This window comes from Absicoccus sp. (assembly GCF_034090965.1).
Lineage (GTDB): Bacteria > Bacillota_I > Bacilli_A > Erysipelotrichales > Erysipelotrichaceae > Absicoccus > Absicoccus intestinalis.
The window spans coordinates 1-57,671 of sequence record NZ_JAXDRQ010000068.1 but is presented as its reverse complement, the minus strand read 5'-3'; the positions used below and the strand labels follow the sequence as shown (position 1 = coordinate 57,671).

58 protein-coding genes, 2 tRNA genes and 1 other annotated feature (1 of these 61 running past the window's edge) are annotated in these 57,671 nt (G+C 40.0%); of the genes, 56 read left to right on the top strand and 4 right to left on the bottom strand.

What is annotated here, in order from left to right; genetic code table 11:
• From SOS22_RS10395 to secA2, 17 genes are all read left to right on the top strand, one after another.
• Positions 1–132: the final stretch of an aminotransferase class I/II-fold pyridoxal phosphate-dependent enzyme gene (locus SOS22_RS10395; protein WP_320597112.1), read on the top strand. It extends 957 nt beyond the left edge of the window; 132 of the gene's 1,089 nt are visible here — the last part of the coding sequence; its start codon lies beyond the left edge, outside the window; its stop codon occupies positions 130–132.
• Between the two features lie 45 nt (positions 133–177).
• Positions 178–693 (top strand): DUF1307 domain-containing protein, encoded by a 516-nt coding sequence (locus SOS22_RS10390; RefSeq protein ID WP_320597111.1) that lies wholly within the window; start codon positions 178–180, stop codon positions 691–693.
• A 31-nt stretch (positions 694–724) separates the two neighbouring features.
• Positions 725–1,360: a metallophosphoesterase gene (locus SOS22_RS10385; protein ID WP_320325901.1), complete on the top strand. Its 636-nt coding sequence runs from the start codon at positions 725–727 to the stop codon at positions 1,358–1,360.
• A gap of 14 nt (positions 1,361–1,374) precedes the next feature.
• Complete coding sequence (locus SOS22_RS10380) at positions 1,375–2,130, top strand: GntR family transcriptional regulator (protein ID WP_320325902.1); 756 nt, start codon at positions 1,375–1,377, stop codon at positions 2,128–2,130.
• Positions 2,127–3,614, top strand: coding sequence for an accessory Sec system glycosyltransferase GtfA (gene gtfA / locus SOS22_RS10375; RefSeq protein ID WP_320597110.1), 1,488 nt, complete (start codon positions 2,127–2,129; stop codon positions 3,612–3,614). Before SOS22_RS10380 ends, gtfA begins: the two co-directional genes overlap by 4 nt.
• Positions 3,593–4,957, top strand: coding sequence for an accessory Sec system glycosylation chaperone GtfB (gtfB, locus tag SOS22_RS10370; RefSeq protein WP_320597109.1), 1,365 nt, complete (start codon positions 3,593–3,595; stop codon positions 4,955–4,957). The genes gtfA and gtfB overlap by 22 nt, the downstream gene beginning before the upstream one ends.
• A 101-nt stretch (positions 4,958–5,058) precedes the next feature.
• On the top strand, positions 5,059–10,095 hold the full coding sequence (locus SOS22_RS10365) for a diguanylate cyclase domain-containing protein (protein WP_320597108.1): 5,037 nt from the start codon (positions 5,059–5,061) through the stop codon (positions 10,093–10,095).
• A gap of 10 nt (positions 10,096–10,105) precedes the next feature.
• Positions 10,106–10,267 carry a hypothetical protein gene (locus SOS22_RS10360; RefSeq protein ID WP_320597107.1) on the top strand — a complete coding sequence of 54 codons (162 nt, stop codon included), beginning with the start codon at positions 10,106–10,108 and terminating at the stop codon, positions 10,265–10,267.
• A gap of 64 nt (positions 10,268–10,331) precedes the next feature.
• Complete coding sequence (locus SOS22_RS10355) at positions 10,332–14,915, top strand: EAL domain-containing protein (protein WP_320597106.1); 4,584 nt, start codon at positions 10,332–10,334, stop codon at positions 14,913–14,915.
• Between the two features lie 106 nt (positions 14,916–15,021).
• Positions 15,022–16,209 carry a diguanylate cyclase gene (locus SOS22_RS10350; RefSeq protein WP_320597105.1) on the top strand — a complete coding sequence of 396 codons (1,188 nt, stop codon included), beginning with the start codon at positions 15,022–15,024 and terminating at the stop codon, positions 16,207–16,209.
• 3 nt (positions 16,210–16,212) lie between these two features.
• Positions 16,213–18,222: a phosphodiesterase gene (locus tag SOS22_RS10345; RefSeq protein WP_320597104.1), complete on the top strand. Its 2,010-nt coding sequence runs from the start codon at positions 16,213–16,215 to the stop codon at positions 18,220–18,222.
• 364 nt (positions 18,223–18,586) lie between these two features.
• Positions 18,587–22,132, top strand: coding sequence for a hypothetical protein (locus SOS22_RS10340; protein WP_320597103.1), 3,546 nt, complete (start codon positions 18,587–18,589; stop codon positions 22,130–22,132).
• Positions 22,133–22,248: 116 nt separating this feature from the next.
• Entirely contained in the window at positions 22,249–23,445 is a 1,197-nt protein-coding gene (locus tag SOS22_RS10335) for a hypothetical protein (RefSeq protein ID WP_320597102.1), read from the top strand.
• Between the two features lie 16 nt (positions 23,446–23,461).
• Positions 23,462–25,057, top strand: coding sequence for an accessory Sec system protein Asp1 (gene asp1 / locus SOS22_RS10330; protein ID WP_320597101.1), 1,596 nt, complete (start codon positions 23,462–23,464; stop codon positions 25,055–25,057).
• The gene (gene asp2 / locus SOS22_RS10325; RefSeq protein WP_320597100.1) at positions 25,047–26,537 is read left to right on the top strand and encodes an accessory Sec system protein Asp2; all 1,491 of its coding nucleotides are present in this window, start codon (positions 25,047–25,049) and stop codon (positions 26,535–26,537) included. The genes asp1 and asp2 overlap by 11 nt, the downstream gene beginning before the upstream one ends.
• A 7-nt stretch (positions 26,538–26,544) precedes the next feature.
• The gene (asp3, locus tag SOS22_RS10320; protein WP_320597099.1) at positions 26,545–26,988 is read left to right on the top strand and encodes an accessory Sec system protein Asp3; all 444 of its coding nucleotides are present in this window, start codon (positions 26,545–26,547) and stop codon (positions 26,986–26,988) included.
• Positions 26,989–26,990: 2 nt separating this feature from the next.
• Positions 26,991–29,312 (top strand): accessory Sec system translocase SecA2, encoded by a 2,322-nt coding sequence (gene secA2, locus SOS22_RS10315; protein ID WP_320597098.1) that lies wholly within the window; start codon positions 26,991–26,993, stop codon positions 29,310–29,312.
• Between the two features lie 66 nt (positions 29,313–29,378).
• Here secA2 and SOS22_RS10310 read toward each other — a convergent pair.
• The 3 genes from SOS22_RS10310 to SOS22_RS10300 form a co-directional block, all read right to left on the bottom strand.
• Positions 29,379–29,454 (bottom strand) — tRNA-Glu (locus SOS22_RS10310).
• A 193-nt stretch (positions 29,455–29,647) separates the two neighbouring features.
• Positions 29,648–30,343 carry a metallophosphoesterase family protein gene (locus tag SOS22_RS10305; RefSeq protein ID WP_320326310.1) on the bottom strand — a complete coding sequence of 232 codons (696 nt, stop codon included), beginning with the start codon at positions 30,341–30,343 and terminating at the stop codon, positions 29,648–29,650.
• Positions 30,344–30,403: 60 nt separating this feature from the next.
• Positions 30,404–30,479 (bottom strand) — tRNA-Glu (locus SOS22_RS10300).
• A gap of 172 nt (positions 30,480–30,651) precedes the next feature.
• On the opposite strand from SOS22_RS10300, the gene rplK reads away from it, so the two are divergent.
• From rplK to phoU, 9 genes are all read left to right on the top strand, one after another.
• Positions 30,652–31,077, top strand: a complete 426-nt coding sequence (rplK, locus tag SOS22_RS10295) for a 50S ribosomal protein L11 (RefSeq protein WP_320326311.1) — start codon at positions 30,652–30,654, stop codon at positions 31,075–31,077.
• Positions 31,078–31,091: 14 nt separating this feature from the next.
• On the top strand, positions 31,092–31,775 hold the full coding sequence (gene rplA / locus SOS22_RS10290) for a 50S ribosomal protein L1 (RefSeq protein WP_320326312.1): 684 nt from the start codon (positions 31,092–31,094) through the stop codon (positions 31,773–31,775).
• A 32-nt stretch (positions 31,776–31,807) separates the two neighbouring features.
• Positions 31,808–31,936: a sequence feature (ribosomal protein L10 leader region), on the top strand.
• 31 nt (positions 31,937–31,967) lie between these two features.
• The gene (gene rplJ, locus SOS22_RS10285; RefSeq protein ID WP_320326313.1) at positions 31,968–32,537 is read left to right on the top strand and encodes a 50S ribosomal protein L10; all 570 of its coding nucleotides are present in this window, start codon (positions 31,968–31,970) and stop codon (positions 32,535–32,537) included.
• A 16-nt stretch (positions 32,538–32,553) separates the two neighbouring features.
• Complete coding sequence (rplL, locus tag SOS22_RS10280; RefSeq protein WP_320597097.1) at positions 32,554–32,904, top strand: 50S ribosomal protein L7/L12; 351 nt, start codon at positions 32,554–32,556, stop codon at positions 32,902–32,904.
• A 173-nt stretch (positions 32,905–33,077) separates the two neighbouring features.
• The gene (locus SOS22_RS10275) at positions 33,078–33,959 is read left to right on the top strand and encodes a phosphate ABC transporter substrate-binding protein (RefSeq protein WP_320597096.1); all 882 of its coding nucleotides are present in this window, start codon (positions 33,078–33,080) and stop codon (positions 33,957–33,959) included.
• 46 nt (positions 33,960–34,005) lie between these two features.
• On the top strand, positions 34,006–34,899 hold the full coding sequence (pstC, locus tag SOS22_RS10270; protein WP_320597095.1) for a phosphate ABC transporter permease subunit PstC: 894 nt from the start codon (positions 34,006–34,008) through the stop codon (positions 34,897–34,899).
• A 1-nt stretch (position 34,900) separates the two neighbouring features.
• Positions 34,901–35,779 (top strand): phosphate ABC transporter permease PstA, encoded by an 879-nt coding sequence (pstA, locus tag SOS22_RS10265; protein WP_320597094.1) that lies wholly within the window; start codon positions 34,901–34,903, stop codon positions 35,777–35,779.
• Positions 35,780–35,782: 3 nt separating this feature from the next.
• On the top strand, positions 35,783–36,538 hold the full coding sequence (pstB, locus tag SOS22_RS10260) for a phosphate ABC transporter ATP-binding protein PstB (protein ID WP_320326317.1): 756 nt from the start codon (positions 35,783–35,785) through the stop codon (positions 36,536–36,538).
• A 1-nt stretch (position 36,539) separates the two neighbouring features.
• Complete coding sequence (phoU, locus tag SOS22_RS10255) at positions 36,540–37,181, top strand: phosphate signaling complex protein PhoU (RefSeq protein WP_320597093.1); 642 nt, start codon at positions 36,540–36,542, stop codon at positions 37,179–37,181.
• Positions 37,182–37,229: 48 nt separating this feature from the next.
• Here phoU and SOS22_RS10250 read toward each other — a convergent pair whose 3' ends face one another.
• Entirely contained in the window at positions 37,230–38,039 is an 810-nt protein-coding gene (locus SOS22_RS10250; RefSeq protein ID WP_320326319.1) for an HAD family hydrolase, read from the bottom strand.
• 177 nt (positions 38,040–38,216) lie between these two features.
• On the opposite strand from SOS22_RS10250, the gene rpsL reads away from it, so the two are divergent.
• The 30 genes from rpsL (at position 38,217) to rpmJ (ending at position 57,647) form a co-directional block, all read left to right on the top strand.
• Positions 38,217–38,630 (top strand): 30S ribosomal protein S12, encoded by a 414-nt coding sequence (rpsL, locus tag SOS22_RS10245; protein WP_320597092.1) that lies wholly within the window; start codon positions 38,217–38,219, stop codon positions 38,628–38,630.
• Positions 38,631–38,655: 25 nt separating this feature from the next.
• Positions 38,656–39,126 (top strand): 30S ribosomal protein S7, encoded by a 471-nt coding sequence (rpsG, locus tag SOS22_RS10240; RefSeq protein ID WP_128520189.1) that lies wholly within the window; start codon positions 38,656–38,658, stop codon positions 39,124–39,126.
• Between the two features lie 18 nt (positions 39,127–39,144).
• A complete protein-coding gene (gene fusA, locus SOS22_RS10235) occupies positions 39,145–41,241 on the top strand; it encodes an elongation factor G (protein ID WP_320326321.1) in 2,097 nt (698 codons plus the stop codon).
• Positions 41,242–41,312: 71 nt separating this feature from the next.
• Entirely contained in the window at positions 41,313–42,497 is a 1,185-nt protein-coding gene (gene tuf, locus SOS22_RS10230) for an elongation factor Tu (RefSeq protein ID WP_320326322.1), read from the top strand.
• A 412-nt stretch (positions 42,498–42,909) separates the two neighbouring features.
• The gene (locus tag SOS22_RS10225) at positions 42,910–44,343 is read left to right on the top strand and encodes an APC family permease (protein ID WP_320326323.1); all 1,434 of its coding nucleotides are present in this window, start codon (positions 42,910–42,912) and stop codon (positions 44,341–44,343) included.
• Positions 44,344–44,388: 45 nt separating this feature from the next.
• A complete protein-coding gene (locus SOS22_RS10220) occupies positions 44,389–45,708 on the top strand; it encodes a M18 family aminopeptidase (protein WP_320597146.1) in 1,320 nt (439 codons plus the stop codon).
• Complete coding sequence (locus SOS22_RS10215; protein WP_221175892.1) at positions 45,701–46,291, top strand: hypothetical protein; 591 nt, start codon at positions 45,701–45,703, stop codon at positions 46,289–46,291. Before SOS22_RS10220 ends, SOS22_RS10215 begins: the two co-directional genes overlap by 8 nt.
• 189 nt (positions 46,292–46,480) lie before the next feature.
• Positions 46,481–46,792, top strand: a complete 312-nt coding sequence (gene rpsJ, locus SOS22_RS10210) for a 30S ribosomal protein S10 (protein ID WP_128520184.1) — start codon at positions 46,481–46,483, stop codon at positions 46,790–46,792.
• A 15-nt stretch (positions 46,793–46,807) separates the two neighbouring features.
• Positions 46,808–47,497, top strand: coding sequence for a 50S ribosomal protein L3 (gene rplC / locus SOS22_RS10205; RefSeq protein ID WP_320326325.1), 690 nt, complete (start codon positions 46,808–46,810; stop codon positions 47,495–47,497).
• Positions 47,497–48,126, top strand: coding sequence for a 50S ribosomal protein L4 (gene rplD, locus SOS22_RS10200; RefSeq protein WP_320326326.1), 630 nt, complete (start codon positions 47,497–47,499; stop codon positions 48,124–48,126). Before rplC ends, rplD begins: the two co-directional genes overlap by 1 nt.
• Positions 48,126–48,416 (top strand): 50S ribosomal protein L23, encoded by a 291-nt coding sequence (gene rplW / locus SOS22_RS10195; RefSeq protein WP_320597091.1) that lies wholly within the window; start codon positions 48,126–48,128, stop codon positions 48,414–48,416. Before rplD ends, rplW begins: the two co-directional genes overlap by 1 nt.
• 58 nt (positions 48,417–48,474) lie before the next feature.
• Positions 48,475–49,308 carry a 50S ribosomal protein L2 gene (rplB, locus tag SOS22_RS10190; protein ID WP_320326328.1) on the top strand — a complete coding sequence of 278 codons (834 nt, stop codon included), beginning with the start codon at positions 48,475–48,477 and terminating at the stop codon, positions 49,306–49,308.
• A 19-nt stretch (positions 49,309–49,327) separates the two neighbouring features.
• Entirely contained in the window at positions 49,328–49,603 is a 276-nt protein-coding gene (gene rpsS / locus SOS22_RS10185; RefSeq protein ID WP_128520179.1) for a 30S ribosomal protein S19, read from the top strand.
• A gap of 14 nt (positions 49,604–49,617) precedes the next feature.
• On the top strand, positions 49,618–49,953 hold the full coding sequence (gene rplV / locus SOS22_RS10180) for a 50S ribosomal protein L22 (RefSeq protein ID WP_128520178.1): 336 nt from the start codon (positions 49,618–49,620) through the stop codon (positions 49,951–49,953).
• Between the two features lie 10 nt (positions 49,954–49,963).
• Positions 49,964–50,767 carry a 30S ribosomal protein S3 gene (gene rpsC / locus SOS22_RS10175; protein ID WP_320326329.1) on the top strand — a complete coding sequence of 268 codons (804 nt, stop codon included), beginning with the start codon at positions 49,964–49,966 and terminating at the stop codon, positions 50,765–50,767.
• On the top strand, positions 50,767–51,183 hold the full coding sequence (gene rplP / locus SOS22_RS10170) for a 50S ribosomal protein L16 (RefSeq protein WP_320597090.1): 417 nt from the start codon (positions 50,767–50,769) through the stop codon (positions 51,181–51,183). The genes rpsC and rplP overlap by 1 nt, the downstream gene beginning before the upstream one ends.
• On the top strand, positions 51,183–51,383 hold the full coding sequence (gene rpmC / locus SOS22_RS10165) for a 50S ribosomal protein L29 (protein ID WP_128520175.1): 201 nt from the start codon (positions 51,183–51,185) through the stop codon (positions 51,381–51,383). The genes rplP and rpmC overlap by 1 nt, the downstream gene beginning before the upstream one ends.
• A 13-nt stretch (positions 51,384–51,396) precedes the next feature.
• Positions 51,397–51,654 carry a 30S ribosomal protein S17 gene (gene rpsQ, locus SOS22_RS10160; protein ID WP_128520174.1) on the top strand — a complete coding sequence of 86 codons (258 nt, stop codon included), beginning with the start codon at positions 51,397–51,399 and terminating at the stop codon, positions 51,652–51,654.
• A gap of 20 nt (positions 51,655–51,674) precedes the next feature.
• Entirely contained in the window at positions 51,675–52,043 is a 369-nt protein-coding gene (gene rplN, locus SOS22_RS10155) for a 50S ribosomal protein L14 (protein WP_320326331.1), read from the top strand.
• A gap of 12 nt (positions 52,044–52,055) precedes the next feature.
• On the top strand, positions 52,056–52,364 hold the full coding sequence (gene rplX, locus SOS22_RS10150; RefSeq protein ID WP_320597089.1) for a 50S ribosomal protein L24: 309 nt from the start codon (positions 52,056–52,058) through the stop codon (positions 52,362–52,364).
• Between the two features lie 10 nt (positions 52,365–52,374).
• Positions 52,375–52,914 (top strand): 50S ribosomal protein L5, encoded by a 540-nt coding sequence (gene rplE / locus SOS22_RS10145; RefSeq protein ID WP_320326333.1) that lies wholly within the window; start codon positions 52,375–52,377, stop codon positions 52,912–52,914.
• A 12-nt stretch (positions 52,915–52,926) separates the two neighbouring features.
• Positions 52,927–53,112 (top strand): type Z 30S ribosomal protein S14, encoded by a 186-nt coding sequence (locus SOS22_RS10140; protein WP_128520170.1) that lies wholly within the window; start codon positions 52,927–52,929, stop codon positions 53,110–53,112.
• Positions 53,113–53,126: 14 nt separating this feature from the next.
• On the top strand, positions 53,127–53,525 hold the full coding sequence (gene rpsH, locus SOS22_RS10135; RefSeq protein ID WP_320326334.1) for a 30S ribosomal protein S8: 399 nt from the start codon (positions 53,127–53,129) through the stop codon (positions 53,523–53,525).
• A 19-nt stretch (positions 53,526–53,544) separates the two neighbouring features.
• The gene (rplF, locus tag SOS22_RS10130) at positions 53,545–54,087 is read left to right on the top strand and encodes a 50S ribosomal protein L6 (protein ID WP_320326335.1); all 543 of its coding nucleotides are present in this window, start codon (positions 53,545–53,547) and stop codon (positions 54,085–54,087) included.
• A gap of 21 nt (positions 54,088–54,108) precedes the next feature.
• Entirely contained in the window at positions 54,109–54,465 is a 357-nt protein-coding gene (gene rplR, locus SOS22_RS10125; RefSeq protein ID WP_320326336.1) for a 50S ribosomal protein L18, read from the top strand.
• Between the two features lie 17 nt (positions 54,466–54,482).
• Positions 54,483–54,986 carry a 30S ribosomal protein S5 gene (gene rpsE / locus SOS22_RS10120; protein ID WP_320326350.1) on the top strand — a complete coding sequence of 168 codons (504 nt, stop codon included), beginning with the start codon at positions 54,483–54,485 and terminating at the stop codon, positions 54,984–54,986.
• Between the two features lie 16 nt (positions 54,987–55,002).
• Positions 55,003–55,440, top strand: coding sequence for a 50S ribosomal protein L15 (rplO, locus tag SOS22_RS10115; RefSeq protein WP_320326337.1), 438 nt, complete (start codon positions 55,003–55,005; stop codon positions 55,438–55,440).
• Between the two features lie 2 nt (positions 55,441–55,442).
• Positions 55,443–56,732 carry a preprotein translocase subunit SecY gene (gene secY, locus SOS22_RS10110; RefSeq protein WP_320326338.1) on the top strand — a complete coding sequence of 430 codons (1,290 nt, stop codon included), beginning with the start codon at positions 55,443–55,445 and terminating at the stop codon, positions 56,730–56,732.
• A 23-nt stretch (positions 56,733–56,755) separates the two neighbouring features.
• Positions 56,756–57,403 (top strand): adenylate kinase, encoded by a 648-nt coding sequence (locus tag SOS22_RS10105; RefSeq protein WP_320597088.1) that lies wholly within the window; start codon positions 56,756–56,758, stop codon positions 57,401–57,403.
• A gap of 127 nt (positions 57,404–57,530) precedes the next feature.
• Positions 57,531–57,647, top strand: a complete 117-nt coding sequence (gene rpmJ, locus SOS22_RS10100) for a 50S ribosomal protein L36 (RefSeq protein WP_081637596.1) — start codon at positions 57,531–57,533, stop codon at positions 57,645–57,647.
• The last annotated feature ends 24 nt before the right edge of the window (positions 57,648–57,671 follow it).

The following is a 57,671-nucleotide window of genomic DNA, read 5'->3' as shown; positions in this document are numbered from 1 at the left end:
GGCATTTTCTTTGTGCCCGGTTCTTGTTTTGGCTTTGATCACCATGTTCGCTTTGGTTTGGGACAAGATTCCCATATGTTAGAAAAGGGACTCCAAAAGTTATCTGTATGGACGAATCGCCAATTTGGTTGATTCGTCCTTTTGTGTTAAAATTGAGATACATTTAGAGGAATCAGTATGAAAAAATGTCTATTAGTATGTCTGTTGATCCTATTGAGTGGATGTGCAAGAATCAGCGATATCATCCATAATGATACGGATAAGGCACCGGTTTCAAAAACGGAAGAAGATACAACGAAAAAAACTGCCGTATGTACAGGAGATAACGAAGAAAGCATCACATTGGAAGTCAAAGGCGATGCCATTCAAAGCATGAAACAAGTTTCTTTTTTGACCTTTAAAGACATGGGCATTTCCATTAGTGATGATATGGATAAGACCAAAATACAAGATTCGATCAATCAGTCGTTACAAGATAAATATAAAGATCTAAAAGGCGTATCCGTAACAGGTACTTTGATGGATTCCAAAGTTGAGATCACGACAACAATCAATTTTAATGAAGCGGATTTTGATGCATTGGTAGATGCCGGTCTTTTAAGTAAGGGAACCAAAGGCAATAAGGTCGTTTCTTTAAAGAAGACCATGAAGGCGTATAAAGCCGATGGTTATGCATGTAAGGTAAGTAGCTAAGCGGTCCAACCGCTTTTTTCGTGGAGGACGTATGCGATATTATATAGCGGATTGTCATTTTTATCACAAAGCACTATTGGAACATATGGATCGTCGTGGTTTTGATAGCGTAGAAACGATGAATGAATATATGATCGAACAATGGAATAAAAAAGTCCGAAAAAATGACGAAGTCGTGATCTTAGGAGATTTATCTTGGGGAAATTTGGCCCAGACCCAACAGATCCTCGATCAGCTCCAAGGACACTTATTTATGATTCGGGGAAATCATGACTATTTTTTAGATGACAAACAATTTGATCGAAGTCAATTTGGCTGGATCGAAACCTATAAGGAATTAAAGGATAATAAGCGAAAGGTGGTTTTGTGTCATTATCCGATTGCTTGTTACAATGGGCAATATCGAAAAAGTGAAGATGGCCAAGCCAAGACATATATGTTGCATGGACATATTCATAATACCCAAGACCAGCCGATCTTAGATGCCTATCAAGATTATGTCCATCGCCAATGGCATGATGCGATTGGTGGCGGTAAAGAACATATTCCATGTCAGATCATTAATTGTTTTTGTATGTATTCGGATTATCAACCAATGACTTTGGATGAATGGATCGAAATTGATAAAAAGAGAAGACAAAGTACTAAAATAAATGATACAATATGACAAAGGTGGGTCATATGGAACATTTAAATACGGAAAAAGGAGCCAAAGCGCTATATATTCAAATTAAAGATATTTATCGGCATAAAATATTGAATGGCGATCTAAAATTAGGTGATCGCATTGAAAGTGAATTAGAGATCCAACAAAAATATAATGTCTCGAGAATCACGGCTCGACAAGCCATTCTGGATCTAGAAAAAGAAGGAATGGTCAAACGAGGACGAGGAAAAGGAACCTTTGTAATCTGGCGACCTGGCATTGAAGAAGATTTGATGCATGTATCCAGCTTTACGCAAGAAATGGAAGCCGCTGGCCGCGTTCCTGGCACCAGTTCAGTCAGCATCACCAAGGAATATTTGGACCAAGCAACTGCTCAAGAATTCCAAGCTTCGACGGATGAATTGATGTATTGTGTACGACGCGTACGAACAGCCGATGACATCAAGATCGTTTATATGGTGAGTTATTATCCATTGGAAACGCATTTACCCATGGATCCCGAACGTATTCGCAACTCCATTTATGAGATCCTCGATTATACTGGATCTGGAGTACCAACCCATATCGTGGAGAAGATCCGTGCGGAACTGCCCAATGAAGAAACAGTTGAGGCATTGAATATTTCCAAGACTCAACCCATCTTGTATCGTTCACGAATTGGCTATAGTGAGGAACATAAATTGGTGGAATTGTCGAAGTGCTATTTTCGTGGTGATTTATATTCCTACTGCATCACTACTTCCAATGAAGACGAAGAGGCCATGAAATGATTTATAATTTTAATTTAGGCATTGGCTGGGCATCCAGTGGGGTGGAGTATGCCCAATTGTATCGAGCACGAATGTTGCGTGGTATCGATGCGCCCGCCCGCTTTATCTTTACCGATATGTTTCCCCAAGAAAATATCGAACATTACACCAAAAAGATGGGGTTTAAAGATAAAGAAATTTTATGGCTCTATACTTTTTTTACGGATTTTCAAATTGCCCCAGTCACCTATACGTTGGATCGTTTTCTACAAACCCTAACGCATACCGAACATACGATGCATCGAACTGGTAAGATTGGCCGTCTTTATCTAAATGATCATGATTTTTGTACCCTCTATTTCGTCAATGAAAAAGAAGACTACTTGCATCGGGTGGAATATGTATCCAATGGCCTTTTGATTCGCAAGGACTATTTTACCTATGGACGCATCTATACCGAATACTATGCGCCATTAGACAACAAAGCGCATTTGTATCTTCGTCGTTTTTTTAATACCGATGGCACGATTGCCTATGAAGAAATCATCGATGATGGGGATGTAATGTATCGCTTTTCCGACCAAATTTTTTATTCAAAAGAGGAATTGGTTGGTTATATGGTGAAGTGCTTACATTTGAAATCCAAAGACGTAGTGATCATTGATCGAACGACCGGGATTGGACAGGCCATCCTCCAAAATTGTGCATCCGCCAAGGTCGGCATTGTCGTTCATGCCGATCATTATAGTGCGGGCAGTACCAATGAAACGAATATCCTTTGGAACAACTATTATGAATATTCTTTTGATAGGGCACGTCATATCGATTTTTTTATTACCTCGACCCATGCGCAACGGGATCGTATGCGTGCACAATTCAAACAATATGTAGGCAAAGTTCCACATATCGTTACCATTCCGGTCGGTAGTTTGGATAAGCTTCGCTATCCAACCGCTCAACGAAAACCGTATTCCATCGTTACGGCGAGTCGTTTGGCTTCTGAAAAACATGTGGATTGGATCATCCAAGCTTGTGTACAAGCCAAACAAGAAATTCCTGCCTTAACTTTAGATATTTATGGAGCAGGCAACGAACAACAACGATTGTCGCAACTGATCCAAGAAAACCAAGCAGATAGCTATATCCACTTGATGGGACAACAAGATATGACCGATGTGTATCAAAACTATGAGCTCTATCTATCAGGATCTACCAGTGAAGGATTTGGTTTAAGTTTGATGGAAGCCATTGGTGGCGGCTTGCCTATGATTGGGTTTGACGTTCCCTATGGTAATCCAACCTTTATCGAAGATGGTAAAAATGGGTATTTGATCCCGGTGGATGAACATACATCCATACAAGATCATGTGAATGGGTTGTATACCGCTGTGGTCCAATTTTTTAAAACGGCGGATCGGCTTTCGTTTCAAAAACATTCCTACGCGATCGCACGATCGTATGTAACAGAAAAGGTGATGCAGAAATGGAAAAAAATCATCCAGTAGAAATGGGTATATTATTGTTGGATCATTATGATGAAATGGCCGATCTGTTGAAACAATCCTTCCGCCTTGCGGGGTTTACTGGACCTGTCTTGGTATTAGAAGACAAAGGCTTTTTACCAGCCGATGTTTTATCGATATTTCGGTGGTTTTGTCAAGATGTCGGCTCGAAACCAACAAAAACCTATCGTTGGAGGCATGCGGGATGGCAAGTGGGAAACCCACGCTATTTTAACCAGATCGAATTACCGGATTATTGGGAAATCAGTGGCAACAACAATGGCGCTGAGATCCATGATCTCCATCATCTGCGAGGTCGCATCTTTTATGCCCGACCCAAACATCGCCGGTTTGTGAGTGAAGTGGATTGGCTGAACGAAAACGGCATCGTTCGATGCACGGATCATTATGATGATCAGGGTATTTTATATGCCCGAACCATCTTTGATCGCACCGGCAAACGATTTTGTCGTTCTTGGTTTGATGGTGCGGGACATGAATGCGTGGTCGAAAACTATGTAACCGGTGATATCATCGTCAATCGGAATCATAAGACTTATATATATAAAAATCGGACGGCCTTTGCCATTGAAATGATGCATGAATTAAAAGCAGAGGGACAACGCATCTTCTATAATTCTTTATCCACACCCCTCTTTATCAGCGAGTCTTTCTCGTCGAAGAATATCCTATTTTGGCAAGAAGGACCACGAAATGATATTCCGGGAAATATGCAGATGATCTTGAAGGGGCAATCGCATACCTCTAAGATCTATGTACAAGATCAAGCCAGTTGGCAAAAGCTTGTGGAATTAGGCGCTTCGAAAGAATGGGTACAACCGTTTGGTTTTATCTATCCTTTTGTCAGAACAAATCAACGACGACCTCATATTTTGATTTGTACCAATTCCGATCAAATCGAAGCATTGGAAACCTTGGTGACACACTTGCCCCAAATGGTGTTTCATATTGCGGCGATTACGGAAATGTCTTCTCGTCTTCTGGCATTTGGAAAATATCCCAATATCAAGCTTTATCCAACCGTAAAAACAAAAGTAGTCGATGACTTGTTTGAAACATGCGATTATTATTTTGATATCAATCATGGGGATGAGATCCTTTCCAGTGTAAAAAGAGCTTTTCTCAATGATCAATTGATCTTAGGCTTTGCCAATACGATTCATCATCGTCGTTATATTGCCAAAGAACATATTTTTTCGGATGCAAAAGAATTGTGTGCCTTAGTCTCGGATCCCGAAAAATTGCCTGCGGCATTAGACCGACAAAAAAAAGCCGCCATGAGTGAAAGTGTAGAAGCCTATCGAGCACTATTTGATCATATGTAAGCAGATAAGCCTTTCTTGTCTGCTTTTTTTCATGTTTTTTAAAAAAACGCGTATAATTAAAGAAGTTAAATTAAAAATCTATCTATATGAGGAGTATATGTATGAAATATAAATTATTCCATTGGATCCATGATTTATACACCACCAAATCCGACTCGGATATTTCTGTTGAAGATCCGCGTGTCAAAGCGGATCTTTATTATGACGATTTGTATTATGGCATCATTTCGGCCACTTTGGTTTGTATTCTTTCCTTGTTCGGTTTGATCAGTACATTTGCGCCTTATTCCCAAGGCGATGTATTGCGGTCTTTGAATGCGACACAAGTCTATATTCTGGTGATATTGACCAATATCGTTTTTTTATTTTTGTTGACTTGTCAGCGCATACACTTTCAAGCTAGCCAATTGAAGCAAAGTCGCCGATTGCTTTATGGGTTCATGGGCATCAATATGGTGATGGCCAGTTTAACCTTCTATACGACGGAACAAGGGAGCAGTTTTTTCTTTGAATATATTCTGATCACCATGATCATTTATTTGCTCCCCAATGTATTGATGAAAACACAGATATGCAATATGATCATTAACCTGATCTCGGTTGCAATCGTTTTAGAATCAACACATCATTTCATCGCTACCCAAGACATGTTTGACCTCATTTCGTTGCATTTGATTTGTTGTTTTATCAACTGGATTCGTCTGCAAAATTTTTTCTCCATCGAAGCCCATAAATTTATGATTGAAGAAAAACGCGATGAATTTTATCAAAATAGTCGGACCGATGAATTGACAAAACTTTTGAATCGAACGGCCTTACGCGATGACTTTCCCTATTTTATTGGGAAACCCATTTGTATTGCGATGATCGATTTGGACTTCTTTAAAAAATATAACGATACCTATGGTCATAGCTACGGGGACAAAGTTTTGACATTAACGGGAAAATATTTAAAAGGCATTTTCAACCAAAAGGGAGAGCATTGCTATCGCTATGGTGGTGATGAATTTATGGTCATTGCTGAAGAAAACAGTGCCGATTTATTCTATGATAAATTGGTACGCTTTGAAAAACAATTGGAAGAAAGGCCTGATCAGATTGAGATCAATTGCAGCATTGGATATTGTGAGGGAATGCCCCATTCGACCAGTGAATTGCGCTCTTTGATTCGCGTGGCCGATCGTTATTTGTATCAATCCAAGAGTGAAGGTACTGGAAAAATTGAAGGTAGCCGCCTTGATCAAAAAACCAAAGATGCACAACTTTTGTCCGATGAGCAAACCATGTTACAAAATTTAAAGAGTCTGCATCTAGATGCAAAATCGAGACGAAATTCGCAAACCGGTCGAAATCGCATGAATACGTTCTATATCATCATGCAGGAATGGCGGGATAAAGAACGAAATATTGAAAAAGAAGGCGAATTGGTCGTCTTGTATTTTAATTTGGTCAATTTTCGCTTGATCAACCTGCAATATGGCATTGCCAATGGCGATGAGATTTTGCGTGCCATGGATTTTTGCTTGGCGGAATGCTTTCCTCATGATGTCGTTTCCAATTTGGGTGGTGATCATTTTGCCGTCCTTACCGATACCTTACATATGGAAGAAAGAACGGCCCATGTATTTGAAAAAATACAGAATATATTCCCCAACAGTGTAGAATGCAGTGTCGGTGCTTGTGTATGGGATGATTACACACTGGATCCCGAAACGATTTGCTCTCGTGCGGAAGTGGCCGCGGATGAAAATCGCAAATATTTGAAGACGAATATTACATACTACACCAAAGAGCTCGGCTATCACTTGGCGATATCGGAATATGTGGTCGCCCATTTGGATGAAGCCATTCAAGAAGGCTGGATCGTGGTCTATTACCAACCCATTGTTCGTAGTCTGACCAATAAGATTTGTGGCGTTGAAGCATTGGCTCGTTGGCAAGACCCACAATATGGGATGCTAGCACCAAACGATTTTATTGGTGTTTTAGAAGATGTTCGCTTGATTTGGAAATTAGATCTGAATGTGGTTACGCAAGTAGTTCGTAGTATTGCCAATTGTTATAAGCGCGGACTTCCCGAAATTCCGGTATCGGTCAATTTGTCGCGTTTGGATTTTTTGTATTGCGACATTTTCCATGAAATCGAGACCATTGTCAAAACCTATAATGTTCCAAGGCGGATGTTACATATTGAGGTTACCGAAAGTATTATGACCTCAACGGAAAAAGAAGTTTTAGAAGCTCTGCAATCGTTTAGGGATGTGGGGTATGAAATCTGGATGGATGATTTTGGTAGTGGCTATTCCACCCTGAATTTATTGAAAGATTACTCCTTTGACTTATTGAAGTTGGATATGATCTTTTTGCACAGTAAATCAAAGCGTTCGTATGAAATCATTGCTTCAGTGATCGAAATGGATAAGAAGATTGGTATACGTACCCTTGCAGAAGGCGTAGAGACGCAAGAACAAGTGGACTTCTTGAAAAAATCCGGTTGTGAAAAGATGCAAGGCTATTTCTTTGGGAAACCTTTGCCATTTGATGAGATGTTGAAAAAGAGCATAACCAAAGGATTAAGCATTGAAGATGCGCAACAAAAAATCTGTTATGACGCTCTCGGTACGGTTGATTTTATGACCGATATCGCATTGACCATTGTGGAAGAACAAAACAATACGTATAAAGTGCTGTTCATGAATGATTCTGGATTGACCCTTCTGCATCAGGATGGGTTTACCGATTTAAAAGAGTGGCAAAATTACTTGAATGATCGCAATAATGTGACCATGCAGGCATTGTTTGACACAGGAAAATACACCGTTTTATCAGGAAATATTGGCGAAGTGAAAACCGTATTTCATGATAAAGAGCGTTTATTAAAATATCGATTATTAGGTACCTATAATGATATCCATTTGTATGCGATCCATATCTTTGATATTGCATCTTCAAGCGATGAATTGTCCACCAAGAATCAAATGTTGATGAATTTGACCTATTTTTATCCGTATATTTTCACGATCGATGGGAAAAATCTGACCATTCAGAATACGCGATTTACGGCGAATTCAACCATCCATAGTCATGTATACCCAATCAAAGATCGTCATGGCAGATATAATATTCTTTTGCCAAAGATCTTTATTGAAGATCAAACGCGATATGATGCCTTTATTGATCCAATCACATTGACGGAACGATTAGACAAAGAACCCGCCAAAATGCTCAAGGGGGCATTCCGTACAGAGGATGGAAAAGGGCAATTTGTATGGATGGTGCATCAACTTCTATTAACGCCCAATACGAATAGTCAGAAAATTTTATATGTGATTCGTACCATGGATTTCTATGTAAGACCAAATACATCCGGACAAATGACCAATTTGAATACAAAGACGTTGATCGATCATATTCCATTACCTGTCTTCTGGAAAGATACAAAACATAAATTTTTGAATGTGAATCCATATTATATGCATTATTTTGGCTTGGATTCAAAAAAAGATATCTTAGGAAAAACCAATGCAGAGATGGGATGGTATCCTAATGATGAATTCTATAAAGATATGGAAGAACAGATCCTGAAATCGGGGAATGTGTATACCAATGTGCCTGGTCGATGCGTCACGAATGGTGTATTTCATGATGTCTTGATGACGGAATGGCCAACGTATCAAAATGGAAAGATCACGGGATCCATGGGCTTCTTTGTAGAAGAAACATTGGTGCGTGAAAATACAAAGGTTTCTGAACGTTTGGAATCTTCCAATGAATTTCTAACCATGGAACAATTCTTTGACGAGTTGGTTTCCTATGAGATGGATTATCAATTGAATAAATGTAAATTTGGAGTGTTGTATATCTATATTCCGGAATTGCTTCATATTGCGGAAAATTATGATCATCATACGATGTATAAGGTCATGCATGCATGCAAAGATGCGATCGTCCAAGTTGTGGATCATAAAGTTTCCATCACCTATATTGGAGTTGGTAAATTTGTCGTCTTGATCCCATACACATCGAAAGATAATTTGAAGAAATATGCACCAGCCATCAAAGAGCGCATCGATGCGATTCGACAAGTGGAAGATATTCCTTGTTCCTTGTATGCCAAGATCCGGATCATTTATGCCGACCAAGTCAAGAAGATCAATCAGCAATTGATGCAGGTCGTCAATCAAAATGAGGAAATGGATGATACATACGATATCGATGACAAAGTAGCTACAACCAATACCTTTTTGCAGACATTGATGCATGATGTACCCATTGGCTCTTATATATTACGCCCCGATCATATGGTTGTGTATTGGAATGCCGAAGCCGAAAAAGTATTGGGATTCTCAGCCGAAGAAATGCAAGGCAGAAAATGTGTGAATATGCCTTTGGGCTGTGCCTTTACGAATGGAGAACATATTTCTAATGCCCATTGCCCAGCAACCATGGCCTTCATTACCGGAAAACCACAATCGTTGCAGATGTTCATGCGCCATAAAGATGGAAGTGATATCCTGATTCAAAACACGTTGATTCCAATAAAAGATACAGAAGGCAAGGTCGTTGAACTGATTTCTTTCTTTATCCCAATTGCAGGAAAGGACCAAGACCAGAAAGTGATCCAAAATATCTATGAGATAGCTACGAGAGATCCATTGAGTTGCCTTCCAGGTCGAAAATATATGGAATATTGTTTGGATGAAGCCGTGGAAATTTTTAAACGTACACAACAACCATTCGCCGTTCTTTATGCAGATGTCAATGAATTTCACGAAGTCAATAATACTTATGGACATAGTATGGGAGATGCCTTGTTGCGTGAATTTGGCTTAAGTTTGAAAAAGAATGGTCGTAAAGCCGATATCTTCTGTCGTTGGGGTGGCGATGAGTTTGTTGGTTTATTGCGATTGAAAGAGCCTGGCGATTGTGAAGGAGCCGCTCATCGTTTTATGCGTTTGGCCAAGAAGTGTGAAGTGAGCGAAAATGGCCAAACAATATCGTGTCAAACGGCCATTGGTATTACTATCGTACGTGAAAATGATACGGTTCAATCAATCATTGCGCGAGCGGATTCCTATATGTACCAAGCGAAAAAACAAAAGCAAGTAAAGATCGTTACGGATAAGAATGCGGAATAATTGGTGAATTATGAAAAAATATCAATCTGATGAATTGGATCCGGTGACTGGTTTTTTAAATATAACCACATTTTTAACTGAGCTGGATGCGTTTATCCTTGCCCAACAAGCTAAAGGATCGTTAGAAGAGCATGTTTTATTATGCTTCAACATTCGTAATTTTATAATTTGAAGTATGGACACGAAAAAGGAAATCAATCACAGTGAAGGTTGTTAGAAAGGGGTCAATGTCTACCATGAAAATAAACTTTCAAACAGAGGCGTATCATAAACTTTACGATGTGTTGAATCTGGGCATTTGCATCATTGCTCAGGATGAAGAGGAAACCATTCTCTTTGCGAATCAGGGAATGTTTGATTTATATGATTGCCCAAATCAAGAAGCATTTTTTCAATTGACGGGTGGACGTTTCGCGGGTATGCAATTGGAGGCTACGGAAGGGCTCGCTAAAATTGCAGGTGATCAAACCAATTTTACGATGCATATTTCCTATCAAACGATACAAAAACATGTGCGAGAGGCAGATGCCATTATTACCCAAACGATGCAACAAGGGCAATCTGTTTATATCTTACAGATGGTGAGTCGCCAAAGTTTGATCGTGGATACGATATCGGATCATTTGTCGGGTTTTTTTGCACCGAAAGTATTTTTTCAAAAAGCTCTGGATCTGGCAAAAATTCGTATGAGTCAAGGAACATTTACCGCTTATTGTCCAGTGTGTTTTGATATTGTCAATTTTTATTTCTTTAATCGTAACAATACGATCGAAGAAGGGGATAAAGCGTTGCACTATGTTTCGGAAACATTGCGTGATGCCTTTTCCGATAGTCTTTTGTGTCATGTAAATGCGGATACTTTTTATGCCATCGTACCAAGAAATCGTATATTTACTAAGATTGATGAAGTGTGCGCACAAGTGAATCGCTATTTGGGAGATGCAAGATATGCATTGAAAGCTGGTATCGTCATTTATGACCAGAATATCACGATGACGGAAGTTCGACATAGTTTTGATATGGCCAAAATGGCATGTGATGTAGCAAAAAATAGTCCCCATCGTTCGCATGTCATTTTTCGGAAAGAAATTCAAGATCGAATCGAAAAGCGGGAGTATATCCTAAAAACATTCAATCAAGCCTTGGAAGATGGATGGATCAAAGTTTTCTATCAACCGATGATTCGTTTGCTATCGGGTAAGGTATCTGGTTTTAAGGCTTCGATCCAATGGGAAGATCCCGTTGTTGGAAGCATTGATCCAGATGTGTTTTGGTCGGTATTGGAAGAAGCCCGTTTAGCGGGACGTTTGGATATCTTTATGATCGATCGTGTCGCTCGTTTACAATATGAACGAAAGAAAAATCAATTACCGGTATTACCCATTCAATTTGATATTTCACGATTGGGTTTTGATTTGATGCATCCGTTGGAACATCTAGAAAAAGCATTAAAGACCTATCAATTGTCACGTGAATGTATTCGTATTGGTTTTGTGGCCGCAATGCTCAATGACAGTACGGGAAATATGTCTCGAGAGATCCATCGTTTTAATGATGCTGGTTTCTCGCTTTGTTTGACGCATTTTGGCATGGAAAGTTTTTCCAGTCATGATGTATATGATATTCCAGTGGAATATATTGAATTGGATCGATATTTTTGTGATCATATGGATCAAAAAAATCAAATCATTGCTAAAGGATTTGCAAAAATGTCAAAGCAGTTAGGGATCCATACAATCGCCAATGGAGTAGAGAGCCAGGAACAAATGGACTTTTTCAAATCGATTGGTTTAGAAAATATACGTGGAACATATAGTGGAAACCCCAAAATGTATGCCACTATGATGGAGGAATTAGCACAAAAAGGTCTGGCTTTTGAAAACGAATTGGAATGGCGGGTCTATCAAGCAGCTGGACTGGTGAACATGGACACCGAAGAGTCACGATGTCTTTTTCTTGTAGATCATGGGAAGATCCACATGTTGATGATGAACGATGCCTATTTGGCACAAGTAAAAGGTACGGGCATTGTGGATCTACAGACGGCCAATCAGTTAGTTCATAAACAAGAAGAAAAATTCCCCAAACGGTTTGAGCAATATATAAAGAAAGCCTATGACCAGGATCAAGAAGCAGCTTATTTCGCAACGAAAAATCAGTATATGAAGATGCATACACATCGCATCGCTGGTGTGCACCATTTTTGGATTGGGCAATCTCGATTTATCAATATTCGTTTCGAACAAGAAAGACAAAAGGATGACAAGCTGGATTATTTCTTTCAATATGCGATGGCTTTATTTGAAGGCATCTTTTATCTGAATGCACAAAAGAATCGGATTGAAGTGATCACAAGTAGGGATCAGCGCTTTCCTACGGGCGAAATCTATCCAGAAGTTGATACTTCGTTGGTTCAATTTTGTCAACGTTATGTGCAGGAAGAGGATCAAGAAGCTTTCTTGCACTTTATAAGAGTCAATGACCAACGAATTAACACATCTAGTGAGAGTTTTCATATTCGTCAAATGGATGGCAGCTTACGCAGGATGGCTTTTCGAGTCATATTCGACAAAGAGGATCGAATGGTATGTACGTGGCCGGATGTCAATGAAAACCGATTTGATCGTGAAGTTGAAGATCCATCACAGGATCAAATGTTGTGGAACGCTTTTTTGCGCCTTGGCAATTTGCCATTGTATTGGAAAGACAAGGAATTTAGATATCAAGGGGCAAGTCCATCATTTATGCAACTGGTAGGAGCGGATACTATCTTTGGGAAGACGGCAGAAAATTTACGTGTATATGGAAACAACCAAACGACCGAAAGGATAGAGCAACAAGTGATGAATCAAGGAAAAGCCGTCGTTACGGATCAACGATATATGCTTTTGAATGGGCAAGAAAAGGTTTATCAAGTGACGGAGTTTCCTTATTACGATGGTAATCATACGATTGCTGGTGTGGCTGGATGGTTGCATATGGATGAAGAGACCACATCGGCTTTTGAAGATCCATTGACAGGGTTGATGAATGCAGCTGGGATCTTTTCGATAGGTCTTGCTTTGGATGATGGCTTGTGCCAAAAAGGAAAAGGCTATGGAGCTATTCTGGTTACGATTCAAAATTATGAGCATCTTTGTCATACATTTGGCTCATCCTTTGGTCAAGATGTGGAAAAGATGATTGCACAAAGGATTTCAACCCATGATTTACCAAATGGTGCGGTGGTTGCGCGGATTCAGAAGGGCTATTTCTTGTTTTTAGGTCCGAATGAAACCATGGCACAGTTGGAGAAACGATCCATTGTTATGATGCAAAATATACAGGCACAGAAAAAGGTGAAAGGCATGCCATGTCTCATTGAGTTAAACCGTTCCATGGCATTGCGAGCAGAAGCAAAAAGCTTCTTTGATTTAATGGAATTGGTTGTGCATAGAGCAGCATATGATCATGGATCTGACACTGTGCTTTCCCAAGAATGGTGGCAAATGGTAGCCATTGGTACCGAGACTTTGGATAAAATACCAGCTTCCATTTATTTGGTTGATCCTTATACGAAAAAACTATTATTTGTGAATCAGAAAATGAAGCAAACTGCCGGTGTATCCGAAAATTATGACTATACAAAACATACCTGTTATGAATTGGAGGGGAAGCATAAACCGTGTCCAGATTGTCAGTTATGGAATGCTTCACAAAGAAGCGCTAAGACCTATAAGAGAGTATGGGGCGATGCCAGCAAAGGAACATTTTATATCCATAATGTAAAAGTGCTTTGGCAAGGACGATATGCGCAAATGGTCCATATGATTCCTGTGGATACAGTGGACGATGGAAAACAAGGAAAAAATGAAGTTTTATACGCAGAACGTTGGGCCAACGAAGCGATTACACTGGGTCTTAGTGAACCCGAAGCGGATATTGGGATCCAGAAGTGCATTACATTTGTGGCTCAAAATTTGCATGCACAACGATTCTTTATTTTTGAAGAACGAGGTCAGTCCGAATTGACCTGCACGTATGAATGGACCCAAGAGGGTCTACTACCTTTGAAAGCGGATCTGCGCAGCGTGTCGCGTAGTCATTTTCATGATTTATATACCGAGTTCAAAGATAAAAAAGTAACAATTGTACGAGATTATGAAGCTTTTCGAAAAATGCATCCCCATTTTTCTTTACCAGTCACGGGAGTGCAAAATTATGTAGCCGGACGATTAGCCGTAGGAAATGTTCCAGTTGGCTTTACGATGGTCATCAATCTAACCGAAGAAAGTTTAAATCCAGCCGGATATATGTTGGATACATTGACGGATTTTGTGGCCGTTATGTTACGAAATCGCGATAGTTTACGAGCAGCCAAAGAACAAGGACATCGAGATCCGATGACAGGAGTCTTGAATCGTCGGGGATTTAGTCGTTATGTGGCGGAAAGTCCTTATGTGGGACCACGGATTTTCCTTTCTTGCGACATCAATGGTTTAAAGAATGTCAATGATACACAAGGACACGAAGCCGGTGATCAATTGATCAAGAGTGCAACCGATATTTTAGTCAATAATGCCGATCGGAATCATGTATTCCGTATGGGTGGTGATGAATTTTTAGTCATTCAAGAAGGTACGGATGAAAGTGGAGCGAGACAATTGGTGCAAGAAATCAAGATGGCTGCGCAGGCACATGGTTTTGGCATTTCGCTGGGATATGTTGTGCATACAGGAAAAATTGAGGATGTGGATCATTTGTTGCGCGATGCCGATGCCGCGATGTATCTGGATAAGGGACATTCCTATCGTCGACGAGCGACCGATCCAAAGGATTAACTATGATGAAGATAAGTATTAATAATTTGTTCTCACTCCTTGATCGAGTTTTGTTTTCTAAGCTCACACCGGAAAAAAAGCAGTGATTGATCGTTTAAATCTCGGTATGGGGATCTGTTTATCCTCTTTAACACTGTTTGTTTCTTTAGTTGCACCGCTTTGGGCGACCATGACGTTACAGTTCAATGCCATGATGAGTGGTGGGGCTTTGTTGCATATTGATCATACCCTTTATGTCCATGGAATGAATTTTGGCAGTATACGAACCAGAGTGAATATTTTTCTAGTGATTGTCTTTCTTTCTTTGGTTCGGTATTGGGCCATGACCGAGGCGGCTCGACGGAGCATGGAACATATGCAACTGGCGCAAGAACAACGTCGTTTAAGTGATCAGTTGGATCGGAGCATGCATGCATTTAAGAAAATGGCCGAAACCGATCCATTGACCCAATTGTATTCACGAGCTGGTTTTATTATACAGGCACAAAAACAGTTGGAAACGTATCCAGAACAAGCGTTGACCTTGGTCTTTATTGATTTCAAACAAATCAATGATTTGTTTGGACACGATATAGGCGATGCCGCATTGATTTCAGTAGCCAATGATATTCGTGCTCATTTTAAAAAGGAGGCGATCATTGGACGTTCAGGTGGTGACGAATTTTGTATTGTCTTGCCAGGAACGGCCCAGGAAAATGCCAAAGAAATTCAGTCACTCAATGAAGCAGTGCAGTATTTTGAAGCCAATGCCCAAAAACATCGTTGTACGTTATCGGCTGGATATGCGGATTATCCGCAACAAGCCAATCATATTTCGGAGCTATTGAAAAAAGCAGATACAGCATTGTATCATGTCAAGCTACATGACAAGAATGGCGTTGCTTGTTATAATTGTTCAATGGATCAACAATTTCGTTCACAAATTGAGTTTAGTGATCGTGAGTTGATACAAAATATGCCCATTGCGAGTCTGATCTATACCCTGGATCAAGATCCGAAAGTTTTGTATGCCAATCCGGCATGGATCGAAATCTTTGGATGTACTGGGCTGGATGATTTCTTACAAATGCTCCATGGTTCCGTGCAAAATATGATCATACCTTCGGAGCGTATTTTATTTCAAATAGACATTCAACAAATTTTAAAAAATAAGAAAGTAAATGGAAAAAAGATACCACATCATGACCAAAGAGGGAAAAAATTAGTGATGGCACAGCGGCGGATATTTCATATGCAACGATATGCCCATTTAATGTTTGTCACCTTGATGGAAATCGAAGAAAGTAGAGGCTAGAACATGGACGAACTTGAAATGATATGTCAACTTATTGAACATGTTCCACATGCGATAGCGATCTATCAATATGTGGATGGAAAAGTCAAGACAATTTGTATTTCCGATGGTTTATATGCGATGATGCATAGTCCTGATGAACCGGATAAGGCCACATTGATCCAACGATATGAGACAAATATGTATCGCAATACGATTCCAGAAGATGCAGCTAGAGTAGCCGCAGAAGCGAAGCGCTTTGCCAAAGAAGGCGGAAAATATGAAGTTTTCTATCGTGAAAAAGTGTATCAACAAGATACATACACGATAACACATGCGGTCGGTTATCATTATTATCTAAAGGATGGACGTCGCATCGCATGCATTTTTTATACCAATTTAGATAGGGCTATGGATCAGCATGTACAGACGATATTAAAAAATGATGCATCCTTTCAAAATTTTTTGGATTATAGTGATTTGGCGATAGCCGTTGTCAAGAAGAGAGATGGCGAGTTATTGTTTTGTAACCGAACCATGTATAATTTATTGGAACCTGTCAACAATTTTGATACCGGCATGACCCTATCTGAATTGATCAAGGGTAGAGAAGATCCGACCATCATGCAACATCTTACCAACATGGCAGATAGGGGAAATCAATTGACTCGAATGGATAATACAGGAGAAGATGTGTTGATACATGTGACAACTATGAAATGGGAAAATGAAGATGTGTTTCTAGTAGAATCAGCTCCGAAAGACCGCCTTTTTCATGATGCTCTCACAGGTTTACCAAATATGTCGTGGTTGTTGAATCATGCCAATGAACGAGTTCAACAACTCCAAGCACATGGACAAATTCCAACCTTTATTTATATGGATTTGAATGACATGAAAGGTTACAACAATCAATTTGGTTTTGCGGAAGGAGACCGGATCTTGAAAGTATTGGCACAAGCACTCCAAGAAATTTTTCATGATGAATTATTGTGTCGGTCATCGGAAGATCATTTTATGGTATTAAGTTCTACACAAGGTCTTAATGAGAAGTTAGATGCGCTTTGTGCATCGATTCGAAAAGCTTCACGAGGCAATTTTTTGGAATTGAAATTGGGTATTTATGTAGCCGATAGCCAAATCAATCAAAATTTAGACAATTCTGTCTCGGAAGCCTTTGATCGTGCAAGACTAGCTTGTGGCACCATCAAAGAAAATGCACGCAGATCTTGGAACTACTTTGATGGTAAAGTATCTGAGGATTATAAAAATCGATTATATGTATTGGATCATTTCCAAGAGGCCATGGATAAAGGTTGGATCGAGGTGTATTATCAACCCATCTATCAAGTAAATCATCCAAAGTTGACTGGATTTGAATGCTTAGCACGTTGGAACGATCCAAAACGTGGTTTGTTGACACCATCGATGTTTGTTCCTGTTTTGGAGCAATATCATCTTGTTGGTTTATTGGATCATTACATATTAGAAAAGATTTGTCAGGAAACGCCGTTGCGAAAGAAAAGAGGATTTGGCGATATTCCGATTTCTTATAATGTCAGTCGAGATGATTTCAATTATACCGATGTATTTGATGAAGTATACAAAACTACCACAAAATATGGTATCGATCATCATTTGATCAATATCGAAATTACGGAAAGTGCATTCTCTGATGATCCGGAATTTATTGGTCAACAAGTCAAACGATTTCGAAATGCTGGTTTTCATGTTTGGATGGATGATTTTGGTAGTGAATATTCTTCATTGGGCACTCTCCAAATCATGGATGTGAATCTGGTGAAATTGGATATTCGTTTCTTATGCGCCTGTAAACAAAATCAAGAAGATCCTCGTGCAGTAAACCTTCTTACCTCTACGATTCAATTGCTCAAGGCATTGGGTTTGCATACACTTTGTGAAGGCGTAGAATCCAAAAACCAATTGGAAATATTGAAAGCGGCAGGTTGTGAAAAAGCGCAAGGCTTTTATCTAGGCAAACCACAACGATTAGAGGATATACAAACAAAATAAGCTAAGTTGCTCCAAATAACAATGGGAGCAACTTTTTCTTATTAGGGCATAATGATTTTTGTAAGATGTTTGTAAAGAAGCTATAAAATGATTTAGAATGCAAGTGACAAGTGGTACAGTTAATTTAAGCAAATCTGGTAAGCATCGAATGACTATCCATGCAGTGTAAGATCAAAATACCACGTATTTTAGCCAGCATTTGTCAAAAAGTTTCAATGATCATATATAAACAAATTTAGAAATAGATAAATATGATTAACCAGTGGTATATAATATTATAGATATCAAAAATATTACCTTAACAAAAAAATTATTATTATTATAATAATGAATAAAGAAAAGCAGTGTGTTAGAGGTGAGGATCATGAGTAGAAAAAGCAAAAAAATCCTGAAAAGAAAAAAACATAATAGAAAACAGGCTCTTTTGAAGGGAGCAGCAGCTACGGGAGCTGTCTTTGGTGGTACAGCCATGTTTGGTCAAGGCAATCAAGTATATGCTGCCGAAGCCACGAGTTTGTCCCAATCGGGATCGGATAGCGAAAGTGTCTTAGAACAACCAAGTGCTTCGGAATCAAAGATCGAGTCGGTATCGGCATCAACCACGGGATCCGACACGTTTGACTCAGAAACAATGGGTCAAGCCAAAAAAGTAGCCAGTTTTGCCAATGTGGATACACAGCAGGATTCTGCCCAAATTTCGGCCAATGCGTCCAATAGTGAAGCCCTCTCTACCAGTGTTTCAAATAGTACACAGGATCAGGAAGCTTCAATCTCGGCATCGAATAGCACAAGTACTTCCCAGACCAATTCCCAGGCTGAGTCTTTACATGCCAGTACATCTACATCTGCTTCTACATCGACCAGTGCTTTTTCCAGTCAGTCAGTTGAAGATTCGACTTCTCTATCCCAAGTTGTGAGCCAGTCTGTCTCTACAGTTAATTCGGAACAAGATGAAAAAGATACCAAAAGTCTATCGGAAGCAACCAGTCAATTGGATTCGACCAGTGTTGCAAATGAGCAAAAGAGCCAATCCGCTTCTGCAAGTGATTCTCTTTCTGTGGCTGCTAGTCAACAAGAAAGTCGTAGTTTAGAGAATTCGGTAAGTACAAGTACAAAAGCTTCACAAGAACAATCTACATCGGCTAGTGAACAGGCGAGTGAATCGACTTCAACTTCTACGAGCAAACGCATGATGAATAGTGCAGTTTCTGAATCGGCAAGTCGTTCTACCTCTGCTTCGTTGGTTGCTTCGGAACAAACCAGTGCTGTGGTCTCCGAATCAGTAGCCGGTTCTGAAAAACAGAGCCAACAAATTTCCGAAAGCGTTTCGGAATCAATGGAAAACAGTGCCAGTACGAGTACGTCCGCTCAAGCTTCTATTGTGGCTTCCAATAGTCAAAATACATCCCGAAGTATTTCTGCTTCACAAAGCCAAATGGCTTCGACATCAACTTCGGAATCGGTGGCAGCCAGTGCCAGTGCATCGGCTTCTGCCAGTGAAGCAGCGGGTATTGAAAAGGTCACAATAGTCAAAGTTTTTGAATATAATGGTACGACAAATCCAAATGATTGGGGCTACACCATCAAACATATGACCGGTGTGCTCGATTTGGAAACCGGTGTCATTCATTGGGAATTTGAATATCAGGCAAAAGATGGTAGTACACGAGTGTGGTATCCATGGTATGGCTACAAATATCCATATCAAGAACAATATTTTGGCTTTTATCTAAATGTAGTTGGTGGAGCCGAAGCGCCAACAAACATCGTCGTAACGGATGCAGCCGGACAGACTTATTATTTAAATCAAGATATTTTCAATAATAATGATTCATATGGAACTAATCAACAAGCTCCAAATGGGGAATGGAAAAAAAGAGCATTGGGTTCCAACATTACGACATTAGATTACTCGGGTAGATTTTGGGGCGATAGCTATTCAACGGATAAGAAAATTAACGTAGATGGACCGGTTACTGTTGCGTTCGATACCTCTCTAGGTGAATATGAAGAATGGGGAAAAGCCATTGCCAATGTTGTTGTCAGTGTACAAGCAACCTCTAGTACCCAAGCGGAACACTACAGCAGCCAGCTAGGCGGTTATTCGATCCATGCGACACGATCGGAATGGAGCAATAGCGAGCAGAAAAATAATGGTGTTGTTATCATCACACCAGAGAAAAATTATACCGATGATGCACAAAGTGTCAGTGAGTTGTCCTCTATGTCACAGTCGACATCCGAATCGGTTTCGAATAAGAAGAGTGAATCAGCTTCAACCAAAACAAGCCAATCCCTTTCACAAAAAGAAAGCCAATCGACGAGTCGTAGTACCAGTACTTCTGCTTCACAAAGTCAGAGTACCAGTCGTGCTTCAGAAAGTACGAGTCGATCGATGTCTCAAAGTGTTTCTGATCAAATTACGCGTTCGACTTCTGTCAGTGAATCCCAATCGATGGATCAATCGGAACAAGAAAGCACTTCAAGATCAGCAAGTGAAAGTGAATCACGAAGTATTGCGAGTGATGAAAGCGCATCGACTAGTCAGTCCGAAGAAGGATCACAATCGACAAGTGCAAGTACTTCGGCATCTGAAAGCTTATCCAATGTGATTTCTCAATCCGAAAGTGCTGCATCGGAATCTGCCTCACAAAGTGATAGTGTCCAAAGTGCATCCGAAAGTGCAAGTGATAGTAAGTCTACTAGTCTTTCGGCTTCAGAAAGTTTAAGTAATAGCATCCACTCCGATAGTACATCGATCAGTGATCACTCAAATAGCAGGAGTACCAGTGTGTCCGAACGAGATTCAGAAATTGAATCCACGAGCAACAGTGCCTCAAAATCAACATCATTAAGCAACTCAAATAGAGAATCAACAAGTCATAGTGCAAGTGATAGTACGGATATTAGTAATAGTAATAGAAATAGTGAATCCGAAAGTGCCAGTGTAAGTACTTCTATTTCACAATCGGAAAGTGAAAGCCGATCCATATCATTATCAAATAGTGAAAGTGAAAGAATTTTAAATTCGGAAAGTACATCAGTAAGCGAATCCGAATCTACGAGTGAGAGCAAATCGGAAAGCACATCGATCAGTGAGTCAGAGAGTACATCGGATAGTGAAAGTGCCAGTGAATCAGAATCTACAAGCAGTAGTGAATCGGAATCAGAAAGTGAATCTGAATCCACAAGTGAGTCAGAGAGTACAAGTGAATCAGAATCCGAAAGTGCTTCAGAGTCCGAAAGCGTATCAGCCAGTGAATCAACAAGCACATCAGTAAGCGAATCGGAAAGCACATCAGCAAGCGAATCCGAATCTACGAGTGAGAGTGAATCCGTCAGTGCATCGGCTAGTATAAGCACATCGACTTCCATTAGTACGAGTGATTCAATTTCCTTAAGCTTGAGCAATTCTGCTTCGACTTCAAGTAGTCAATCGGCGGTTACATCACTTAGTGTCAATGCAAGTGTATCTGCTTCTGTATCGGCAAGCGTTGTTGCTTCGACCACAACGGTTTTAACATCGGATAGTGTATCCACTTCAACCAGTGAAAGTACATCGACTTCGATAGATGAATCGACAAAAGCAAGTCAACGTGCAAGTTCAAGTGACAGTGCCAGTGCTGCGGCAAGTGAAAGTAAGTCGGCTTCGGCATCAACGGCTGCTTCTGAATCAGAAACGGAAAATAGTAATAGTATTTCTAATAGTTTAAGTGTTTCTTTGGAAGATTCGCTGAGTGCTTTATCAAGTAATGCTGCCAGTGGCAACACAATGACTTCGGGAACAGGAACAAGTGCAGCCATGACAGCTGGTTCAGTAGAGGGCAGTGCACAAAATGATGCCGCATCTACAACGGAAATGGATTTACTAGATAGTGTCGTTCCTTTACAGGTTATCAAACACGAATAGAACGTAATTTTATTGGTAACATTTATAATTCGAGCAATATCTCTGTTTGCGAATATGGGGTATTGCTCCTTCTTTGTTTAATTGGTTAAGATGATAGAGGGGAAGGATGTAACGAGATGGATATCAAAAAAACGCATGAATTATATAAGCGAATGGGTTTTTCACTAGGTATATTGATCATATATCTAATTGGTAGAAATATTCTCCTTTATGGGGTTTCAAGTGATGTGGAACCTTTGACAGGGACCATTCAATCTATTGTTGCGACAATGTTGAGTGGGGATCGCTATCAACGTACCATTATGGCCTTAGGAATCATGCCCTATATCAATGCTTCTCTTCTTGTTCAGGTCATTTCATCACTAAAAAATGCGAATAGCCGGACAAAGATTTCGAAACAAAAACAAGATCGGTGGATGTTGATCACCGCAATCATCTTCACGATTTTTATGGCACTCATGCAATCGGCCAATTTGACCTATCGATCATCCGCTGGACCGGTATTCTGGGTTCGATTGTTTGTCTCTATTGAATTAATGGGTGGAGCCATGGTGACCTATTTTATCTGTAAGGCCAATGAAAAACACGGAATTGGCGCTTCTATGCCTATTATTTTATTGAATGTCTTGACCGCTTTGGCAACGAATATGAATATCTATCATTTTTATTCGTATCCTATCTTAGCTTTGATCAGTTTAGCCATCATGGTTGGTACACTCTATTTGGAAAATTCCTTTATAAAAGTACCATTGCAACGTGTATCCATTCATAACATCCATGCAGATCAAAACTATATTGCTTACAAACGCAATCCCGTTGGTATCATGCCCGTGATGTTTGCAACCTCCGTTTTTATCATTTTGCGCTATTTCATTCGTTTATTGACCTATCTCTTGCCAACAAGCCAAGTATTGGCTCATCTTCGCCAGAATATGTTGATGACAAAACCGTTGGGAATTGGAATTTATTTGATCATTATTTTCACTTTATCCATTGTATTTTCTTTTATCATGTTGAATCCAGCCGAAAGTGCCCGACAGCTTCAGCACAATGGTGATAGTATCATTGACATCTATGCGGGGGAACAAACCAAAAAATATCTTGTGAAAATTGTTTTAAAATGGAGCATCATTAGCGGACTGATACAGGCAGGATGTATGTCGATTACTTTAATTTTAGCGATGCATCATACCATACCAACACCGTTGGCCTTGATTCCATCATCTGGTATGATCTTAGTGAGTATCATTTGTAGTTTGGTTCAAGAAATTGAGACCTATTATCGATACGATGCCTATCGCTTTTTTATGTAAGAAAGGGAGAAGACGTATGCAGTATTTTATTCCAGCTTGGTATCAAAACAGAGATTGGAAAGAGAACGAACAAGTTTGGTACCGTTCTCGAACGGTGACTGAATTTGATGATACAGTGAAACAAATTCAATTATTTTTTCGAAAACACGTATCTCCATTCAAAATCCTGTTATTGGGATTTTCACCCAATTTTCGTCATTTTCTCCATCGTCAAGGGGTCTATCATGTGCCCTACTGGTCTTGTTTTGATGCGATGCAAGGCATTGATCTCAATCGCATGATGCTCTTTTCCTTTCATGATCTTTCTTGGCCAGACGATGTCGAATTCATCTATTCGCCCTTTGCCGTGATCGTTCAACGGAATCAAGAAAAATATGCTCAAATTGAATTTGCGGAAGATGGCAATATGTTTCGTGTCGATATGTTTCGAAACGATATTCGTACATGCACAAATTATTATGATGATCGCGGCTTTATGTCTTGTCAGATTGTCTATCAAGATGGCATCGCCTATCGAGAACAATATTTTAATGCCGATGGCGTTTGGAAATTTGCTCGATTTATGCATGATGGCCATGTTTTGGTCAATCCCAAAAACAATTGGTATTATGTCAACTTAGGTCAAGAAAAGAAACAAAAGACCTATGAAAAGTTAAAATATGTCAATGTGGATGCGATGATTGCAGAGGTACTGCGTGAAAATCTAAAAACAATTCCAGATACAGATATTTTTATGATTGCGATGCATCCATTGCATTCGCGCGTTCTTGTACAAACATTGAAAAACCGAAAAACGGTTCTTTCGTTCTTTGCTCGTCGTTTAGAAAAAAATGGTATTCATGCTATGGATAAGCAATTGATAGAAGATGCCAATGTAATTGTGGCCGATAAGCAAGCAACCGCCTTGCAAATTCAAGAACAAACCGGAAGTCAAAAAAACATTCGCGTCATTACGCCATATGATTCGCGAGAAGAATTTGGCAATAGTCTTCATCTTCCCGTACAGAATATCTTATTAGCAGTCGATCAAATCACCGATAATGATTTCAATACTCTTGTTGAATTATTGGCATACTATATCTTGACTGTCAATCATCGAGCACGCGTTTGTATGTTTACACGCTCTTCGGCTTATAATCGAAAAGGACGATTGATGCATAAAGCCCGTACAGCTTTGCGAGCCGCTCATCTGGATCCCGAACTGGCAAGAGAAGAAAGTGGTGTGACCGAAAGTCAGATTGACCGACAAGGACGACCACGATCCATTTTTTCGGTTTCCCAGTGTGTGGATGAAATGAGTGTAAGCCAAACTTTACGGGAACAACGAATCATAGTGGATTTGCAAGCTATTCCGGATCAGTTCTTACAAATTGCAGCCATGAGCATGGGCATTCCCCAAATTGCGGTACGCGAAACCGACTATATGGTAGATGGCAAAAATGGAATCTTGATTCAGGATCTTTCGGATTTGCCCGATGCCTTACATTATTATTTGAGCAGTATTGCGCATGTCAACCAAGCACAAATTGCTTCGTATGAGCTAGGTAGTCAATTTACGACGCATCAGCTCGTACAATCATGGAAGGAGGTCATTGAGGACATTGAACATTAGAGCATTGCAACTGGGCAACATCGATTATTCAAGACAGTTTACCCTAAGCCCAGATATAGAATGGAATTATGAACCCACATTGGATATGACCGATGCCGAATATGATATAGCCATCATCGATCGACAACTCAATGATCAAGAAGCCAATATTTTGGCTCGTATCGTACGTGCCTATAGTCTGTTTGTTTTGGATGATGTTCTTTTGAGCGATCGAATGGTGTATATGATGCAAAGTCGATGTGGTCAAAAAATTGCCCGAAATGAATTGCCTTCTTTTTTGGAAAAGCAGATCCTCAATTATTTTGGGCGTCCTTATGGCGAAAAGTTTGATCCGCATACGGTTGCGATCACACCCGGTTTTCAAGGACGTGTATATTGGAATGGATTTACCGAAATCGTTATGGAAGGGAATTTTGGCTCACAGATGAAACAAGCCCTGTATTGGCGTGGCAATATTCCTGTAGAAGCAGGACAAGCCATTGACTTTTGGTTGGAATATGAAACAAGTGGTGATATTGAAATTGAACTTCAAATTGTACAATTTGTTTCGGGCAGTGTAGCTTCTATCCAGAAAATTTGGACCTTCGATGAAAAAACATTACGCCATCCGGTCACGATTGAAAATAAGAAACAAGATGGCCCCGTCTTTATTTCCTTGCACGCAAAAGGAAAGGGCAAACTCCATCTGATTGCTTTGCATGATCGCTATTCACGTCGTGGTGCAGGGTCTTTTTTACCAGGCAGTCAACGAATCGTAACGAATGATCGTGAAGAAATTTTTGCTTATCTGGATCCAGGAGATCTAAAACCACCACTTTGTGTGTATTTTTCTGGTTATAAGACCATGGAAGGGTTTGAAGGCTATCATATGATGCGAAGAATGGGCACACCCTTCTTATTGATTAGTGAAGCACGATTGGAAGGGGGCAGTTTTTATCTTGGCAATGAGGAATTTGAAAATTGTCTAAAAGATGTAATTGAAAAAGCCATGCAAGCATTAGGCTTTACTCATGATCAAGTGGTGCTGTCAGGTCTTTCCATGGGAACGTTTGGAGCTTTATATTATGGTACGATGCTTCGTCCTGGCTATATCATTGTTGGTAAGCCATTGGTCAATCTTGGTAGTATGGCCAAAGCCGAACGCATTGAACGTCCTGGTGGATTTCCCACTTCTTTAGATGTGTTGTGGAAACAATATCATCATCTGGATCAAAAGGCAATCGATCAAATGAATCAACATTTTTGGGAGAAGTTTGATCAGGCCGATTGGACGGGGCGAGCCTTCTATGTGGCTTATATGATCGAAGATGATTATGATGCTCATGCCTATGCCAAATTGATTTCACATATGCAAGGTCGAGGGGCTCGAATCATTGGGAAAGGATTGCATGGCCGTCACAACGATGATACATCGGGCATTGTTCATTGGTTTTTAAGACAATATCGACGCATTCTTCGAGACGGTTTTGGTAGAAAGTAGGAAATATATGGCGCAACAAGAAAAACAATGGACGATCTATTGGAATGAATATGCCAGTGATACATATTTATATGGAAGTGAAATCGAATTTCGTTCTCAAGATGATGTATTCTTTCAAAATGCGCTGATTCCACCGGGAACGGCCATAAAAACATGGTATTCGATGGTCAATTTTCAAGCTGGAAGAATTGAGCCGACGCTTCCTATCATTGATGGGGAAGGAAAGTATCATATTGTGGTAGATCTAGATAGCGATGTACCAAAGGGCATCTTTTTACGATTGGTTTTTTTAGGAAAAAATGGCGAAGAAGTTGGCAGTTTCATTGTTGATCAGCCAGAAATGGATTATCAATGTCCGTTAAAGACATATAGCTATAAAGCAGAGTTGATTTGTGCCGGAGGACATACCTTTCATTTTCACTCTTTTACGATTTCAGAAAGAACAGGATAAAAATGAGAAATAAACGATTAAATGATACAGTAAGCAAAGTAAAAGTCTATGCAGAAAAAATGGCGCGTATGAGTGATGCACAGTTGCAGGCCGAAACCCCCAAATTGAAATCACTGTTGAAAAGTGGGAAGACCTTGGAACAAATTTTGCCCGAAGCCTATGCAGCCATTTGTGAAGCCGACAAACGTATTCTCGGTAAATATCCCTATGATAATCAAATCTTTGGTGCCATTGCGATGCACCATGGCCATTTGGTAGAAATGAATACAGGAGAAGGAAAAACGCTGACGGCAACCATGCCTTTGTATTTAAATGCACTTACGGAAAAAAGTACGATCCTTGTAACGGCCAATGAATATTTAGCGTATCGTGATGCAGCTGAAATGCGTCCCGTCTTTGCGTTTATGGGAATGAATGAAAGAGCCGGTGTTTCACGACAACCCGATGGCTTTTTGACCAATGATCAAAAACGCGAAAATTACAATGCAGATATTCTTTATACGACACATGGTGTTTTAGCTTTTGATTATTTATTGAATAACTTAGTGATGCGAGCGGAAGACCGTTTTCTGCGTAAGTTTTATTTTATCATCATTGACGAAGCAGATTCTGTCTTATTGGATGGTGCCCAAATGCCATTGGTCATTTCTGGTTCTCCTCGGGTGCAATCAAATCTCTATGCGATGACTGACTTTTTTGTATCCACCCTAAAAGCGGATCGAGACTATGAAACCGAAGACAAAGCGGTATGGTTGACTGATCAAGGAGTGGCTTATGCCGAACGTTTCTTTGGAATCCAAGACTTTTATGCCCATGAAAATTTTGAACTCAATCGCCATGTCACCTTGGCATTACGTGCCCATGTCCTGTTAAAACGACAAGAAGATTATATGGTTTCGGATCAAGGCGAAATTGTCTTATTGGACAATGGAACGGGACGAAGTCTTCCGGGCATGAAATTACGTGGGGGAGAACATCAAGCTCTGGAACAAAAAGAGCATTTGGAACTGACGCAAGAACAACGCTCCATTGCTTCGATCACGTATCAAAATCTTTTCATCATGTTTCCCAAAATGTGTGGGATGAGTGGTACGATTTCGAATGCTCGAAGGGAATTGCGTTCGGTTTACCATAAAAAAGTCGTAGTTGTACCACCACATAAAAAATTACAACGCATCGATCGAAAAGATCGCTATTTTGTGAGTGCCGAAGAACAATATGAAGCCGCTCTGGAAGAGACTTTACACTGTCATCAAAAAGGACAACCAGTATTGATTGTTACGGCAACGATCCAAGATACCCAGATTTTTTCACGAATGTTGGTCGACAAAGGGGTTCCCCATAGTGTTTTAAATGCCGATAATGCCTATTGGGAAGCCGAGATCATTGCGGCTGCCGGGATGCGAAATGCCGTAACTGTTTCTACGGGCATGGCTGGTCGTGGCACCGATATCAAATTGGAAAAAGGAGTTGCACAACTGGGTGGATTGGCTGTCATTGGTATTGGCCGTATGGAAAATGTTCGTTTGGAACGACAGGCCAGAGGCCGTGCGGGACGACAAGGTGATCCAGGCTCTTCGCAATTTTTTGTTTCCTTAGAAGACGATATTGTCATGACGATGTATGCCGAAAAAGCCGAAGAATATATTGATGGCAATCGATCGATTTCACATCGAAAGCTCAAACACATCATCAACAATGCACAAAAGACCATGGAAGAACAAGGTATTTCTTCGCGGGAACAAGCGGTACGCTATGATGAGATCTTACGTCGTCAACGAGAAATTCTTTACAATGCGAGAGATCGGCTGCTTGACCAAGCCCAAATTGATAAAGGGACGATGCAAGACATTGTCAATGATACATTACAGTCTTTTGTGAAGACACATCCGAAATTGCAGTCTCATGACCTCAATCGATATGTATTAGACAACTTGTCCTATGAGTTGGATCCAGACATTTTGGCGATGGAAAAAGATTCGAAACAATTGCTTGAACGTATGGAAAAGTATGCAGCAAAGCTCTACGATCGAAAAGTGAATTCTTTTGAAAATGCTGAACAGTTACAAGAATATATTCGTCAATGTATTTTAAATGCATTAGATGATGGCTGGGTCGAAGAGGTTGATTATTTACAACAGCTGCAATATGCGATCACGACGCGGGGTACGGCTCAGCGAAATCCCATCTTTGAATACAGTCGAGAAGCCTATCATTCGTTTGAAGACATGAAGACAACGATGAAAAGAAATATTACGCGAAACTTTTTTCTTGGTGATCCAGAAATGAATGAAGATGGACAGATGAAGATCGTATTCCCATAAACAAAAACAGACCACATCGGTCTGTTTTTCTATAAAAAAAACGCACCGAAGTGCGTATCTTTTTCATGGTGACACGTACGGGATTCGAACCCGTGAATGCATGCGTGAAAGGCATGTGAGTTAACCGTTTCTCCAACGTGCCGTGCTCAAGCATAATACCACGGTTCGAATGGAGATGCAACCACAAACTAAAAAATCGACAGAAATAGAGAGAAAAAGAAAACAATGAGCCAAATATAGAGGAAGAACTTAAAAATCTTCCAACCAATTTTGATCAAGCCAATAAGAAGCAAAAGAAATAAAAGTGCGAATAGATAAATAAACATGACCCTATTCTAACATAGAATAGGGTAGATATCTTGATAGAGAAAATGAAAAGAAGAAGAATCATCTTCATCGATGTGATAATGACCACAATACCATTGTTGATAGGTGATGGTTTCATAGATTTGTTCGAGATAGGTCAATATATTGACTCGATTGGCTGGATAGCCATTGTCCATGGCTTCACGATCAAAGCCATGTCGCAAGGCAACCTTTTTTGGTGCGTCATGGGTGATGATGATATCAACGATATCATCATACTTTTTTAAATTATCAAGTCCATGTTGACATTCTCTTTGTGTGGGTAATTCTTGAGGCCACCAGCTTTTGCCTTCGATGCGATAGTCTCGATCATGACTAAAAGCACCACCAAAAGTAAAAATGGTATGATTTTCAATGGTATAGATCTCACCGCGTAATAAATGATAAATATCGGGATAAATGGGTTGAACGGTTCCTTGAAATTTTTCTTCTTTGGGATAGGAGCCTAAGCGATCAAAGTTTTCGTGGTTGCCATCGACAAACAAGGTGGTCCAAGGTTTTTTATGCAACCATTCCAACCAGTACTCTTCTTCTTTGGTAGAAAAAGGATCCCAGATCAAACCAAAGTCTCCACAAATGATTAAATAGTCATTGGCTTTTGCGGGACATCGATTTAATTTGCTAATGTCGATCCAAGCATGAATATCTCCCGTCACATAGATCATGATGGTCACCTCCTACTCTTATTGTATAAAAAAAACGCACCGAAGTGCGTATCTTTTCAATGGTGACACGTACGGGATTCGAACCCGTGAATGCATGCGTGAAAGGCATGTGAGTTAACCGTTTCTCCAACGTGCCATGTTTAAGTGCTAATACACTATAGCATGACTTTTTTTGGCGTGCAAGTAAAAAATCAAAAAAAGAGTTGCGTTTTTTTAAGGATTCACCTATTATTAGTGAGTATGCGTGGCAGAGTGATGCTAACACTCATTATGACCACTGCATAAGACATAAAATAGGAGGAAGTCTTATGGCAAAAAAGAAAGCAAAAGTAGCAAAAATCTGCAAATTGCAATTCATGGCCGGACAAGCAAAACCAGGACCTGCTTTGGCAAGTGCTGGAATCAACATGCCTCAGTTCTGTACTGCATTCAATGATGCAACAAAAGATCGTCGTGGCGAAATTGTCCCTGTCGTAATTACGGCATATGAAGACAAGAGCTTTGATTTTGTTACCAAAACAACACCGGCAGCTCAAATGTTGAAAAAGGCTGCAAACATTCAAAAAGCATCTGGAGACCAGAAACAAGTTGCTGGTACCATTTCTGTTGATCAATTGAAAGAAATTGCGGAATACAAGATGCCAGATTTGAATGCCAATGATGTAGAAGCTGCAATGCGTATTGTTGCAGGTACTGCACGTAATATGGGAATTAAGATTGAAGGATTTGAATAGGAGGATAAATCAATATGGCAAAGAGAAGTAAACGTTATCAAGAAGCTGCTAAATTGGTTGATTCTTCAAAAAAATATGCAATCGAAGAAGCAGTTGCTTTATTAAAGCAAACAGCTTCATCTAAAATGGATGAGTCTGTTGAAGTATGTTTTAACTTAAATGTAGACCCTCGTCATGCTGATCAATTGATCCGTGGTGCGTTGGTTTTACCAAATGGAACCGGAAAAAGTCAAACCGTTGCGGTTGTTGCAGAAGGCGACAAAGCAAAAGAAGCACAAGATGCTGGAGCTGACTTCGTTGGTGGACAAGATCTGATCGACAAAATTTCTGGTGGTTGGTTTGATTTTGATGTATTGGTTGCTACACCAAACTTGATGGGTAAATTAGGTCGTTTGGGACGTGTATTAGGTCCTAAAGGATTAATGCCAAACCCTAAGAGTGGTACTGTAACGATGGATGTTGCGAATGCCGTTGATGAAATCAAAAAAGGTAAAGTAACCTATCGTGTTGATCGTGATGGCAATTTGAACATCATGATTGGTAAAGTAAGTTTTGAAGATGAAAAGATTGTTGAAAACTTCAAGGCTATTTATACACGTATTGCCAAAGCGCGTCCTTCTACAGTAAAGGGTACGTATATGCGTAATTGTGTATTGACTTCTACAATGGGTCCAGCTATCCATATCGTTATGGAATAATAGTTGACAAATTGTAGAGAACGATTTAAAATTCGCTTGTTATCAATATTCCAAAGACAGTAACGGTCGAATGACTTAATTATGTTACCTAGGGTTGATGCATATGTTTTATGATGCTCATTTTTAGCCCGTGCTTTGGTACGGGCTTTTTCTTTGAATATTGTGGCAATAAAGAAAGAAGAGGTGGACCAAATGAACAAGGAAATACTTGCTCAAAAAGAAGCCAAGGTCAATGCTCTTGCTGAAAAGATGGAAGCAGCTAGCTCCATTGTTTTGGTTGAGTATCGTGGATTAAACGTTGCTGAAGCCACTGAACTTCGTCGTAACTTACGTGCTGAAGATGTAGATTTCGAAGTTTGCAAAAACGCCGTATCTCGTCGTGCTGCTGAAAAATTAGGTTATGATGATTTTAGTAAAACTTTAGTCGGACCAAACGCCTTAGCTTTTGGTAAAGATCCTGTTGCACCAGCTCGTGTTTTAGCAAAATTTGCGAAAGATCACGAAAACTTGGTTTTGAAAACGGGAATTGTTGACGGAAAAATGGTTGACGAAGACGTCATCAAACAATTGTCTTCATTACCTAACAAAGAAGGTATGTTGGCACGCTTTGCTTCTACATTAAATGCCCCAGTTATCAAATTCGCTATGACAGTCAAGGCATTAGCAGAAGCAAAAGAAAATGGAACTGTCAAAGAAGCAGCTGCCGAAGAAGCATCTGCTACACCAGCTGAAGAAGCACCAGCCGAAGCAGCTGCTGAATAATGAGGAGGAAAAAATCATGGCAAAATTGACACAAGAAGATATTTTAGCTTACTTAGAAGAAGCTACTATTTTAGAATTAAATGACTTGGTAAAAGCAATCGAAGACAAATTTGGTGTTGTCGCTGCTGCTGCTGTTGCTGCACCAGCTGCTGCTGAAGCTGCTGATGAAGGACCAAGCGAAGTAACCGTTACTTTGACTGACATTGGACAAACAAAAGTTAAAGTCATCAAAGCTGTACGTGAAATCACTGGTTTAGGATTGGTTGATGCTGCTCCAAGTGCAATTAAAGAAAACATTGATCCAGAAGAAGCTGAAGAAATCAAAAACAAATTGGTTGAAGCTGGAGCAACTGTTGAAGTTAAGTAGTCATTTACACTTCGAAGCCCTTTATTTAAGGGCTTTTTTTTATGCCTTCATGGCGATATTTTTCGTAAAGAACGTTTGCGTGTAACTTTACAAATCTTTGAAACAACCGTCATATTTCTTTGACAGTCATTGAGTAGGATGAATATGTAAATAAACAGGGAGGAAAAAACAGTATGAAAAGAGTAGCTTCATTATTTTTAGCTGCTGCAATGACAGCTGGTCTATTGACTGGTTGTGGTGGAGGAAGTTCATCATCTTCTTCGAGTTCAAGTGATTTGGAAGGAACAATTACAGCCGCAGGTTCATCTGCATTAAAACCATTGGTAGATGAGGCTGCCAATAAATTCATCGAAAAATATCCAAACGTATCGATCACGGTTGATGCTGGTGGATCTGGTGAAGGTTTGAAACAAGTATCGGAAGGAACCGTTACAATTGGTAACTCCGATGTGGCTGCGGAAGAAAAACTAGACGCAGACAAAGCCAAAGAGTTGACTGACCATCAAGTCGCTATTGTTACAATGGCACCAATCGTCAATAAAGATGTAAAAGAAGGTGGCATTGATAATTTGACAAAACAACAATTGATCGACATCTTCACTGGAAAGATCACAAACTGGAAAGATGTTGGCGGACCGGATGAATCCATCGTATTAGTGACTCGTCCATCTTCTTCAGGAACTCGTGCAACGTTTGAAAAATATGCATTAGATGGTAACACAGAAGCTGAAAACCAATCTATGGAAACCGATGATTCAGGTGTCCTTTTGAAAAACGTATCAGATACAAAAGGTGCCATTGGATATGTTGCCTTAAGTTATTTGGTAGACAACAATGATGTAAGTACTGTATCGATTGATGGCGTAGAACCTACTTTGGAAAACACTTACAGTGGTGATTGGAAAGTTTGGGCAACCGAACATATGTACACCAAAGGAAAAGGTAAAAAAGCAGATCGAGAATTCATTAAATACATTGTATCGGATGACTTCGCTAAAACAACCGAAAAACTTGGATATGGCGTAGTCAGCAAGATGAAAAGCTTAGATCATTAGTATTGAGCGGGCCTAGCCCGCTTCATTTTTGAAAGGAGACATTCATATGAAACAAAAAGGAATGTTTGCCAAAGAATATGTCTGGCGAGGACTTGCCACGATTGGCGGAGTGTTCGTCATTGGATTGACCCTGGTGATAGGGGCATTTCTTGTTTATAAAGGCAGTGGAACTTTCCTGATTTTCAAACATACGCTTTCCGAATTTATTGGATCTACCAATTGGGGACCCGTTGATAACTCCGGTGGCGGAGGAACCGTTGGTGCTTTGATCTTCATTTGTGGTTCATTAGCAACTTGTGGTTTAGCTCTTTTGATCGCCACTCCACTCTCTTTGGGATCCGCTATCTTCATGACTGAGATCTCACCAAAATTTGGTGAAAAATTCTTCCGCCCTGTTGTACAAATATTTGCAGGTATCCCATCTGTTGTTTATGGTTGGGTGGGTTTGACCGTATTGGTACCTGCTATTAAATCTGTTTTCCATGTGCAAGTTGGACAATCCATCTTAGCTGCCGGTATCGTGTTAGCCGTTATGATTTTCCCAACGATCACCAGTATGGCTAGTGATGCGATTGCGGCTGTTCCCAAAACCAATCGAGATGGTGCCTATGGACTAGGATCAACCCGTTGGCAAGCCATTTATCGTGTCATTGTCCCAGCCGCGAAATCTGGTATTATCTCATCGATCATCATGGGACTAGCTCGTGCTTTTGGTGAAGCCTTGGCCGTAGCTATGGTCATTGGCCAAACAACTGCGATGCCAAAGGGGTTGTTGTCTCGATCCAAAACCATTACGACGGAAATTGCTGCCCAAATGGGAAATGCGATGGAAGGCGGCGAATTGAAAACAGCACTATGGACATTGGCTTTATTGTTGTTCTTGATTTCGTTGTTATTTATTTGGATCATTCATCGTATAAATAGGGAGGCAAAAGACTAATATGAACGAAAGAGTTGTACGTGCCAAACGCGCGGATAAGATCGCAACGGTTATCTTTACGATCATTGCTGCGATGTTCTTTATCTTATTATTTGGCTTTGCTGGAAAAGTTATTATTGGTGGCTTTATGGGAGCGACACCAGAAATGTTCCAATTTACCATGAGCGGATCCATTGGTAACCAATTATGGAATACCATCTACCTGGTATTTATTTCGTTATTGGTTTCGATACCCATTGGTATATTTGCCGGAATCTATTTAGCTATGTATGCTCGTCAAGGACGTTTTACAAAGTTCTTACGCATGTGTATCGAAACCCTTTCTTCTTTACCATCCATTGTTGTTGGTTTGTTTGGCTATTTGGTTTTCTTGGTTACCCTTGGAATGGGCAAGAGTTTGTTGGCTGGTGCCTTATCCATTTCCATCTTGACGTTGCCTTTATTGACGACCACAACGGAAGATGCAATTCGTGGTTTACCTGCTGGTTATCTACAGGGGGCATTGGGTATGGGATCGACTAAATGGCAATCGGTATTCCATGTTTTGTTGCCTGCTTGTCTACCACGTATCATGACCGGTGTCATTCTAGCAGCTGGTCGTGGTTTTGGTGAAGCAGCAGCTCTATTGTATACAGCCGGTTCCGGAAGCATGTTGAATTGGCGCAATTGGAGCTTTACCAGTCCGACAAGTCCATTATCATTGTTCCGACCTGCGGAAACGTTGTCGATTCAAATTTGGAACTTGCAGGTCAATGGACAAAATCCAGATCTAGCCAACTTGGCATCGGCCGTATTGATGATCTTGGTATTGATCTTCAGTATTGCCGCCAACGTATTGTCTAGACATATTCAAGCAAAGAATCAAGGAGATAAAGCATAGTCTATGAGTGAAGTAAAATTTAACGTAGAGCATATTAACCTACATTATGGTAATTTCCATGCTCTAAAAGATATTAATATGAAAATCTATGCCAATGAGATCACTGCTTTTATCGGTCCTTCTGGATGTGGTAAATCCACTTTCTTGAAATCATTGAATCGGATGAATGATTTTGTCGAAGATTGTGTGATCGATGGCAAAATTGAAATGGATGGTGTCGATATCTATAAAGATATGGATGGCATCTCACTTCGACATGAAGTGGGCATGGTATTCCAACAACCCAACCCATTTCCCAAAAGTGTATATGACAATGTAGCCTATGGACCACGAATTTTTGGTATCAAGAAAAAAGCAGAACTGGATGAAATTGTGGAACGTTCCTTGCGGCAAGCTGCTATTTGGGATGAACTAAAAGATCGATTAAATAAAAGCGCTTTAGGATTATCAGGAGGACAGCAACAACGTTTGTGTATTGCTCGCACGTTAGCTGTTCAACCGAAAGTCATCTTGATGGATGAGCCTACCAGCGCATTGGATCCTATTTCAACCAATAAGATCGAAGATTTAGCTGTGGAATTGAAGAAGGATTATACCATTGTTATGGTCACGCACAATATGCAACAAGCAGCACGTATCAGTGATAAGACCGCTTTCTTCTTATTAGGGGAAATGGTGGAATATGGATCTACACCTGAATTGTTTGCGGATCCACAAGATGAACGAACAGAAAGATATATCACAGGAAGGTTTGGATAAAATGCGAAACGAATTCCAAAAAAAATTAAAAGAGCTACATATTTCGTTGATAGATATGGGCCAAGATTGCCAAGATATCATTCGTGATACGTACCAAGCATTGATCAAAAATGATCTAGATGTTGTCGAGGGCATTCGTAAAAAAGAAAATAAAATCAATCATAGTGAACGTGAAATCGAAAATCAATGCATTGCTTTATTGTTGTTGCAAGCACCTGTTGCGAAAGATCTTCGTCAAGTTTCCAGTGCTCTAGAAATGGTCACGGATATGGAGCGAATTGGTGATCAAGCCTATGATATTGCTGACATTGTCAAAAAGAACAACGATTTGAGTGAAATGGTTGAACAATTACCACTACGAGATATGGTCAAACAAGCTATCAAGATGGTCGACGAAGCGATTCAATCCTTTGTAAATAATGATCGTGTTTTAGCTAAACAAGTGATCGATGAAGATGATATCATCGATGGATATTTTGAAACGATCTACAATGATCTGGCCACAAAAGGCATCGATCGTCGAGCTTTGGATCTATTGATGATTGCGAAGTATTATGAGCGAATTGGCAATCATGCAACCAATATTGCCGAATGGGTATTGTATGAAATCACAGCCCATCAAGTTCCAATTGGTGAAAAATAAGTTCTTCTTTCCTATATAAAAAATATGCGGTGAATTCCACCGCATATTTTACTCTTCCTGATCATCCAGAATTTTTTTCAAACCATTATAGATGCCATTGTCATAAACACTGGTTGTTGAAAAATTCGCAAAGCTTTTGACATAATCGGTCGCACTTCCCATGGCTACACCTATATCGGCTTTTTGCAGCATGTGAATATCGTTGGTACTATCACCAAACGCAATGGTATCTTTCCATGTGAAGTTGACATGTTTCATCATCAATTCAATACCAACGGATTTATCATTACCACTATTGAAGACATCAAACATGAAGCCATCGGATTTCACATTGATCAAGTCGGCCCTTAGATCCGGATGGGCAGCCATAAAGTCATCAATTTCTTTTTTCTCTCTGGTCAAGATCACCGCATTATAGGCACGATGTCTTCGATGATACGATTGGGATGGATCATAAAATAAAGAATTTAAGACATTGCAGTATTTGCAGAAGTCATACATAGGATAAAATTTATTATAGATATAGGTGGCATCGCCAAAATGGAACATGAGTCCCAATTCGTTTTGACCACAAAATTCAACGATATCTTTCACTGTTTGCGTGGAAATGGGTTTTGAATCTACTTCTTCAAAAGCGCCATCCAAGATATAGGAACCGTTGATCAAGATATAGTAATCAAATTGAACATGTTTGAGGATACTGTCCATTTGATTTAGGGGACGTCCTGTTGCGGCGCATACCATATATCCTCGTTTGCGCAATTCTTGAATCGCCTCGATGGTAGAAGGCTGAACGATATCATTTTCGGTTTGGTAAAGGGTGCCATCCATGTCAAAAAATACGATTTTATGTTTCATTGTTTCACCTCAAAATCATTATACAAGAAATATACAAAAAAGAATTGACAAATATTATAAAGATGAGTAAATTATAAATGCATGCGTAATTTGGGCATTGGTATGCCCATTTATTTAACGGATGGAAAAGACACACCCGGAAGTGTGTGTTTGTGAAGAAGTGAAAGGAGTGTTCTTATGCCTACAATCAACCAGTTGATTCGTAAAGGTCGTAAGGCCAGCAAAGCTAAATCAAAGTCAACTGCTTTGAATCGTGGTTACAACTCATTGCAGTCTAGATCAACCAATGTATCTAGCCCACAAAAACGTGGTGTTTGTACTCGTGTTGGTACCATGACACCAAAGAAACCAAACTCTGCATTGCGTAAATATGCCCGTGTTCGTTTATCAAACGGCATGGAAGTTACTGCTTATATTCCAGGAATTGGACATAACTTGCAGGAACATAGTGTCGTATTGATTCGTGGTGGACGTGTCAAAGATTTGCCAGGTGTTCGTTACCATATTATTCGTGGTACATTGGACTGTGCTGGTGTTACTGATCGTAAACAAAGTCGTTCGTTATATGGAACGAAAAAACCTAAAAACTAATTCAAACATGAGAGGAGGAAACTAAATGCCTAGAAAAGGACACATTGCCAAACGTGATGTACTTGTCGATCCTATTTATAACTCCAAGTTGGTTACTCGTTTGATCAACAAAATCATGTTAGATGGTAAAAAAGGAGTTGCACAAACGATTTTGTACAATGCGTTTGATATCGTAAAAGTTAAGACTGGGGAAGAACCAATGGCTGTATTTGAAAAAGCGTTGGAAAATGTCATGCCTCAGTTGGAATTGAAAGTAAGACGTGTAGGTGGAGCCAACTACCAAGTACCTGTTGAAGTAAGTGACGAACGTCGTTTAACTTTGGGTCTTCGTTGGATCGTAAATTATGCACGTTTAAGAAATGAAAAAACTATGGAACAGCGCCTGGCTGCAGAAATCATCGATGCATCCAACGGTACTGGTGCTTCCGTAAAAAAACGTGAAGATACCCATAGAATGGCTGAAGCAAATAAAGCATTTGCTCACTACCGTTGGTAGGAAAGGAGACATCTCAATATGCCTAGAGATTATGCCTTGGAAGATACTCGTAATATCGGAATCATGGCTCACATCGATGCTGGTAAAACGACGACCACGGAACGTATCCTGTATTATTCAGGTGTCAACCATAAAATTGGTGAGACCCATGATGGTGCGAGTACGATGGACTGGATGGAGCAAGAACAAGAGCGTGGTATTACGATCACTTCTGCTGCCACAACATGCCATTGGAAGAAATTAGATGGCACTGGTCATGAATGTCGTATCAATATCATCGATACACCAGGACACGTAGACTTCACTGTCGAAGTAGAACGTTCTTTGCGTGTATTGGATGGAGCCGTAACTGTATTGGATGCCAAAGCCGGTGTTGAACCACAAACCGAAACGGTTTGGCGTCAAGCAACGACATATGGTGTACCTCGTATCGTATTTGTTAATAAAATGGATGCTACGGGTGCCGATTTCATCATGTCATGCAACACGATCATTGATCGTTTAGGTGCAAAATCTTGCCCTATTCAGTTGCCAATTGGGGCAGAAAGCGATTTTGAAGGTATCGTTGATATCATCAAACGTACTGCTTATCATTATTCAGGAGATTATGGACGTATCGTAACAGAAGGTCCGGTTCCTGATGATCTAAAAGATCAAATGGAAGAATATCGTACGAAGTTATTGGAATACTTAGCAGACTACGATGAAGATTTCATGATGCAAGTATTGGAAGGTGAAGAACCATCCGTCGAAGAAATCAAACGTGTATTGCGAATTGCCGTATGTAAAGGTGATTTCTTCCCTGTATTATGTGGATCTGCATATAAAAATAAAGGTGTTCAAGAAGTATTGGATGCAGTTGTTGATTATTTGCCAAGTCCAGTGGATGTACCTTCGATCAATGGTACCGATCTAGATGGTAATCCAGTACAACGTCATCCAAGCGACAAAGAACCATTTGCTGCATTGGCATTTAAGATTGCCGCCGATCCATTTGTTGGAAAATTATCTTTCTTCCGTGTGTACTCCGGTACCGCAAAAGCAGGAAGCTATGTATTAAATTCAAGCAAAGACAAACGAGAACGTTTTGGTCGTATCGTACAAATGCATGCCAATGCCCGTCACGAGATCGATGAAGTGTATGCTGGTGATATTGCCGCTGCCGTTGGTCTGAAAGTAACGACAACTGGTGATACATTGTGTGCAGAAGATGCACCAGTGATCTTGGAATCCATGGAATTCCCAGAACCAGTGATCGAAATGTCTTTGGAACCAAAAACCAAAGCAGACCAAGACAAGATGGGCTTGGGCTTACAAAAATTGGCCGAAGAAGACCCTACTTTCAAAACATATACAAACGAAGAAACGGGACAAACCATTATTGCTGGTGTAGGTGAGTTGCACTTGGATATCATCGTTGACCGTTTGCGTCGTGAATTTAAAGTAGAAGCAAACATTGGTAAACCACAAGTTGCGTATCGTGAAACCATTCGTAAAGCAGCAGACTGTGAAGGTAAATACATTCGTCAGTCTGGTGGACGTGGACAATATGGTCATGTATGGATCAAATTTGAACCAAATGAAGGGAAAGGATTTGAATTCGTGGATGCCATCGTTGGTGGTAGCGTACCTCGTGAATACATCAAACCAACGCAAGAAGGTTTGGAAGATGCTTTACAAAATGGTATGATTGCTGGCTATCCAGTTATTGATATCAAAGCCACTTTGTTTGATGGATCGTATCATGATGTCGATTCCAGTGAAATGGCATACAAGATCGCTGCAAGTTTTGCATTGCGTGAAGCTGCCAAAAAATGTGATCCTGTATTGTTGGAACCAATCATGTTTGTAGAAATTACAGCACCTAGTGAATACTTGGGTAGTGTAATGGGTGATGTTTCCAGTCGTCGTGGATCCATTACGGATCAAGAAGAACGTGGAAATGCTACAATCGTACGAGCTATGGTTCCATTAGCTGAAATGTTTGGTTATGTTACTGACTTGCGTAGCTTTACACAAGGTCGTGGAAACTTCTCTATGAAATTTGATCATTATGAAGAAGTTCCAAAGAGCATTTCGAAGAAGATCATTGAAGAGAACTCTAGTGAAAACTAGTTGCTTTTCAAACCCACTTGAATTACAATTAATTCGATATAAAGTATAAAAAAATAGGAGGATTTAGCAAAATGGCTAAGGAAAAATTTGACAGAAGTAAAGTCCATGTTAATATTGGAACTATCGGTCACGTTGACCATGGTAAAACAACTTTGACTGCTGCCATCACAAGTGTTTTGGCAAAAAAAGGTATGGCAAAAGCTGAAGCATATGATGAAATTGATGGTGCTCCAGAAGAAAAAGAACGTGGAATCACGATCAATACGGCACATGTTGAGTATCAAACTGCAAAACGTCACTATGCACACGTTGACTGTCCAGGTCACGCCGACTATGTAAAGAACATGATCACAGGAGCTGCCCAAATGGATGGTGCAATCTTAGTAGTAGCTGCTTCTGATGGTCCTATGCCTCAAACTCGTGAGCACATCTTATTGGCTCGTCAGGTAGGTGTACCTTACATTGTTGTTTATTTGAACAAATGCGACATGGTTGATGATGAAGAATTGATCGACCTTGTTGAAATGGAAGTTCGTGAATTGTTGAACGAATATGGATTTGATGGAGATAACACTCCAATCATCCGTGGATCTGCATTGAAAGCATTGGAAGGCGATCCAGCTGCTGAACAATCTATCTTAGATTTGATGGATGCTGTAGATACTTGGATTCCAGATCCAGTACGTGATATCGATAAACCATTCTTGATGGCTGTCGAAGATGTAATGACAATTTCTGGTCGTGGTACTGTTGCTACAGGACGTGTTGAACGTGGACAAGCGCATTTGAACGACGAAGTTGAAATCGTTGGTATCAAACCAACTCAAAAAACAGTTATTACTGGTTTGGAAATGTTCCACAAGACTTTGGACGTTGCAGAAGCCGGAGATAACATCGGTGCATTGCTTCGTGGTATCGCACGTGATCAAATCCAACGTGGACAAGTATTAGCTGCTCCAGGATCTGTTCATCCACATACAAAATTTAAAGCACAAGTATATGTATTGACAAAAGATGAAGGTGGACGTCATACACCATTCGTATCGAACTATCGTCCTCAATTCTATTTCCGTACAACTGACGTAACTGGTGTTATCACTCTTCCAGAAGGAACAGACATGGTAATGCCTGGTGACAACGTTGAAATGTATGTAGAATTGATCGCCCCAATCGCTTTGGAAAACGGAACTCGTTTCTCTATTCGTGAAGGTGGACATACAGTTGGTGCCGGAAACGTCACTGAAATCTTAGGTTAATTTTGAACCAATCTAAGGAGATCTGAGGATCTCCTTTTTTTTGTTTTCTTTCTGAAAATTCAATATATTAAACATAAATACGTAAGAAAATACCGATAGAATCGTGATTTTGTGCAAAAAAATGAACAATAATTTAATTTATTTGTCTAAAAAAATGAAGTATTTTAGTATCCTAAAGAGCACTTTCGTACAGTAAAAAGTCTATAAATATGGGCTTACATAGGGGAAAATGAAAATAGTGTAAACAAAAGGAAAAAATCACTCAAATAAATGAAAGTAGAAATATCATTTTACATATGAAATAATAAACTCGTTACTTGAACACACCAAGCGAACAGGTGTTGATTATTGACGGGCAAACACAATGCTTGGGTGGACAAGAAGGAAGAGAAAAGGAGTATTATCATTTATCATGGATTCTGAAAAGAAAATCAAATGGTACATGCTTGCCTTCATGTGCTTTTCCACTCTTTGGGGATTTGGAAATGTTGCCAATGGCTACATGTACTTCAACGGGACCCAAGTCATTTTTTCATGGATTTGGATGTTCTTGTTGTACTTTGTTCCGTATGCTTTGATGGTTGGTGAATTGGGATCTGCCTTCAAAGACCTTGGTGGAGGTGTCACTTCCTGGGTACAGGAAACCACCGGTTCAAAATTAGCGTATTATGCAGGTTGGACCTATTGGGCATGTCACGTTACGTACATCGCATCCAAAGGTTCTGGCGGTTTGAAAGCATTGAGTTGGATGATCTTCCAAAATGCGGAAACCTACGATACCTTCCCAACTCGATACGTGCAATTGGCTACCTTAGCGGTATTCTTATTCTTCTGTTGGGTTGCCAGTCGTGGTTTGAACCCATTGAAAAAATTAGCAACGCTTGCCGGAAGTAGTATGTTTGTGATGAGTATCCTATACATCATCTTGATGTTTGCAGCACCGGCCATCAATCCAGGTGGCGGTTATGTCCATTTGGATTTTAGCTTACACAAACTCATTCCTACCTTTGATTTGACGTACTTTACCAACTTATCAATCTTGGTTTTTGCGGTAGGTGGAATTGAAAAAATTTCCCCTTATGTCAATAAGATGGAAGGCGATGCCTCGAAAGAATTCCCTAAGAGCATGATCTTTGCGGCTGTGATGGTCATGGTTTGTGCTATCTTTGGTACCATTGCGATGGGTATGATGTTTGATCCAAAAGTTGTATTTGCTTCTGCAGATAGTCAAACGGCTTATATTGCCAATGGTTCTTATTGGGCATTCGAAAAACTTGGACAATATTATGGTATTGGCAACGCTTTGATGATGATCTATGCTGCATGCAATGCCATTGGTCAATTCTCTACATTGGTTGTCAGCATTGATGCGCCATTGCGTATGTTGTTGGATGATAAAAATGCTCGTCAATATGTTCCAAAACAATTGTTGAAACAAAACAAATATGGCGCATATATCAATGGTATTTGGATGGTTGTGATCCTGTCGGGTGCAATTATCTTGGTACAAATCGCTATGCCAGGCGCTGCTGGTGTATTAGCTCAATTAAATAAATTGAATTCTGTATGTATGCCATTCCGTTATTTATGGGTATTCTTTGCATACATCATGTTGCGTCGCAAGAGCGAAAAGTTCCCACGCTCATATCGCTTTGTGAAAAGCCAAGGAGCGGCGGCTTTCTTTGGATGGTTCTGCTTCATTTTAACGCTTGTTTGCTGTATCATGGGAATGTACTCTCCAGATGCCAAGACCATGGCTTTGAACGTGATCACGCCAGTGGTATTGGTTGCTCTAGGTGTGATCTTGCCAATGATTCGCAAACGTCAAGATCAAGAAGCGGCATAAGCCCGTACAAGAGAAACCGAGAGGTTTCTCTTTTTTAGGAGGAAAATATACATGGAAATTTCACAACAATTATTTGATTTTATTCAATCAAGTCCAAGCATGTTCCATACGATCCAAACCATTCGTACGGATCTGGAAAATGAGGGATTTATGTATCTAGCAGAAGGTCGATCTTGGACATTGGAAAAAGGTGGTAAATATTATACAACTCGCAATCATTCGAGCATTATTGCCTTTACAATTGGTCAAGAACTTGACAATTATCATTTTCAAATGAGTGCTGCACATTCCGATTCGCCAACGTTCAAAGTAAAAAGTGTACCCGAACTGAGTGGGCCCAATGAATATCTTCGCTTGGATGTTGAAGGCTATGGCGGAATGATCGATTATACTTGGCTAGATCGTCCATTGAGCGTAGCCGGTCGTGTCTTGGTTCAAAAGGGACATGCCATGGAATCGAAACTATTATATATAGATAAAGATATATTATTGATTCCGAGTTTAGCAATCCATATGAATCGTGACATCAATCAAGGATATGCTTTTAATCATAAGACCGATCTATGTCCACTGTTTTCAACCGGTGCCTTGAAAAAAGGAGCTTTTGATGAAATGATTGCCAAGGAATTGGGAGTGAAACCTTCGCAAATTTTAGCGAAAGACTTATTTTTGGTGAATCGTCAAAAACCAGTGGTCTGGGGCTATCAAGATGAATTTATTTCGTCGCCAAAATTAGATGATCTACAATGTGCTTTTGTTTCCTTGCAAGGATTTATTCATGCCCATAATGTACACGGTATCAATGTATATTGTTGCTTTGATAACGAAGAAGTCGGTTCCAATACCAAGCAAGGCGCTATGTCGACGTTCTTACATGATGTCTTGACGCGTATCAATAGTGCTTTAGGCAAAGATGCCGATGCCTATTATCAAGCCGTTTCTAAGTCTTTCTTAGTAAGTTGTGATAATGCGCATGCGGTTCATCCAAATCATGGAGATAAGTCCGATGCCGTGAATTATGCGATGATGAATAAAGGTCCCGTGATCAAGGAAGCAGCCAACCAGAAATATACGACCGATGCCTTTAGTCGTGCTTTGTTTACATACCTATGTAAAGAGCAGGATATCCCTGTACAAACTTTTGCGAATCGCAGTGACATGGCTGGGGGATCGACATTGGGTAATTTATCCAATACCCAAGTGAGCGTGCATGCCGTTGATATTGGCTTGCCACAACTAGCCATGCATTCCAGTTATGAAACAGCTGGTATAGAGGATACAAGCTATGCGATCGATGCTTTGCAGGCATTCTTCAATGCCAATTTAATGATTGAAGAAGCAGATACTGTGACATTTGATGAGTAGGGAATGGAAGTGGTTGGATCCATCCTTATCCGTTGATTGGAATACCGAAAGTCGCAAGCTTTTGGATACGATCGATGGGATGCGTATCCCCAATGCACAAAAGAATATGTTGGTGCAATATTATATTGAACATCCGCATATGCAACGGAAAGCAAATCGACAAAAGGAAATCAGATCATGGATGCGTACGGATGCGTATCAAAAGATCAAAGAACAAAGGGTTCATGATGATCAAAATAAATTTACGATTGCGAGCATTGTGATCGTGATGATGGCTACCTTGTTTTTATTCTTCTTACGCGCTGTGATCACACGATCCTTTGTGGTCAATTTCAGTGTGGATGCGATCGTAGGTGCCATTGCTTTGGTACTCTTGGTGCGAAATCTACATATCAAATATCGTTTGATCGATCAATATGTGGATACGAAACGATGGTATCAGATGATTGATGGGGCTTCATTTGTATTATGTGTCTTATTGAAATTCTTGTTTCCACCTGTCTTTGATTTCAGTCTGATCCTCTTATTCATTTCGTTTGTGATCCAAAAGAAAAAACTAGAAAAGATCTTTCAGAGTTTTTAGCGCAATATGCGCTTTTTTTAACGCCTTTTTTTCTAAAAAAAGAGGTTGCATCCCTCCATGAAACATGGTAATATCATACCGCACTGCGAAGAAGTGCGAGGTTGCTGACCCACTGAAAAGCGTTGTCATGGGTGGTGTCAGGTAATTCGCATGGAGCATGTTTATCTAGAATAAACGAAAGGAGTTAACATGGCAAACAACACAATGAGAATTCGCCTTAAGGCGTATGAGCACCGCATCCTTGATGACAGTGCTAAGAAAATTGTCGAAGCAGCGACAAAACACGGAGCTAAAAAAGTAGTTGGTCCCGTTCCGCTACCAACGGAAAAACAAGTTGTAACAATTTTACGTGCTGTTCATAAATACAAATATTCACGTGAACAGTTTGAAATTCGTACGCATAAGCGTTTGATTGAGATTGTTGCACCATCAAAGGAAACGATTGATTCGTTACAACGATTAGACCTTCCTAGTGGTGTCGACATCGAAATTAAACTTTAATGGAGGTGTCTGAGAATGAAAGGACTATTAGGAAGAAAATTAGGAATGACGCAAGTCTTCACGCAAGACGGTACATTAATTCCCGTAACTGTAGTAGAAACTACACCAAATGTTGTTCTTCAGGTGAAGACAGTAGAAACTGACGGTTACAATGCCGTACAGTTAGGTTTTGACGAAGTCAAAGAAAAGAATACAACAAAAGCAATTGTTGGACATTGTGCCAAAGCAAACACAAGTCCTAAACGCTTCATCCGTGAAGTACGTGATTGTGAATTAGATGTAAAAGTTGGCGATCTTGTAAAGGCCGATATCTTCGAAGCTGGTGAAACAGTTGATGTGATCGGAACAAGCAAGGGTAAAGGATACCAAGGTACGATCGTGCGTAACAATGCACATCAAGGACCTCGTAGTCATGGTGGATCCAAGAACATTCGTCACATTGGTTCATTGGCTACAAATGGTATTACTTCTCGCCAAGGACGTATCATGAAGGGTACTGTCATGGCTGGTCATGAAGGTGGTTATCGTACAACGAACCAAAACTTGACCGTAATTAAAGTAGATGTTGAAAACAACTATGTATTGATCAAAGGAAACGTGCCAGGACCTAAGAAAGGATTCGTTATGATTCGTACGGCGAAGACTTCAAAAGGAAATAGCGAACCAGTAACTTTGGTTGACTATAGCAGTAAGGAGGCTCAATAATGGCTAAGATCGATGTAATTAACCAGACCGGAGCTGTCGTTGATTCCATGGAATTAAACGACGTTGTATTTGGAATCGAACCCAATCAACAATGTATCTATGACGTATTAGTTATGCAAGCTGCTGGTAAGCGTCAAGGTACTGCCAAAACAAAAGGACGTTCTGAAGTAAGCGGTGGTGGACGTAAGCCATACCGTCAAAAAGGAACAGGACGTGCTCGTCAAGGTACTATTCGTGCGCCACAATTCCGTGGTGGAGGAACTGTATTTGGCGCTGTTCCACGTGATTATCACTATCGTGTCAATAAAAAAGTTCGTAATCTAGCATTGCGTTCGGTATTGAGTGAAAAAGTTGCAGATACAGCATTTGCAGTCATCGATCAATTGAATGTAGATGCTCCTAAGACAAAAACATTTATTGGCATCATGGAAGCTATTGATGCACCAAAGAAGACTTTGTTCGTAGTTGGTAAAACGGAAGATACCAACAATGCTTATTTATCAAGCCGTAATATTCCAGAAGCAAAAATGTTACGTAGTGATTTGATCAATGTATTTGATCTTGTCAAAGCAAACAAAGTTATTATGACAGCCGCTGCTGTAAAAGAAGTTGAGGAGGCTTTGGCATAATGAAAGACTATAGAGATGTCATTTTTCGCCCAGTTATCACTGAAAAAAGCATGAAGTTGATGGCTGAAGACAACAAAGTCACTTTTGAAGTTGCTAAGGGTGTGAACAAGATTGAAGTTCGCAACGCAGTGGAAAAAGCATTCAACGTGAAAGTTGTTAAAGTAAATATGTTAAACACGAAATCTAAACCACGTCGTGTTGGACGCTATATGGGTAAGACCCAAGCGAGTCATCGAGCAATCGTTAAATTAGCCGAAGGCGATTCTATCGATTTGTTTGGTGAAGAATAATCAGGGAGAAGACGCTATTTCCTGAATAAATATTGCGATAAGGAGGAAAATATAGTTTATGCCTATTAAGAAGTATAAACCTACGACACCTGCTCGTCGTGGCATGACAAGCTTAACAAAAGAAGAGTTGACAGCAACAAAACCTGAAAAGAGCTTGTTAGCCCCTAAAAAGAGCAAGGGTGGACGTAATAACACAGGACGAATCACAACTCGTCATCAAGGTGCTGGACATAAGAAAGCATACCGTATTATTGATTTTAAACGTAATAAAGATGATATTCCTGCAAAGGTATCCACGATCGAATATGATCCAAACCGTTCGGCAAATATCGCTTTGTTGACATATGCCGATGGTGAAAAACGTTACATCATCGCTCCTGCTGGATTGGAAGTAGGAATGAAAGTTGTTTCTGGTAAAGAAGTCGACATTAAAGTGGGAAATGCCATGGAAATGCGCAACATGCCAGAAGGTACGATCGTACACAATGTAGAATTAAAACCTGGTAAAGGTGGACAAATGGCACGTAGTGCTGGTGCTTCTGCTCAAATTTTGGGTGTAGAAGATAAATATGTCATTTTACGATTGACATCTGGAGAGATGCGTCGTGTATTAGGCGAATGTCGTGCTACTGTTGGTACAGTGGGTAATGGCGATTATAGCTTGGTTAACTATGGTAAAGCTGGACGTAATCGTTGGCGAGGCATTCGACCTACTGTTCGTGGTTCAGTTATGAACCCTAATGATCACCCTCATGGTGGTGGTGAAGGACGTGCGCCAATTGGACGTAAGTCACCTATGACGCCTTGGGGCAAGAAAGCTCTTGGTGTGAAAACACGTAAGACGAAGAAGGCAAGCGACAAGTTGATCATTCGCCGTCGTAATGCTAAGTAGGAAAAGGAGGAAATGAGAAATGAGTCGTAGTTTGAAAAAAGGACCTTTCGTTGATGATCATTTGATGAAAAAAGTTGAAGCATTAAATGAAAGCGGAAAGAAAGAAGTCATCAAGACTTGGAGTCGTCGTTCCACAATTTTCCCTTCATTTGTTGAACATACATTTGCGGTTTATAACGGTAAGGAACATGTTCCTGTATACGTTACAGAAGATATGGTTGGGCATAAATTAGGTGAATTTGTGCCAACTCGTAAATTCACTGGACATACTTCCGGTGATGACAAGAAGGCGTAAGAGGAGGAAAAACGATGGAAGTCAAAGCAACTGCAAAAACTCTACGTGTTCAGCCTCGAAAAGTAAGACTTGTCTTAAATTTGATTCGTGGAAAAGACGTAGAAGAAGCCGAAGCAATTTGCAAGTTTACACCAAACAAAGGTGGATATCTTGTCGGCAAAGTATTACATTCTGCCATTGCGAATGCGGTAAATAACGAAGATTTAGATGAAAGCAATCTTTATGTCAAAGAATGCTATGCCAATGAAGGAATCACGATGAAGCGCTATATGCCTCGTGCAAAAGGTAGTGCAAGTGCTATTCATAAACGTACTAGCCACATTACAGTTGTCGTGGCTGAAAAGGAATAGGAGGACAACTATGGGACAAAAAGTAAATCCTATTGGAATGCGAGTTGGCGTGATTCGCGACTGGCAATCAAGATGGTATGCAGACGATAAAAAATTCGGTGACACATTGATGGAAGATGTGAAGATCCGTGAACATATCGAAGAATACTATAAGAAATTAGCCGATAAAGCTGTGGATCGTCGTAAAGCAGATCCTCAAATTTCGCGTATTGAAATTGAACGCAGCAAAAATCGTTTGGTGATCATTGTTCGTACTGGACATCCTGGTGTTGTCATTGGTGCGGAAGGTAAATCCATTGAAGGATTAAAGAAACAAATCGAAAAAATGACTTCTGCAAAATATGTACAAATCAATGTTGTAGAAGTTGCCAATCCAAACTTGGATGCACGTTTAGTCGCTCGTTGGATCGCCGATCAATTGGAAGCTCGTCGTAGTTTCCGTGCTACCCAGAAAAAAGCCATCCAAAATACCATGCGTGCTGGTGCCAAAGGTATTAAAACAAGCGTATCTGGTCGTTTAGGTGGTGCCGATATGGCTCGTACAGAAGGATATGCAGAAGGTGTTGTTCCTCTTCATACACTTCGTAGTGATATCGATTATGCGATTGAAGAAGCAGCCACTCAATATGGTAAAGTTGGTGTAAAAGTATGGATCTGCCGTGGTGAAGTTTTACCTGGTGAAATGGTCAAAGAACCAGAAGCTCCTAAGCAACGTCCTCGTCGTCGTCGTAATAAAAACTTCAACAATAAACGTCCTCAAAATCGTGCACCAAAACAAGAAGCTGCACCTGCTGAAAAAGGAGGTAACGAATAATGTTGATGCCTAAAAGAACAAAGTATCGTCGTCCCCATCGTCTAAGTTACGAAGGTCGTAGCAAAGCTGGACGTTCGATTGACTTTGGAGAATATGGATTAGTTGCTGAAAGTGGTAACTATGTAAGTAACCGTCAAATCGAGGCAGCCCGTGTTGCCATGACTCGTTATATGAAGCGTGGTGGAGATGTATATATTCGTATCTTCCCTCATATGGCTCGTACAAAGAAACCTCTTGAAGTACGTATGGGTTCTGGTAAAGGTGCTCCTGAAGGATGGGTAGCCGTTGTTCAACCTGGTCGAGTTTTATTTGAAGTTGGTGGCGTTCCTGAAGAAGTAGCACGTGAAGCACTTCGTTTAGCAGCCCACAAGTTACCGGTTAAAACTCGTTTTGTTAGAAAAGGAGAAGTGAAATAATGTTAGCTAAAGAAATTCGCGAAAAAACGAATGAAGAATTACAAGCACAAATTAGTACACTCAAAGATGAATTATTCAATCTTCGTTTCCAGCAAGCTACTGGTCAGTTAGAAAACACTGCTCGTTTGAAAACTGTTAAGAAAGACATCGCTCGAATCAAGACTGTATTGACAGAGCGTGCCAATGCAGGTCAAGAATAGGGAGGATCTTTGAATGGAAAGAAATGCACGTAAGGTTTATCGTGGACGTGTCGTATCCGATAAAATGGATAAGACCATCACGGTAAAAGTTGAAACAAAGAAAACGCATCCATTGTATGGAAAGCGTGTAGAATACTCTAAAAAATTGAAAGCACACGACGAGAACAATGAAGCTTCCATTGGCGACATTGTAGAAATTATGGAAACGCGTCCATTATCCGCTACAAAACGTTACCGTTTAGTGAAGATCGTTGAAAAAGCTCGTGTTTAATATCAGGAGGAGACGAAACTATGATTCAAAATGAAAGTCGTCTACGCGTCGCTGATAATACGGGAGCTAGAGAAGTATTAGTTATCCGTTGTCTTGGCGGAAGCGTTAGAAAAACAGCAAATATCGGTGACGTCGTTGTAGGTACTGTTAAACAGGCTACTCCTGGTGGATCCGTTAAAAAAGGTGATGTTGTAAAGGGTGTTATCGTACGTTCTAAATATGGCGTACGCCGTGAAAATGGAACATACATTCGCTTTGATGATAACGCATTAGTCATTATTAATGCCGATAAGACGCCAAAGGGAACACGTATCTTTGGACCAGTTGCTCGTGAATTGCGTGATGCTGGATATATGAAAATCGTATCCTTAGCGCCGGAAGTACTATAGGAGGTGTGCCCAGTGAGAATTAAAAAAGGTGATACAGTTAAGGTCATTACAGGTGCTTACAAAGGCACAATCGGAAAAGTAACACAGGCCTTCCCAAAAGAAGATAAAGTCATCGTGGAAGGTGTTAATATGGTTAAAAAACATGTGCGTCCAACCCAACAAGATCCTGAAGGTGGAATTATTGAGAAGGAAGCAAAGATCCATGTTTCCAATGTCATGCTTTACGATGAAAAAGAGAAAGTAGCTAGTCGTATTCGCATGGAAGAAAAAGATGGAAAGAAAGTTCGCGTCTATAAGAAAACTGGCGCGGAAGTAAAGTAGGAGGGTATCTATGAATCGTTTATATGAAAAATATACAAATGAAGTTGTCCCTCAGATGATGAAAGATTTTAACTATTCTTCAATCATGGAAGTTCCTAAGATTGAAAAAGTAGTCGTTAATATTGGTGTTGGTGATGCCATTGCCAATTCAAAATATTTAGATGAAGCTGTTGAAGAATTAGCAGCCATCACTGGACAAGCACCTGTTGTTACTAAGGCGAAAAAATCCATTGCGAACTTTAAGCTGCGTGAAGGTATGCCAATTGGATGCAAAGTTACTTTACGTTCCGAAAAGATGTATGAATTCTTAGATAAGTTATTCAATATTTCTTTGCCTCGTGTTCGTGACTTCCGTGGTGTAAGCGATACAAGTTTTGATGGTCGTGGAAACTATACATTGGGTATCAAAGAACAAATTATCTTCCCTGAAATTGATTTTGATAAAGTGAATCGTACACGTGGTATGGATGTTGTCATTGTTACAACAGCCAATACCAATGAAGAATCAAAGGCATTATTAAAAGGTATGGGAATGCCTTTTAAGAAGTAGGAGGATGATGAAATGGCTAAAAAAGCAATGATCAATAAACAACAACGTCCTCAAAAATTTAAAGTTCGTGAATATACTCGTTGCGAACGTTGTGGACGTCCACATGCCGTATTAAGAAAATATAAAGTATGTCGTATTTGCTTCAGAGAATTGGCTTACCAAGGTCAAATTCCTGGTGTGAAGAAGGCTAGCTGGTAAGGAGGCAAATTGCAATGAACATGACAGATCCAATTGCAGATATGCTAACAAGAATTCGTAATGCTTTGGTTCAAAAGCATGATGTTGTAAGCATGCCTGTATCAAAAGAAAAGAAAGCAATTGCTAAGATCTTAAAAGAAGAAGGTTTCATCACAGACTATGCAGTCGAAGGAGATGGACAATTCAAAGAATTAACAATTACGTTGAAATATACCGAAGATAAACAACGTGTCATCACAGGTCTTCGTCGTATTTCAAAACCTGGTCTTCGCGTCTATGCACATGCAGATGAATTGCCTCGTGTATTGAACGGATTAGGAATTGCCATTATCTCAACAAGTAATGGTGTCATGACAGATCGTGAAGCAAGAAAACAACACGTTGGTGGCGAAGTTCTTGCTTATGTATGGTAAGACAATAGGAGGAAAATAAATGTCACGTATCGGGAATAAACTGATTACCATTCCTGAAAAAGTAACTGTTGATGTTGCCCAAGGGAATGAGGTGACTGTTAAAGGACCTAAGGGAACTTTAACTCGTACATTCTCGGATTTGATGGATATTCAAGTCGAAGATGGTGTAGTCACTGTAAAGCGTCCAAATGATGAAAAACGCACTAAGCAATTACACGGAACCACTCGTGCTTTATTGCACAATATGGTTGTTGGAGTTTCTGAAGGTTTCACCAAAGATTTAGAATTAGTTGGTATTGGATTCCGTGCTGCTGTTAAAGGTAAACAATTGGAAATGCAAATTGGTTACTCTCATAAAGTATTGATCGATATTCCAGAAGGAATTACTTGTACTTGTGGAAGTGCTACGGAAATCAAAGTTGAAGGAATCGATAAGCAACAAGTTGGTGAATTTGCTGCGGAAGTTCGTGCTGCTCGTAAACCAGAACCTTACAAGGGTAAAGGTATCCGTTATAAAGGAGAACATATCCGTCGTAAGGAAGGTAAAACAGCTGGTAAGTAGTGGGAAAGGAGATAAATACAAATGGTCAATAAAAAATCACGTAATGCAGAACGTATTCGTCGTCATAAACGTGTACGTACAAAAATTAGCGGAACTCCTGAATGCCCACGCTTGAATGTTTTCAGAAGTAACGCAAACATTGAAGTGCAAGTGATCGATGATGTGAATGCCACAACATTGGTTAGTGCTTCCAGTGTACAAATGAAATTAGAAAATGGTGGTAACGTGGAGGCAGCTCGTCAAGTTGGAGCTGAAATTGCAAAGCGTGCCCAAGAAAAAGGAATCAAACATGTTGTATTCGACCGTGGTGGATATGTTTACACAGGTCGTGTTAAAGCATTAGCCGAAGCCGCTCGTGAAGCAGGCTTGGAATTTTAGGAGGTCACACCATGGCAATGAATAGAAAACCAAGAAGAGACCACGATGAATTTGAAGAACAAGTTGTTCAAATTAACCGTGTAACAAAAGTTGTTAAGGGTGGACGTCGTTTCCGCTTTGCTGCTTTGGTTGTTGTGGGCGATCACAATGGTCGTGTTGGCATGGGTACTGGAAAAGCTAACGAAGTACCTGATGCCATTCGTAAGGCGAGTGAAAATGCGCGTAAGAACGTATTCACTGTCCCTGTTATCAACAACACAATTCCACATGCTGTAACTGGTAAATTCGGTGCTGGAGAAGTCTTTATGCATCCAGCTGCTGATGGTACTGGTGTTATTGCTGGTGGTGCAACGCGTGCTGTCATGGAATTGGCAGGTATTAGTGATGTTGTCACAAAATGCTTAGGTTCTCGTACCAAAATCAATGTGGTTCGTGCCACGGTTGAGGGTTTGAAAAGCTTACGCACGGTAGAAGAAGTAGCAGCTATTCGTGGTAAGAAAGTTAGCGAAATTCGCGGTTAATTAGGAGGATGTACAAATGAAATTAGAAGAAATGAAATCAAATGGCCATCGTTCCAAGCGTAACCGTGTGGGACGTGGTCCAGGAAGTGGCAATGGTAAAACTTCTGGACGTGGTCAAAAAGGTCAAAAATCAAGAAGTGGCGGAGGTGTTCGTTTAGGTTTCGAAGGTGGCCAAACAACATTAGCTCGACGTCTTCCTAAACGTGGTTTCACCAATTTCAATCGTAAAGAATATGCGATCGTTAATGTTGAAACTTTAAATAAATACGATGATGGAACCGTTGTCAATGCCGCTTTGTTATTGGAAGACAAAGTTATCAAAAAAGAATTATCTGGATTGAAGATTTTAGGTAATGGTGAATTGACGAAGAAATTGACAGTGCAAGCTGCTAAGTTCTCAACATCAGCTAAAGAAGCAATCGAAAAAGCAGGCGGAACGGCTGAGGTTATCTAAAAATGTTTAGAAGCATTAAGGCAATGATAGTAAACAAAGATATTCGTAATCGAATTTTGTTTACGCTCTTTGCCTTCTTTGTGTATCGATTCGGATCAACCATTACAATTCCTGATGTCAATACAGCAGATTTAATGGCTGGTATACAAAATAACTCTTTATTTGAAATGATCAACCTTTTGGGTGGTGGTGGATTGGATCAATTCTCCATCTTCGCACTTGGTGTAACACCCTATATCACAGCTTCGATCATCATGCAGCTGCTGAGCATGGATGTCATTCCATCTTTAACAGAGTTATCGAAAAGTGGTGCGCAAGGACGTAAGAAAATCGATAAATATACTCGTTATTTAGCTGTTATCTTTGCATTTGTCCAATCGATATCTTTGGTTTATGGTTTTTCGAAAACATATACCACATTGATCGTTGGCGGAGTAACACTAAGTAAAGTTTTATATATATCGACCATTTTTACTGCCGGTTCTTTATTCCTCGTTTGGATTGGCGACCAAATTTCTTTAAAAGGTATTGGTAATGGTATCTCCATGGTCATCATGGCAGGTATCGTTGGGCGTATGCCTCGTCAATTTAGTTCTGCTTGGCAATCTTTGATTGGTGCCAATACAAAAAATGGGGTTTGGTTGTTTGTAGGCTATGTCGTTGTTTATTTATTGATCATCATTTTTGTCACGTTGATCAATACGGCGGAACGACGTATTCCTATTCAATATACATCGAGTTCCATTGAATTAAGCAAGCGTAGTGATTCAAACTATTTACCATTAAAAGTCAATTCTGCAAGCGTTATTCCAGTCATCTTTGCTTCTTCTTTGATGATGGCACCGCTACAAATTGCCACCTTTTTAGATAAGACCGATTTTGTGAATGCCGTACAGGATTGGTTAGGATTAAGTACATGGTATTCGCTTGTGATTTACGTTGTATTGATCATCTTCTTTACCTTCTTCTATACGAAGATGCAAGTAGATCCAGAAAAATTAGCAGAAAACCTTGGAAAATCGGGTGCATACATTCCGAATGTACGTCCGGGCACTGAAACGAAAACCTATGTGAATCATATTTTGACTCGTATCACTGTTTTTGGATCCATTGCTTTGGCCGTTATTTCGGTCATGCCACATCTCATGCCAATCCTTTGGCCAGAAATGCCATCCAGCATGGCTTTGGGTGGTACGGGATTGATCATCGTTGTCGGTGTTGCGATTGAAACAGTACGACAAGTTCAAGGTTTGATTACACAAAAATCGTACAAAAAATATTATCAAGACTAAATACAAGTAGTAGGAGTAGAACAATGAATATGTTGATTATGGGAGCACCGGGAGCTGGTAAAGGAACATTCTCTCGTTTGCTTCGCGAAGAATTAAATTTAAATCACATTTCTACAGGTGACATCTTCCGTGAGAATATCTCGAAAGGAACGCCCCTAGGATTGGAAGCTAAGTCATACACAGAACAAGGAAAATTAGTTCCGGATTCTGTCACAAATAAAATGGTCAAAGACTATTTAGAAAATCTTACGGATAAAAAGAATGGATATCTATTGGATGGATATCCTCGTACGATCGATCAGGCAAAAGCATTTGAAGCAATGACCAAAGGGACTGACCTTGCGGTTGAATCGGTTTTGGTCATGGATGTGCCATTTGAAGAATTGACACGTCGTATCACAGGTCGTCGTAGTTGTCCAAAATGTGGCGAAATTTACAATATCTACTCAAACCCGCCAAAAGTCGATGGCGTTTGTGATCATGATGGAACCGCTCTGACACAACGAAAAGATGATAATGAAGAATCATTAAAGACGCGTTTGGATGAATATGCAAAGAATACCGAACCAGTCATTGGCTTCTATGAAGAAAAAGGATTGGTTACTCATGTAGATGCATGGGGCGATAAAGATGAAATTTGGACGCGAATTAAAAAAGTCTTGAATATCTAAATGATTGCGCTTATAATATATAAGCGCAATTCTTGCGTTTTAGTAATTACCACATTTCTATTAAAATCCGCATGAATTCATACGCATTTTAACAGGGCATAAATATGTGGTTGGAAAGGAAACAAAAATGAAAGTAAGACCATCCGTAAAACCAATGTGCGATAAATGTCGAGTCATTCGACGTAAGGGAAGAGTCATGGTAATCTGTGAGAACCCTAAGCACAAACAGAGACAAGGAAACTAACAGGAGGAAGAAATGGCACGTATT

Bases quoted from the DNA above. Each gene is read 5' to 3' on its own strand.
- SOS22_RS10390 (WP_320597111.1), top strand. From the start codon at position 178: ATGAAAAAATGTCTATTAGTATGTCTGTTGATCCTATTGAGTGGATGT.
- SOS22_RS10385 (WP_320325901.1), top strand. From the start codon at position 725: ATGCGATATTATATAGCGGATTGTCATTTTTATCACAAAGCACTATTG.
- SOS22_RS10380 (WP_320325902.1), top strand. From the start codon at position 1,375: ATGGAACATTTAAATACGGAAAAAGGAGCCAAAGCGCTATATATTCAA.
- gtfA (WP_320597110.1), top strand. From the start codon at position 2,127: ATGATTTATAATTTTAATTTAGGCATTGGCTGGGCATCCAGTGGGGTG.
- gtfB (WP_320597109.1), top strand. From the start codon at position 3,593: ATGGAAAAAAATCATCCAGTAGAAATGGGTATATTATTGTTGGATCAT.
- SOS22_RS10365 (WP_320597108.1), top strand. From the start codon at position 5,059: ATGAAATATAAATTATTCCATTGGATCCATGATTTATACACCACCAAA.
- SOS22_RS10360 (WP_320597107.1), top strand. From the start codon at position 10,106: ATGAAAAAATATCAATCTGATGAATTGGATCCGGTGACTGGTTTTTTA.
- SOS22_RS10355 (WP_320597106.1), top strand. From the start codon at position 10,332: ATGAAAATAAACTTTCAAACAGAGGCGTATCATAAACTTTACGATGTG.
- SOS22_RS10350 (WP_320597105.1), top strand. From the start codon at position 15,022: ATGGGGATCTGTTTATCCTCTTTAACACTGTTTGTTTCTTTAGTTGCA.
- SOS22_RS10345 (WP_320597104.1), top strand. From the start codon at position 16,213: ATGGACGAACTTGAAATGATATGTCAACTTATTGAACATGTTCCACAT.
- SOS22_RS10340 (WP_320597103.1), top strand. From the start codon at position 18,587: ATGAGTAGAAAAAGCAAAAAAATCCTGAAAAGAAAAAAACATAATAGA.
- SOS22_RS10335 (WP_320597102.1), top strand. From the start codon at position 22,249: ATGGATATCAAAAAAACGCATGAATTATATAAGCGAATGGGTTTTTCA.
- asp1 (WP_320597101.1), top strand. From the start codon at position 23,462: ATGCAGTATTTTATTCCAGCTTGGTATCAAAACAGAGATTGGAAAGAG.
- asp3 (WP_320597099.1), top strand. From the start codon at position 26,545: ATGGCGCAACAAGAAAAACAATGGACGATCTATTGGAATGAATATGCC.
- secA2 (WP_320597098.1), top strand. From the start codon at position 26,991: ATGAGAAATAAACGATTAAATGATACAGTAAGCAAAGTAAAAGTCTAT.
- SOS22_RS10305 (WP_320326310.1), bottom strand. From the start codon at position 30,343: ATGATCTATGTGACGGGAGATATTCATGCTTGGATCGACATTAGCAAA.
- rplK (WP_320326311.1), top strand. From the start codon at position 30,652: ATGGCAAAAAAGAAAGCAAAAGTAGCAAAAATCTGCAAATTGCAATTC.
- rplA (WP_320326312.1), top strand. From the start codon at position 31,092: ATGGCAAAGAGAAGTAAACGTTATCAAGAAGCTGCTAAATTGGTTGAT.
- rplJ (WP_320326313.1), top strand. From the start codon at position 31,968: ATGAACAAGGAAATACTTGCTCAAAAAGAAGCCAAGGTCAATGCTCTT.
- rplL (WP_320597097.1), top strand. From the start codon at position 32,554: ATGGCAAAATTGACACAAGAAGATATTTTAGCTTACTTAGAAGAAGCT.
- SOS22_RS10275 (WP_320597096.1), top strand. From the start codon at position 33,078: ATGAAAAGAGTAGCTTCATTATTTTTAGCTGCTGCAATGACAGCTGGT.
- pstC (WP_320597095.1), top strand. From the start codon at position 34,006: ATGAAACAAAAAGGAATGTTTGCCAAAGAATATGTCTGGCGAGGACTT.
- pstA (WP_320597094.1), top strand. From the start codon at position 34,901: ATGAACGAAAGAGTTGTACGTGCCAAACGCGCGGATAAGATCGCAACG.
- pstB (WP_320326317.1), top strand. From the start codon at position 35,783: ATGAGTGAAGTAAAATTTAACGTAGAGCATATTAACCTACATTATGGT.
- phoU (WP_320597093.1), top strand. From the start codon at position 36,540: ATGCGAAACGAATTCCAAAAAAAATTAAAAGAGCTACATATTTCGTTG.
- SOS22_RS10250 (WP_320326319.1), bottom strand. From the start codon at position 38,039: ATGAAACATAAAATCGTATTTTTTGACATGGATGGCACCCTTTACCAA.
- rpsL (WP_320597092.1), top strand. From the start codon at position 38,217: ATGCCTACAATCAACCAGTTGATTCGTAAAGGTCGTAAGGCCAGCAAA.
- rpsG (WP_128520189.1), top strand. From the start codon at position 38,656: ATGCCTAGAAAAGGACACATTGCCAAACGTGATGTACTTGTCGATCCT.
- fusA (WP_320326321.1), top strand. From the start codon at position 39,145: ATGCCTAGAGATTATGCCTTGGAAGATACTCGTAATATCGGAATCATG.
- tuf (WP_320326322.1), top strand. From the start codon at position 41,313: ATGGCTAAGGAAAAATTTGACAGAAGTAAAGTCCATGTTAATATTGGA.
- SOS22_RS10225 (WP_320326323.1), top strand. From the start codon at position 42,910: ATGGATTCTGAAAAGAAAATCAAATGGTACATGCTTGCCTTCATGTGC.
- SOS22_RS10215 (WP_221175892.1), top strand. From the start codon at position 45,701: ATGAGTAGGGAATGGAAGTGGTTGGATCCATCCTTATCCGTTGATTGG.
- rpsJ (WP_128520184.1), top strand. From the start codon at position 46,481: ATGGCAAACAACACAATGAGAATTCGCCTTAAGGCGTATGAGCACCGC.
- rplC (WP_320326325.1), top strand. From the start codon at position 46,808: ATGAAAGGACTATTAGGAAGAAAATTAGGAATGACGCAAGTCTTCACG.
- rplD (WP_320326326.1), top strand. From the start codon at position 47,497: ATGGCTAAGATCGATGTAATTAACCAGACCGGAGCTGTCGTTGATTCC.
- rplW (WP_320597091.1), top strand. From the start codon at position 48,126: ATGAAAGACTATAGAGATGTCATTTTTCGCCCAGTTATCACTGAAAAA.
- rplB (WP_320326328.1), top strand. From the start codon at position 48,475: ATGCCTATTAAGAAGTATAAACCTACGACACCTGCTCGTCGTGGCATG.
- rpsS (WP_128520179.1), top strand. From the start codon at position 49,328: ATGAGTCGTAGTTTGAAAAAAGGACCTTTCGTTGATGATCATTTGATG.
- rplV (WP_128520178.1), top strand. From the start codon at position 49,618: ATGGAAGTCAAAGCAACTGCAAAAACTCTACGTGTTCAGCCTCGAAAA.
- rpsC (WP_320326329.1), top strand. From the start codon at position 49,964: ATGGGACAAAAAGTAAATCCTATTGGAATGCGAGTTGGCGTGATTCGC.
- rplP (WP_320597090.1), top strand. From the start codon at position 50,767: ATGTTGATGCCTAAAAGAACAAAGTATCGTCGTCCCCATCGTCTAAGT.
- rpmC (WP_128520175.1), top strand. From the start codon at position 51,183: ATGTTAGCTAAAGAAATTCGCGAAAAAACGAATGAAGAATTACAAGCA.
- rpsQ (WP_128520174.1), top strand. From the start codon at position 51,397: ATGGAAAGAAATGCACGTAAGGTTTATCGTGGACGTGTCGTATCCGAT.
- rplN (WP_320326331.1), top strand. From the start codon at position 51,675: ATGATTCAAAATGAAAGTCGTCTACGCGTCGCTGATAATACGGGAGCT.
- rplE (WP_320326333.1), top strand. From the start codon at position 52,375: ATGAATCGTTTATATGAAAAATATACAAATGAAGTTGTCCCTCAGATG.
- SOS22_RS10140 (WP_128520170.1), top strand. From the start codon at position 52,927: ATGGCTAAAAAAGCAATGATCAATAAACAACAACGTCCTCAAAAATTT.
- rpsH (WP_320326334.1), top strand. From the start codon at position 53,127: ATGAACATGACAGATCCAATTGCAGATATGCTAACAAGAATTCGTAAT.
- rplF (WP_320326335.1), top strand. From the start codon at position 53,545: ATGTCACGTATCGGGAATAAACTGATTACCATTCCTGAAAAAGTAACT.
- rplR (WP_320326336.1), top strand. From the start codon at position 54,109: ATGGTCAATAAAAAATCACGTAATGCAGAACGTATTCGTCGTCATAAA.
- rpsE (WP_320326350.1), top strand. From the start codon at position 54,483: ATGAATAGAAAACCAAGAAGAGACCACGATGAATTTGAAGAACAAGTT.
- rplO (WP_320326337.1), top strand. From the start codon at position 55,003: ATGAAATTAGAAGAAATGAAATCAAATGGCCATCGTTCCAAGCGTAAC.
- secY (WP_320326338.1), top strand. From the start codon at position 55,443: ATGTTTAGAAGCATTAAGGCAATGATAGTAAACAAAGATATTCGTAAT.
- SOS22_RS10105 (WP_320597088.1), top strand. From the start codon at position 56,756: ATGAATATGTTGATTATGGGAGCACCGGGAGCTGGTAAAGGAACATTC.
- rpmJ (WP_081637596.1), top strand. From the start codon at position 57,531: ATGAAAGTAAGACCATCCGTAAAACCAATGTGCGATAAATGTCGAGTC.